Source organism: Cupriavidus sp. UGS-1, from assembly GCF_021213615.1.
In the GTDB taxonomy this organism is placed as follows: domain Bacteria; phylum Pseudomonadota; class Gammaproteobacteria; order Burkholderiales; family Burkholderiaceae; genus Cupriavidus.
The window spans coordinates 1-55886 of sequence record NZ_JAJQJF010000018.1; the positions used below are offsets into that span (position 1 = coordinate 1).

54 protein-coding genes (1 of these 54 running past the window's edge) are annotated in these 55886 nt (G+C 68.4%); 10 read left to right on the plus strand and 44 right to left on the minus strand.

The annotated features are described in order from the left end of the window. Positions 1-105 precede the first annotated feature (105 nt). The 3 genes from LRR16_RS19765 to tsaB are packed head-to-tail and all read right to left on the minus strand — an operon-like array spanning position 106 to position 2473. Positions 106-1119, minus strand: coding sequence for a uracil-DNA glycosylase family protein (locus LRR16_RS19765; protein ID WP_232206886.1), 1014 nt, complete (start codon positions 1117-1119; stop codon positions 106-108). Continuing rightward, positions 1116-1685 carry a ribosomal protein S18-alanine N-acetyltransferase gene (gene rimI, locus LRR16_RS19770; RefSeq protein ID WP_232206887.1) on the minus strand — a complete coding sequence of 190 codons (570 nt, stop codon included), beginning with the start codon at positions 1683-1685 and terminating at the stop codon, positions 1116-1118. Before rimI ends, LRR16_RS19765 begins: the two co-directional genes overlap by 4 nt. Continuing rightward, positions 1682-2473 carry a tRNA (adenosine(37)-N6)-threonylcarbamoyltransferase complex dimerization subunit type 1 TsaB gene (tsaB, locus tag LRR16_RS19775; protein WP_064577128.1) on the minus strand — a complete coding sequence of 264 codons (792 nt, stop codon included), beginning with the start codon at positions 2471-2473 and terminating at the stop codon, positions 1682-1684. Before tsaB ends, rimI begins: the two co-directional genes overlap by 4 nt. Positions 2474-2591: 118 nt before the next feature. Here tsaB and LRR16_RS19780 point away from each other — a divergent pair, with 118 nt between their 5' ends. Beyond that, positions 2592-2861, plus strand: a complete 270-nt coding sequence (locus LRR16_RS19780) for an acyl-CoA-binding protein (protein WP_232206888.1) — start codon at positions 2592-2594, stop codon at positions 2859-2861. A 115-nt stretch (positions 2862-2976) separates the two neighbouring features. On the opposite strand, the gene LRR16_RS19785 is transcribed toward LRR16_RS19780, so the two are convergent. From LRR16_RS19785 to LRR16_RS19800, 4 genes are all read right to left on the minus strand, one after another. Continuing rightward, positions 2977-4470, minus strand: a complete 1494-nt coding sequence (locus tag LRR16_RS19785) for a DHA2 family efflux MFS transporter permease subunit (RefSeq protein WP_370646859.1) — start codon at positions 4468-4470, stop codon at positions 2977-2979. Continuing rightward, on the minus strand, positions 4467-4937 hold the full coding sequence (locus tag LRR16_RS19790) for an SRPBCC family protein (RefSeq protein ID WP_006576552.1): 471 nt from the start codon (positions 4935-4937) through the stop codon (positions 4467-4469). The genes LRR16_RS19785 and LRR16_RS19790 overlap by 4 nt, the downstream gene beginning before the upstream one ends. 179 nt (positions 4938-5116) lie before the next feature. After that, positions 5117-6703 carry a malate synthase A gene (gene aceB / locus LRR16_RS19795; protein ID WP_064577130.1) on the minus strand — a complete coding sequence of 529 codons (1587 nt, stop codon included), beginning with the start codon at positions 6701-6703 and terminating at the stop codon, positions 5117-5119. Positions 6704-6749: 46 nt separating this feature from the next. After that, entirely contained in the window at positions 6750-7460 is a 711-nt protein-coding gene (locus tag LRR16_RS19800) for a haloacid dehalogenase type II (RefSeq protein WP_232206889.1), read from the minus strand. 249 nt (positions 7461-7709) lie between these two features. Here LRR16_RS19800 and LRR16_RS19805 point away from each other — a divergent pair, with 249 nt between their 5' ends. Together LRR16_RS19805 and LRR16_RS19810 are read left to right on the plus strand one after the other, a co-directional pair. Continuing rightward, entirely contained in the window at positions 7710-8660 is a 951-nt protein-coding gene (locus tag LRR16_RS19805; RefSeq protein ID WP_006576555.1) for a LysR family transcriptional regulator, read from the plus strand. Between the two features lie 143 nt (positions 8661-8803). After that, positions 8804-9238 (plus strand): universal stress protein, encoded by a 435-nt coding sequence (locus LRR16_RS19810; protein WP_006576556.1) that lies wholly within the window; start codon positions 8804-8806, stop codon positions 9236-9238. Positions 9239-9404: 166 nt separating this feature from the next. Here the strand turns inward: LRR16_RS19810 and aceA are convergent, their stop codons facing one another. The 22 genes from aceA to LRR16_RS19920 all read right to left on the minus strand — a co-directional run bounded on the left by aceA (position 9405) and on the right by LRR16_RS19920 (position 35954). Next, positions 9405-10697, minus strand: coding sequence for an isocitrate lyase (aceA, locus tag LRR16_RS19815; RefSeq protein ID WP_006576216.1), 1293 nt, complete (start codon positions 10695-10697; stop codon positions 9405-9407). A 347-nt stretch (positions 10698-11044) separates the two neighbouring features. Beyond that, positions 11045-11557, minus strand: a complete 513-nt coding sequence (gene rraA, locus LRR16_RS19820; protein WP_064577132.1) for a ribonuclease E activity regulator RraA — start codon at positions 11555-11557, stop codon at positions 11045-11047. Between the two features lie 149 nt (positions 11558-11706). Further along, positions 11707-12522, minus strand: a complete 816-nt coding sequence (locus tag LRR16_RS19825; protein ID WP_006576214.1) for a LytTR family DNA-binding domain-containing protein — start codon at positions 12520-12522, stop codon at positions 11707-11709. Positions 12523-12637: 115 nt separating this feature from the next. Then, positions 12638-13855, minus strand: a complete 1218-nt coding sequence (locus LRR16_RS19830) for a sensor histidine kinase (RefSeq protein WP_232206890.1) — start codon at positions 13853-13855, stop codon at positions 12638-12640. A gap of 520 nt (positions 13856-14375) precedes the next feature. Next, entirely contained in the window at positions 14376-15332 is a 957-nt protein-coding gene (locus LRR16_RS19835; protein ID WP_232206891.1) for a CysB family HTH-type transcriptional regulator, read from the minus strand. Then, positions 15329-16456, minus strand: coding sequence for a sulfate/molybdate ABC transporter ATP-binding protein (locus LRR16_RS19840; protein WP_232206892.1), 1128 nt, complete (start codon positions 16454-16456; stop codon positions 15329-15331). The genes LRR16_RS19835 and LRR16_RS19840 overlap by 4 nt, the downstream gene beginning before the upstream one ends. After that, positions 16453-17505 carry a sulfate ABC transporter permease subunit CysW gene (gene cysW / locus LRR16_RS19845; protein WP_232206893.1) on the minus strand — a complete coding sequence of 351 codons (1053 nt, stop codon included), beginning with the start codon at positions 17503-17505 and terminating at the stop codon, positions 16453-16455. The genes LRR16_RS19840 and cysW overlap by 4 nt, the downstream gene beginning before the upstream one ends. A 1-nt stretch (position 17506) precedes the next feature. Then, the gene (cysT, locus tag LRR16_RS19850) at positions 17507-18481 is read right to left on the minus strand and encodes a sulfate ABC transporter permease subunit CysT (RefSeq protein ID WP_232206894.1); all 975 of its coding nucleotides are present in this window, start codon (positions 18479-18481) and stop codon (positions 17507-17509) included. A 183-nt stretch (positions 18482-18664) separates the two neighbouring features. Continuing rightward, the gene (locus LRR16_RS19855; protein ID WP_232206895.1) at positions 18665-19333 is read right to left on the minus strand and encodes an alpha/beta hydrolase; all 669 of its coding nucleotides are present in this window, start codon (positions 19331-19333) and stop codon (positions 18665-18667) included. Next, positions 19330-20250, minus strand: coding sequence for an EAL domain-containing protein (locus tag LRR16_RS19860; RefSeq protein WP_232206930.1), 921 nt, complete (start codon positions 20248-20250; stop codon positions 19330-19332). The genes LRR16_RS19855 and LRR16_RS19860 overlap by 4 nt, the downstream gene beginning before the upstream one ends. A gap of 201 nt (positions 20251-20451) precedes the next feature. Next, a complete protein-coding gene (locus LRR16_RS19865; RefSeq protein WP_006578991.1) occupies positions 20452-21459 on the minus strand; it encodes a sulfate ABC transporter substrate-binding protein in 1008 nt (335 codons plus the stop codon). Between the two features lie 541 nt (positions 21460-22000). Further along, positions 22001-22357, minus strand: coding sequence for an addiction module antidote protein (locus LRR16_RS19870; RefSeq protein ID WP_232206896.1), 357 nt, complete (start codon positions 22355-22357; stop codon positions 22001-22003). A 104-nt stretch (positions 22358-22461) separates the two neighbouring features. Further along, positions 22462-25050: an ATP-dependent chaperone ClpB gene (gene clpB, locus LRR16_RS19875; RefSeq protein ID WP_232206897.1), complete on the minus strand. Its 2589-nt coding sequence runs from the start codon at positions 25048-25050 to the stop codon at positions 22462-22464. Between the two features lie 178 nt (positions 25051-25228). Beyond that, positions 25229-26209 carry a MaoC/PaaZ C-terminal domain-containing protein gene (locus LRR16_RS19880; protein WP_232206898.1) on the minus strand — a complete coding sequence of 327 codons (981 nt, stop codon included), beginning with the start codon at positions 26207-26209 and terminating at the stop codon, positions 25229-25231. 8 nt (positions 26210-26217) lie between these two features. After that, on the minus strand, positions 26218-28398 hold the full coding sequence (locus LRR16_RS19885) for a D-(-)-3-hydroxybutyrate oligomer hydrolase (protein ID WP_370646861.1): 2181 nt from the start codon (positions 28396-28398) through the stop codon (positions 26218-26220). Positions 28399-28439: 41 nt separating this feature from the next. Then, entirely contained in the window at positions 28440-29987 is a 1548-nt protein-coding gene (locus LRR16_RS19890; RefSeq protein ID WP_232206899.1) for a long-chain fatty acid--CoA ligase, read from the minus strand. A 49-nt stretch (positions 29988-30036) separates the two neighbouring features. After that, the gene (locus tag LRR16_RS19895) at positions 30037-31107 is read right to left on the minus strand and encodes a branched-chain amino acid ABC transporter permease (RefSeq protein ID WP_232206900.1); all 1071 of its coding nucleotides are present in this window, start codon (positions 31105-31107) and stop codon (positions 30037-30039) included. 46 nt (positions 31108-31153) lie between these two features. Then, complete coding sequence (locus LRR16_RS19900) at positions 31154-32224, minus strand: branched-chain amino acid ABC transporter permease (protein ID WP_370646862.1); 1071 nt, start codon at positions 32222-32224, stop codon at positions 31154-31156. Between the two features lie 103 nt (positions 32225-32327). Continuing rightward, positions 32328-33092 carry an ABC transporter ATP-binding protein gene (locus LRR16_RS19905; protein ID WP_064577139.1) on the minus strand — a complete coding sequence of 255 codons (765 nt, stop codon included), beginning with the start codon at positions 33090-33092 and terminating at the stop codon, positions 32328-32330. Continuing rightward, the gene (locus tag LRR16_RS19910; protein ID WP_064577154.1) at positions 33085-33846 is read right to left on the minus strand and encodes an ABC transporter ATP-binding protein; all 762 of its coding nucleotides are present in this window, start codon (positions 33844-33846) and stop codon (positions 33085-33087) included. Before LRR16_RS19910 ends, LRR16_RS19905 begins: the two co-directional genes overlap by 8 nt. Positions 33847-34070: 224 nt before the next feature. Continuing rightward, positions 34071-35270 (minus strand): substrate-binding domain-containing protein, encoded by a 1200-nt coding sequence (locus LRR16_RS19915; protein ID WP_232206901.1) that lies wholly within the window; start codon positions 35268-35270, stop codon positions 34071-34073. An 81-nt stretch (positions 35271-35351) separates the two neighbouring features. Next, positions 35352-35954 carry a TetR/AcrR family transcriptional regulator gene (locus LRR16_RS19920; protein ID WP_006577456.1) on the minus strand — a complete coding sequence of 201 codons (603 nt, stop codon included), beginning with the start codon at positions 35952-35954 and terminating at the stop codon, positions 35352-35354. A gap of 268 nt (positions 35955-36222) precedes the next feature. On the opposite strand from LRR16_RS19920, the gene LRR16_RS19925 reads away from it, so the two are divergent. Beyond that, positions 36223-37173, plus strand: coding sequence for an alpha/beta fold hydrolase (locus LRR16_RS19925; protein WP_232206902.1), 951 nt, complete (start codon positions 36223-36225; stop codon positions 37171-37173). An 80-nt stretch (positions 37174-37253) separates the two neighbouring features. Here the strand turns inward: LRR16_RS19925 and crcB are convergent, their stop codons facing one another. The 7 genes from crcB to LRR16_RS19960 all read right to left on the minus strand — a co-directional run bounded on the left by crcB (position 37254) and on the right by LRR16_RS19960 (position 44045). Then, positions 37254-37634, minus strand: coding sequence for a fluoride efflux transporter CrcB (gene crcB, locus LRR16_RS19930; protein WP_232206903.1), 381 nt, complete (start codon positions 37632-37634; stop codon positions 37254-37256). Continuing rightward, positions 37631-38143, minus strand: a complete 513-nt coding sequence (moaE, locus tag LRR16_RS19935) for a molybdopterin synthase catalytic subunit MoaE (RefSeq protein ID WP_064577157.1) — start codon at positions 38141-38143, stop codon at positions 37631-37633. The genes crcB and moaE overlap by 4 nt, the downstream gene beginning before the upstream one ends. Before the next feature lies 1 nt (position 38144). Next, complete coding sequence (gene moaD, locus LRR16_RS19940) at positions 38145-38402, minus strand: molybdopterin converting factor subunit 1 (RefSeq protein WP_006579784.1); 258 nt, start codon at positions 38400-38402, stop codon at positions 38145-38147. A gap of 43 nt (positions 38403-38445) precedes the next feature. Beyond that, entirely contained in the window at positions 38446-39711 is a 1266-nt protein-coding gene (gene glp / locus LRR16_RS19945) for a gephyrin-like molybdotransferase Glp (protein WP_043439259.1), read from the minus strand. 188 nt (positions 39712-39899) lie between these two features. Further along, positions 39900-41345 (minus strand): threonine synthase, encoded by a 1446-nt coding sequence (thrC, locus tag LRR16_RS19950; protein ID WP_232206904.1) that lies wholly within the window; start codon positions 41343-41345, stop codon positions 39900-39902. Between the two features lie 66 nt (positions 41346-41411). Beyond that, on the minus strand, positions 41412-42722 hold the full coding sequence (locus LRR16_RS19955; protein WP_023263971.1) for a homoserine dehydrogenase: 1311 nt from the start codon (positions 42720-42722) through the stop codon (positions 41412-41414). A 90-nt stretch (positions 42723-42812) separates the two neighbouring features. Further along, positions 42813-44045 (minus strand): pyridoxal phosphate-dependent aminotransferase, encoded by a 1233-nt coding sequence (locus LRR16_RS19960; protein WP_006577918.1) that lies wholly within the window; start codon positions 44043-44045, stop codon positions 42813-42815. A 364-nt stretch (positions 44046-44409) separates the two neighbouring features. Between LRR16_RS19960 and LRR16_RS19965 the strand changes: the two genes are divergently transcribed. The 5 genes from LRR16_RS19965 (at position 44410) to LRR16_RS19985 (ending at position 48762) form a co-directional block, all read left to right on the plus strand. Next, the gene (locus LRR16_RS19965) at positions 44410-44799 is read left to right on the plus strand and encodes an Mth938-like domain-containing protein (RefSeq protein ID WP_232206905.1); all 390 of its coding nucleotides are present in this window, start codon (positions 44410-44412) and stop codon (positions 44797-44799) included. 194 nt (positions 44800-44993) lie between these two features. Further along, entirely contained in the window at positions 44994-45455 is a 462-nt protein-coding gene (locus LRR16_RS19970) for a peroxiredoxin (protein WP_006577920.1), read from the plus strand. Between the two features lie 246 nt (positions 45456-45701). After that, complete coding sequence (locus LRR16_RS19975; protein ID WP_006577921.1) at positions 45702-47405, plus strand: PhoH family protein; 1704 nt, start codon at positions 45702-45704, stop codon at positions 47403-47405. A 17-nt stretch (positions 47406-47422) separates the two neighbouring features. Further along, complete coding sequence (locus LRR16_RS19980) at positions 47423-47962, plus strand: hypothetical protein (RefSeq protein ID WP_370646863.1); 540 nt, start codon at positions 47423-47425, stop codon at positions 47960-47962. 65 nt (positions 47963-48027) lie between these two features. Next, positions 48028-48762 carry a C40 family peptidase gene (locus tag LRR16_RS19985; protein ID WP_232206906.1) on the plus strand — a complete coding sequence of 245 codons (735 nt, stop codon included), beginning with the start codon at positions 48028-48030 and terminating at the stop codon, positions 48760-48762. Positions 48763-48855: 93 nt separating this feature from the next. Here the strand turns inward: LRR16_RS19985 and LRR16_RS19990 are convergent, their stop codons facing one another. From LRR16_RS19990 to LRR16_RS20025, 8 genes are all read right to left on the minus strand, one after another. Further along, the gene (locus tag LRR16_RS19990; RefSeq protein WP_006575383.1) at positions 48856-49866 is read right to left on the minus strand and encodes an inorganic phosphate transporter; all 1011 of its coding nucleotides are present in this window, start codon (positions 49864-49866) and stop codon (positions 48856-48858) included. A 21-nt stretch (positions 49867-49887) separates the two neighbouring features. Beyond that, positions 49888-50514: a DUF47 domain-containing protein gene (locus LRR16_RS19995; RefSeq protein ID WP_006575384.1), complete on the minus strand. Its 627-nt coding sequence runs from the start codon at positions 50512-50514 to the stop codon at positions 49888-49890. Positions 50515-50707: 193 nt separating this feature from the next. After that, positions 50708-52099 (minus strand): replicative DNA helicase, encoded by a 1392-nt coding sequence (locus LRR16_RS20000; protein WP_006575385.1) that lies wholly within the window; start codon positions 52097-52099, stop codon positions 50708-50710. Positions 52100-52326: 227 nt separating this feature from the next. Then, on the minus strand, positions 52327-52779 hold the full coding sequence (rplI, locus tag LRR16_RS20005; RefSeq protein ID WP_006575386.1) for a 50S ribosomal protein L9: 453 nt from the start codon (positions 52777-52779) through the stop codon (positions 52327-52329). A gap of 27 nt (positions 52780-52806) precedes the next feature. Then, a complete protein-coding gene (rpsR, locus tag LRR16_RS20010) occupies positions 52807-53085 on the minus strand; it encodes a 30S ribosomal protein S18 (RefSeq protein ID WP_006575387.1) in 279 nt (92 codons plus the stop codon). 3 nt (positions 53086-53088) lie between these two features. Further along, positions 53089-53388, minus strand: a complete 300-nt coding sequence (gene priB / locus LRR16_RS20015) for a primosomal replication protein N (RefSeq protein WP_006575388.1) — start codon at positions 53386-53388, stop codon at positions 53089-53091. A 65-nt stretch (positions 53389-53453) separates the two neighbouring features. After that, complete coding sequence (gene rpsF, locus LRR16_RS20020; protein ID WP_006575389.1) at positions 53454-53828, minus strand: 30S ribosomal protein S6; 375 nt, start codon at positions 53826-53828, stop codon at positions 53454-53456. Between the two features lie 146 nt (positions 53829-53974). Continuing rightward, positions 53975-54970 carry an asparaginase gene (locus tag LRR16_RS20025; RefSeq protein WP_006575390.1) on the minus strand — a complete coding sequence of 332 codons (996 nt, stop codon included), beginning with the start codon at positions 54968-54970 and terminating at the stop codon, positions 53975-53977. A gap of 274 nt (positions 54971-55244) precedes the next feature. On the opposite strand from LRR16_RS20025, the gene lexA reads away from it, so the two are divergent. Further along, positions 55245-55886, plus strand: partial view of a transcriptional repressor LexA gene (lexA, locus tag LRR16_RS20030; protein ID WP_006575391.1) — the 5' portion only. The gene runs 15 nt beyond the window's last position; only the first 642 of its 657 coding nucleotides appear in the window; its start codon is at positions 55245-55247; the stop codon falls past the right edge of the window.

Genomic DNA, 55886 nt, shown 5'->3' on the forward strand with positions numbered 1-55886 from the left:
CTCAGCAGCGGCGGCGCCAGCGTGCACCAGGCCAGGTCGCGCACGCGCGCCGACGTGGCGGCGCGCCACAGCGGCTCGGCCGTGGTCGCGCCGGCGCCGGCCAGTTCAGTGACCGGCTCCCGCATCGCCGCCGCCGGCAGTGCCGGCCCGTTGTGACTCGACCCGATTGGGGTCGAGCAGCCCGGAGTCGAGCAGATCGGCCGGCGCCGCCGGATCGTTCTGCCGGTAGACATCGCGCGCCAGGCACAGGTCTTCCCAGGCGCGCGCCTTGTCGGGCAGCGTGCGCAGCAGGTAGGCCGGATGGTAGGTCACCACCACGGGGATGCCCTCGTAGCGGTGCACCGTGCCGCGCAGCTTGCTGATCGGCGTGGTGGTGCGCAGCAGCGTCTGCGCGGCAAAGCGGCCCAGCACGACGATCAGGCGCGGACGCACCAGCGCGATCTGCCGGCGCAGGAAAGGCTCGCATTGCTCGACCTCGGCCGGCTCGGGATTGCGGTTGCCCGGCGGCCGGCACTTCAGCACGTTGGCGATGAACACGTTGCGCCCGCGCGCCAGTTGCAGCGACGCCAGCATGTTGTCGAGCAGCTTGCCGGCCTGACCGACGAAGGGCTCGCCCTGCCGGTCCTCGTTCTCGCCCGGGGCCTCGCCGACCAGCATCCAGTCGGCCTCGCGATCGCCGACGCCGAACACCGTGCGGGTCCGCGTGCCGCACAGCTGGCAGGCGGTGCAGCCGGCCACGCGCGCTTCCAGCGCCTGCCAGTCGAGCGTGGCGAGGTCGTCCGCCGGCTGCGCGACCGATTCGCCGAGCGGCAGCCGCAAGCCGTCGTCGGCAACGATCGGAATGACCGGCTGGCGTGGCGTCGGCGCGGGGGCGGTCGTCGCGCGGGCAGCGTCGAGACGCGGCGCCTGATGGTCCGGCGCCTGATGGTCCGGCGCTGGATGGTCCGGCGCATGATGGTCCGGCGCTGGATGGCTCGGTCCTTCGAAGCCTGGCGCTTGCCGGTCCGGCAGCCCCGTTGCCGCCGCGGCCTCGGGCTCCGCCTGCACCGCCGCGGCATGGCGCGGCACCCATTCGGTGCCGATGCCGAGCGCCTCCAGGAATAACGCGCGCCGGTTCATGCCGATGCCTCCCGCGCGCCGTCCTGTGCGCCGTCCCGGGCCGTGTCCCACCGGCGCCGCAGCACCAAAGCGTCCTCGCGCCCGTCGGCGGCCGGGTAATAGCCCTTGCGCCGGCCGATCGTCTCGAAACCGGCGGCCTCGTACAGCGCCAGCGCGGCGGTATTCGACGGCCTGACTTCGAGCAGCACATTGGGCAGCCGATGCTGATGCGCGGTGGCCAGCGCCACGGCCAGCAGCAGCTTGCCGAGGCCTTGGCGATGGCGCGCCGGCTCGATCGTGATATTGAGCAGATGCATCTCGTCGACGACCGGCATCAGCACCGCGTAGCCGGCCAGCTGCCCGGCGGGGTCGCGCAGTGTCAGGCCGATATGGCCGGCCTTGACCGAGTTCTCGAAATTGCCGCGGGTCCACGGATGGCTGTAGGCGCGCTGCTCGATATCGACCACCGCGTCGAGGTCGCGCGCGCTCATGCGAGCCAGCGCCCAGCCGCTCGGCAGCGCCGGCATGGCGGGCACCGCGGGCCAGGCGGCGGCGCGGGGGCGGCTGTCGCCGAGCGCGGCGCTCATTGCCGTTCTCCGGCGGCGGCCAGCGACGCGCGGCCCGCCGCCGCGGCCTGGCGCTCGGCGACGGTCTGCGCCACCTTGTCGCGCAGATACAGCGGCGCGGCATCGGCCGCGGCCACGGTCTCGCCGCGCGCCAGCGCGCGCTGCGCCAGCGCCACGACGGCGGCCGCATGCGGCATCGCGCCGGGGATCATGCGCGCGGCCTGCGCGGCGGCGTGCAATCGTTCGCCATAGACCGTGGCGCCGTTGCCCGCCAGCCAGAACGTTGCGGCCGGCGCCTGCACCGCCTCGGGCGCGATCACGCGCATCGGACCGGCTTCCTGCCATTCGCCGCGGGCCGCGTCCCAGTCGAACAGCCCGGTGTAGACCTCGTCCATGCGCGCGTCGAGCGCGACCAGCACCGGCATGCCGGCAGGCAGCGCCACGGCCGCGGTGTCGCCCTCCAGCGCGGCCCCGGGGACTCCGCGCACGCGTTCGGCGCAGGCCATCAGCGTATTGATCGGAACGACCGGCAGATCGGCGCCGAAGGCCAAGCCTTGCGCGATGCCGCAGGCGGTGCGCAGGCCGGTGAACGAGCCCGGGCCGGCGCCGAAGGCGATCGCGGCGCAATCGGCCAGCCGGATGCCGGCCTCGGCCAGCAGTTCGCCCGCGGCGGGCAGGACCCGGCCCGACGAGCGCGGACCGGTCTGTTCGTGGCGGGCCAGGCAGCGCAGCCCATCGGACGGCGAGGCGTGGCCGAGCGCGACCGAACACCACTCGGTGGAGGTTTCAACGGCAAGAATCCATGACATGCCGCGATTGTATCCGCTGGCCGCCGAACCGAAGCCGCCCTCGGTTTTTTCCGGGCGGGTTTGGCGGCCTGCGGGGCTATCATCGCGGGTCCATCCCCCTCACCGTCCCGGAGTCCCCATGAGCGAGCTGCAACAGCGCTTCGAGCAAGCGCAGAACGACGTCAAGCAACTGTCCGAACGCCCCAGCAACATGACGCTGTTGCGGCTGTACGCGCTGTTCAAGCAAGGCAGCGAGGGCGATGTCCATGGCGACAAGCCGGGCATGACGGACTTCGTCGGCCGCTACAAGTTCGAGGCGTGGGAAACGCTGAAGGGCACCAGCCAGGAAGAGGCGATGCAGAAGTACATCGAGCTGGTCGAGGAGCTGAAGTCGGGCGCGGCGAGCTGAGCCTGACCGCGTAGCGCTCTCGCTGTCGTCCCCGCGCAGGCGGGGACCCAGCGGCTCCCCCGCGAGACGGCAAGACGCTGGCCCCCCGCTTTCGCGGGGGCGACAGCAAAAGGCACTACTGCCCCACCCGTTCCGGCTGCTGCCGCGGCCGGATCCGCCAGGCGGCCAGGATCGCGGTCGCGATCACCAGCCCCACCGCCAGGAAGGTCTCGTCGAACGCGCGGATGCGCGCCGCGGCATCGGCCCCGGCCTGATTGCCGGCCAGCAGCGCGCCGTGCGACTCGAGCCGCCATTGCAGGCCGACCCCGGCCAGGCTGACGCCGATGGCGCCACCCAGCTGCCGCACGAAGTTGATCACGCTCGAACCCTGCGCGATCAGCGAGAAATCGACGCCCCGCATCGCCCCCAGCGACAGCGACGGCAGGATGCAACCGAGGCCGATGCGGCCGAGCACCGCCAGCGCGATCAGCACCACGTAGGGCGTCGTCAGCGAGCCCAGCGCCATCAGCAGGAAGGACGCCGCCAGCAGCGCGAGCCCTACCGACACCTGGATATGCGGCGGCACGCGGCTGGTCAGGCGGCCCGCCAGCGCGATGGTCACGGCCAGCGCGATGCCGGCCGGCAGCAGCACGAAGCCCGCCTGCGACGGCGAGTACTGCAGCGCCATCTGCATGTAGACCGGTAGCAGATAGGTCGAGCCGAACAGCCCGGCGCCATAGATGAAGGCCACCACCGCGCCGGCCGAGAACTGCCGATAGCTGTACAGCCGCATGTTCATCAGCGGATCGGAAGCACGCAGCTGCCACAGCACGAACAGCACCAGCAGCAGCACGCCCAGGCCCGACAGCAGCAGGCCGGTAATGGTGTCCTCGCGCAGCTCGACCAGGCCGTTCAGCAGCATCACCGTGGCGACCCCCGCCAGCGCCAGCCCCTGCCAGTCGAGCGGCTTGCGCTCGCCCATCATCGCCGAATCGATCGCCATGAAGCGGCGCGCCATCAGCCCGGCGACGATCGTCAGCGGCACCACCACGAAGAAGATCGAGCGCCAGCCGAACGATTCGACCAGGAAGCCGCCCAGGCTCGGCCCCAGCGCCGGCGCCAGCACCACGCCGAAGCCGAACATGCCCATCGCCCTGCCCTGCTCGCGCTCCTCGAACACGCGCAGGATCAGGATATTGGGCAGCGGCTGCATGATGCCCGCGGCGATGCCTTCGGCCACGCGCATCGCGATCATCACGCCATAGCTGGGCGAGAAGCCGCCGACCATGCCGCCGACGCCGAGCAGCACCGCGGCGCCGAGAAAGGTACGGCGCAGCCCGTAGCGGTTCAGCAGCCAGGGGGTCAGCAGCATCGCCAGCGTCATCGCAATCATGAAGCTGGCCGCGACCCATTGCGCGCGTTCCTGCCCCAGCCCGAAATGCCGGCTCAGGTCCGGCACCGCGACATTGACGATGGTCGACGACACGATCGACGACATCGTGCCGATCATCAGCGTGACCAGCACCAGCCAGCGCAGCTTGTCGCCATAGCGCTCGCGCAGGTACGCGCGCGTCGGCGCGCGGCGCGCGCGATCGCCGCCGCCACGCGGCGGCAGGGAATCCTCGCTCACCCGAGCCTGCCGGTGCTGGCCAGTTCGCGGATTTTGCGGACCGTATCGAGATCGGCCTCGTGATAGGCCGACTTGACGATCTCGGCGTAACGGTCGTCGCCGCTGGCGTCGACCGCCGGCATCGTGGTCTCGTAGGTGAAGCGCAGCAGCAGCGCGCCCGGTCCGGGCGTCTCGATCGTCATCGTCAGCGTGCCGCCGGCGTGGTCGGCGGTGGCGGCGGTCTCGTAGCGGACCGAGCGGCGCGCCTCGAACACGACCCGGTCGCGCACCTCGGCCTTGCCGAAATGCAGCACGCGTTCGATCCAGTCGTCGCCGCGGCCGGTGATGTCGGCACGGTCCAGGCCCAGCACGAACAGCTCCGGCGACTGACCGCGCAGTACCAGCCCCTGCCAGACCTGGTCCGCCGTCAGCGGGTCCAGCGCCGGCATGTTGGGGTCATTGATCTCTACCAGATGCTCGAAGCGCAACTTGATTCTCCCTCTTGCTCAAGCCGCCATTATGAAGGCCTCGCGCCGGCGCCGCATTCCGCAAAGCAAAAAGCCCGCGGATGCGGGCTTGTGAGTCGGTTCGTCGTCCCCGCGCATGCGGGGACCCAGTGTCCTTATCAGTCGCTGGACCCCCGCTTTCGCGGGGGCGACGATCGGGCTCAGATCTCCTCGTACAGCGGCAGCGTCAGGAATTCGGCGAACGATTCCGACGTCGACATCTGTTCGAAGATCTCGGCGGCGCGGTCGTAAGTCTTCGTGTCGCCACCGACCACTTCCTTGACCTTGGCCAGCTCTTCCGGGATCAGCGCGCGCACCATCTCGGCGGTCACCTTGCGGCCGTCTTCCAGCACGCCCTTCGGCGAGCGGATCCACTGCCAGACCTGCGAGCGCGAGATCTCGGCGGTGGCGGCGTCTTCCATCAGGTTGTGGATCGGCACGCAGCCGTTGCCGGCCAGCCAGGCGCCCAGGTAATGGATGCCCACGTTGATGTTCATGCGCAGGCCGCCTTCGGTGATCGGCGTCTCCGGCTGGAAGTTCAGCAGGTCGGCGCCGGTCACGTTGACGTCCGGGCGCTGCTTCTCGAACTGGTTCGGCTTGTCGCCCAGCACCGCGACGAATTCCTTCATCGCCGGCTCGACCAGGCCCGGGTGGGCCACCCAGCCGCCGTCATAGCCGTCGGTCGCGTCGCGGCGCTTGTCGCCGATGATGCCCTGCATCGCGATCTCGTTCTTCTCCGGATCGTTCTTGATCGGGATCAGCGCGCTCATGCCGCCGATCGCGGGCGCGCCGCGCTTGTGGCAGGTCTTGAGCAGCAGCAGCGCGTAGGCGCGCATGAACGGCGCGGTCATCGTGACCTTGGCGCGGTCGGCCAGGCAGAAGTTCTTGTCGGTCTTGAACTTCTTGATGCACGAGAAGATGTAGTCCCAGCGGCCGGCGTTCAGGCCCGCGCTGTGCTCGCGCAGTTCGTACAGGATTTCTTCCATCTCGAAGGCGGCCAGGATCGTCTCGATCAGCACGGTCGCCTTGATGGTGCCCTGCGGCAGGCCGATCTCGTTCTGCGCCATCACGAAGATGTCGTTCCACAGGCGCGCTTCCAGATGGCTTTCCATCTTCGGCAGATAGAAGAACGGACCGGCGCCCCGCGCGATCTGCTCCTTGGCGTTATGGAACAGGAACAGCGCGAAGTCCCAGATGCCGCCCGACACGCGCTGGCCGTCGATGGTCACGTGCTTCTCGTCCAGATGCCAGCCGCGCGGACGCACCTGCAGCGTGGCGATCTTGTCGTTCAGCTTGTAGACCTTGCCCTTGGCCTCGAGCGTCAGCGTGCGGCGCACGGCGGCCTTCAGGTTCACCTGGCCCTGCAGCTGGTTGTGCCAGTTCGGCGTGTTCGAATCCTCGAAGTCGGTCATGTAGCTGTCCGCGCCCGAGTTGAACGCGTTGATGACCATCTTGGCTTCGACCGGGCCGGTGATTTCGACGCGGCGGCATTCCAGCGCCTTCGGAATCGGCGCGATCTTCCAGTCGCCTTCGCGGACGGACTTGGTCTCCGGCAGGAAGTCGGGGCGCTCGCCCGCGTCCAGCCGCTTGGCGCGTTCGACGCGCGCCGCCAGCAGCTGCTGGCGGCGCGGCTCGAAGGCGCGGTGCAGCTTGTCCACCAGGGCCAGCGCTTCCGGCGTGAGGATATCTTCGTAGGCCGGCAGGATTTCGCCGGTAATCTTCATGCCCGCAGGCAACGTGATGGCCATCAATGTTCTCCTGTGATCGATGGGGGTTGTGCCATGCCTGCCCTCGTCATCCATGCGCGACGGCAATGCCGCGTGCGCGCACGAAATCGAGCAGGTCGTTCATGTCGTGCCCGGTTCCGGTCGGCTCGGCGTCGAGCCGCTCCGCCGGGTGGCCGGCACGATTGATCCAGAACGTGGTGTAGCCGAACCAGGTCGCGCCGCACGCGTCCCAGCCGTTGGACGAGACGAACAGCATCTCGTGCGCCGGCACGCCGAAGGCCGCGGGACCGAGCGCGTAGGCGGCCGGTGCGGTCTTGTACTGGCGCACCGCGTCGACCGACAGCACATGGTCGAACAGGCCCTGCATGCCGGCGCTCTTGACCGAGATGTCGAGCATTTCCGGATTGCCGTTGGACAGGATGCCCAGCGGCAGGCCGGCCGCGCGCAGGCGGCGCAGCGCGCCGAGGTTTTCCGGAAAGGCCGACAGGCAGGCGTATTCCTTCAGCAACTGCGCCTCGGCCGCGGCATTGAGCCGCAGATCGAGCCGCTGCGCCGCATAGCGCAGCGCATCGACGGTGATCGCCCAGAACGGCTTGTACCAGGCACCGTCCGGCGCGGCCATCGTGCGGATCCGCGTGTAGTCGATCTGGCGGTCGCGCCACAGCAACGCCAGCGCCTCGCCCTTGCCGGGAAACAGCTGCTCCGCGCGCGCCGTGACGGAGTACACGTCGAACAGCGTGCCATAGGCATCGAAGACGACGGCGCGGATCGGGTTCATAGCAGCAAGGACCAGGGGTTGGCGGCCGCGGCGCGGGGCCGGCGTACCACGAATTCCGAGCATTGTAGGCAGGCGCTGCAGCGCGGCATAGCCGACCCGGGTCACTTGATCTTTTACTTTTGCACTACTAATCTTGGCGAACCGCTGGAAGATCCGAAACCAATATCGGCTCCGGCCCTCCCATTCGCTGGCCGGCACGTATCGCCAAGATCGCTTTGTGTCGCGCCGGCCGCAAAACGTCGGGGACACGTGGATCACTTCAAGCAACTCGCGACCTTCGTCTCGGTCGCCTCGCGCGGCAGCCTGTCGGCGGCCGCTACCGCCGAGGGCGTCGCGCCGGCCATCATCGGCCGCCGCATCGACGCGCTGGAGGAACGGCTGGGCGTCAAGCTGCTGGTGCGCACCACCCGCAAGATCACGCTGACCTTCGAGGGCTCCGCATTCCTGGAAGACTGCCAGCGCATCCTCAACGATCTGCAGAACGCCGAGGCCAGCGTCTCGGCGGGCGGCGTCAAGGCCAGCGGCCATCTGCGCGTGACGGCACCGGCCGGCTTCGGCCGCAAGCACGTCGCGCCGGTGGTGCCGCTGTTCATCGAATCGCATCCGGACGTGACCATCACGCTGGACCTGTCGGACCGCGTGGTCGACCTGGTCAACGAGGGCTTCGATTGCGCGATCCGCCTCGGCGATCTGCCCGATTCGAGCCTGGTGTCGATCCGGCTGGCGGAGAACCGCCGCGTGGTGGTGGCCGCGCCCTCGTATCTGGCGCGGCGCGGTACGCCGCAGCTGCCCGAAGAGCTCAGCGCGCACAACTGCCTGGCCTTCGGCGCCAGCGCAAACGTGCAGCGCGGCTGGGTGTTCCAGCAGGACGGGCGCCCGGTCACGGTCAAGGTCGGCGGCAATATGGAATGCACGGACGGCGCGGTGCTGCATGCCTGGTGCCTGCAGGGCCATGGGCTGGCGTGGCGCTCGTGGTGGGAGGTCGGCCACGAGATCGCGACCGGACGGCTGGTCACGGTGCTCGACGAATTCCAGGCCCCGCCAATCGGCATCCACGCGGTGTTTCCGCAGCGCAAGCATCTGCCGCTGCGGGTGCGGCTGTTTATCGATCATCTGAAGAACACCTACGGCAACCCGGCCTACTGGCGCCGCGGCGAGCAGGTGGTGCTGCCCGCGAGCGACGAACCGGTCGGTGCCTGAGCCGGCACGACGACCGGGCAAGGGTTCGCCCGCGATGCATTAGCCGCCACACTGGCTACAATGAAGTCAAGGCGGACCGACCTGGTTCGCCCGGTTCCGGTGCCCTCGGGCATGCCTTTGGACTCATCGCAAGGAGATCGGCCATGTTCAAGCACATCCTGCTCCCGACTGACGGTTCGGAGCTGTCCAAGAAAGCGATCGATGGCGGCATCGAGCTGGCCAAGGCCATCGGCGCCCGGGTCACTGCCTATGTCTGTCTCGAGGAATATCCGTACACGCCGTTCAGCGAAATCGTGGTCGAGGCCCCGCAGGCCTTCAAGGACCGCATCGAGGCGCAGGCGCGCATCTACCTGAAGGAGGTCGAGACCGCCGCCACCGCGGCCGGTGTGCCTTGCGACACCGATATGTCGACCTTCGCGGTGCCCTATCTGGGCATCATCGACGCGGCCGAACGGCATGGCTGCGACGTGATCTTCATGGCCTCGCACGGCCGCCGCGGCCTGTCCGGCCTGCTGCTCGGCAGCGAGACGCAGAAGGTGCTGACGCATACCGATATTCCGGTGATCGTCTACCGGTGAGGTAGCGCCCGCTGTATGTGTTCTCCCTCTCCCCCTCATGGGGGAGAGGGTTGGGGAGAGGGGGTGGTTGCAAACCACACAGGCATGCGCACCGCCGGCTGCCCTCTCCCCTAACCCCTCTCCCGCAAGCGGGAGAGGGGAATCAGCACGCGGGAGTCTTACGACCTCAAGCCACCTTCTTGTCGAAGAACTGCTCGTCCTCGGTCGAGCCCTTCAGCGCGGTGGTCGACGACTGGCCGCCTTCGATGGTCTGCGTGACCGCGTCGAAGTAGCCGGTGCCGACTTCGCGCTGGTGCTTGACCGCGGTGAAGCCCTTCTCGGCCGCCTTGAACTCCGCTTCCTGCAGCTCGACGAACGCGCTCATCTGGTTGCGCGCATAGCCGTAGGCCAGGTTGAACATCGAGTAGTTCAGCGAGTGGAAGCCGGCCAGCGTGATGAACTGGAACTTGTAGCCCATCGCGCCCAGCTCCTTCTGGAACTTGGCGATGGTGGCGTCGTCCAGGTTCTTCTTCCAGTTGAACGACGGCGAGCAGTTGTAGGCCAGCAGCTTGCCCGGGAACTTGGCGTGCACCGCCTCGGCGAACTTCTTGGCGAACTCCAGATCCGGCTTGCCGGTTTCGCACCAGACCAGGTCGGCCACTTCGGCATAGGCCAGCGCGCGCGCGATCGACTGCTCGATGCCGGGCCGGGTGCGGTAGAAGCCTTCGACGGTGCGCTCGCCGGTGCAGAACGGCTTGTCGCGATCGTCGATGTCCGAGGTCAGCAGATCGGCCGCTTCCGCATCGGTACGGGCGATCACCAGCGTGGGCACGCCCATCACGTCGGCGGCCAGGCGCGCCGCGGTCAGCTTGGCAACCGCCTCGCGGGTCGGCACCAGCACCTTGCCGCCCATGTGGCCGCACTTCTTGACCGAGGCCAGCTGGTCTTCGAAGTGCACGCCGGCGGCGCCCGCTTCGATCATCGCCTTCATCAGCTCGAACGCGTTCAGCACGCCGCCGAAGCCGGCCTCCGCGTCCGCCACGATCGGCGCGAAGAAATCGACATCACCCTTGCCCTCGCTCCACTGGATCTGGTCGGCGCGCTGGAAGGTGTTGTTGATGCGCTTGACCACCTGCGGCACCGAATTGGCCGGATACAGCGACTGGTCCGGATACATCTCGCCGGCCAGGTTGGCGTCGCCGGCGACCTGCCAGCCCGACAGATAGATCGCCTTCAGGCCGGCCTTGACCTGCTGCATCGCCTGGTTGCCGGTCAGCGCGCCCAGCGTGTTGACGAACGGCTCGGTATTGAGCAGGTGCCACAGCTTCTCGGCACCGCGGCGGGCCAGCGTGTGCTCGATCTGCACCGAGCCGCGCAGCCGCACCACGTCCTCGGCCGTGAAGTTGCGGCGGATACCCTTCCAGCGCGGGTTGGTTTCCCAGTCTTGCTTGAGCTTTTGTGCTTCGATTTCGCGGGACATGTCACTCTCCTGTTGATGGGGTTCGGCGAATCTTTGCGACGCGACCGGACGGGGAGCCGGTCTGCCGACCTGGGCGACGGATGCCGGTTTCAGCGTTCCGGCGGCGCCGCAAGTCATATGTCTTATATAAGAGTGTAGAGAAGCGTCCCGCGACGCAACAAGGCTCGATGCGGTCCTCACCGCAGATTTTTTCTCCTTATATTTCAGTAGGTTACCTAAAACATTTCACGATGCGGCACGTTCTTTCCCATCATGAGAAACGACCGTTGTGCCACGCACGCATGTATTTTTGCGGACCAAAACGTCTTTCCGCATCGTGAAATTGTGTGCAAGTGCTGTCGGCCGGTTCAGGCCGCCTTGCCCGCCTTGCCCAACTCCACGTCGGACACCAGCACACCGTCCTCGTCGACGTAGATCCAGTTGCCCGGGCGTACCACCGCCCCCGGCATCTGCAGCGCGACGTCGCGCTGGCCGCTGTTGCGCTTCTCGCTCTTGCGCGGATGCACACCGAGCGCGCGGATGCCGATCTCGCAATCGTTGAGCTCGACGGTGTCGCGTACATAGCCGTTCAGCACGATGCCGGCCCAGCCGTTCTTCTGGCCAAGCTGGCCCAGATTGCCGCCGACCAGCGCGCAGCGCGCGGAGCCGCCGGCGTCGACCACCAGCACCCTGCCCTGCCCCGGCGACTCGAGCGCCTCGCGCACCAGCGAGTTGTCCTCGAACACCTTCAGCGTCATGGCGGGACCGGCAAAGCGCGCGCGCCTGCCGAAGGCCTGCCAGCCCGGCGTCAGCACGCGCAGCGAGCCGTCGGCCAGGCGTGCCTCGTGATCGTCGCAAAGGTCGGTGGTGGCGAAATCCATGGCAATTCACTCCTCGATAGACAGGGGAAACGAAGGGGAAAAAGCGAAGGCGGGCGCGACGCCCGAATGCGCGCGTTGGTGCGGCGCAACCGGAGCATCATAGTGGAAAACCGCTTAGGGAAAAGGCGCAGGGCGCGCGGCCCGGCGCCTTACATCTGCTTGAACAGATAGGCGTACTGGCGCGCCACCGGCAGCGTCTCGGGACGGTTGCGCAGCTTCAGCGCGAGCCGCCCCAGCGACTGATTGACCGCGGCGGAGACGCAATCGATGTTGACCACCGTGCCGCGATGGATCTGCCAGAAGCGGTCCGGATCGAGCTGCTGGGTCAGCTCGCGCAGGCTGGTGCGGATCAGCGCCTCGCCGCTGTTCGATACCACGTTGACGTACTTGTCGGTGGCCTCGAGGTAGATCACCTCGTCGACCGGGATGATCCGCACTTCCTGGCCGACCAGCGCCTTGATGAAGCGCAGATAGGGACCGCCGGTGCGCGCGATGGTGTCGCGGTCCAGCGCCTCCAGCCGGTTCAGCAACTGCTCCAGCCGTTCGCCTTCGAGCGCGCCCGCCGAGGCGTTGCCGTCCATCGTCTGCGGCGGCATCGCCAGCCGCGTCTTCAGCCGGTTGACGGTCGCCTCCAGCCGCTCGCGCTGGATCGGCTTGAGCACGTAGTCGACCGCGGCGCTTTCGAAGGCTTCCAGCGCGAACTGGTCGTAGGCGGTGACGAAGACCACCAGCGGCGCGCCGGGCTTGCCCAGCAGGTCGCGCGCGACCTCCATGCCGGTGATGCCGGGCATCCGGATATCGAGAAAGGCGACGCGCGGCGCGTGCTGGCGCACCGCCTCGAGCGCCGATACCCCGTCATGCACCGTCGCGACGATCTGCGCCTCGGGCCACAGGCTGGACAGTTCGGCGTGCAGCACGCGGGCGAGCAGCGGTTCGTCGTCGGCAATCAGCAGGGTCGGCGTCATCGTGGCATCGGTGGCAGTCGATCGTGGATCATCGACGGTACGCGAAGGAAATCGGCGACCGTCAGCGCTAGCGGGTCGGGCGGCGGCAACACGGTCCGCAGCCCGCGAATTCGGTTCAGGATCGCGGGACGACCGAAGCGGCCGAGCCGGCCGGAATCGGCGGCACCGGTACCGCCGGCGCGGCACCGCCCTGCGCTGCCCCGCAACTGGTGGCAGGCGCGGGGACGCCCGGTGCACCCTGGGCGGCCGGCTTGCGCGTCACGGGCACGGTCAGCCGCACCACCACGCCGCTGGGCACGTTCTCCTCGATCTGCATCGTGGCCGCCGCGCCGAAGATGCGCGCCAGGCGTTCGCGCACATGGGTCAGTCCCAGGCCCGAGCCCTTGGCCGGGGCCTGCGCGAAGCCGACGCCGGTATCGGCGATCGACACCTGCACGGCATTTTCGCCCTGGGCGCGCGCCGACACGGTGATGCGCCCGCCCGCCATGCACGGTTCGATGCCGTGCGTGACGGCGTTCTCGACCAGCGGCTGGATCAGCATCGGCGGAATCTCGACCTCGGCCAGATCGTCCGGCAGATCGAACCGATAGGACAGCCGCTGGCCGAAGCGCAGCCCCTGGATATCGAGATAGCTGCGCAGCAGCGCAAACTCCTGCTGCAGCGTGCATTGCTCGGCGCGGGTATGGGCCAGCGAGCGCCGCAGGAAGCCGATCAGCCCCTGCAGCAGCTTGCGCGCGGCGCGCGGATCGGTGGCGATCAGGCCGTCCAGATGGGCCAGCGAGTTGAACAGGAAGTGCGGTTCGATCTGCGCCTGCAGCGCCATCAGCTGCGCGCGCACCAGCTGCTTCTCGGCCTCCTCGCGCTGCAGCGCGTCGAGCGCGGCCTGGCGCTGCAGGAAGGCCAGCCGTTCGCGCGACCAGTAGAAGTAGATCATGCTGGTGGCCGCCAGCATCCCGACCACCAGGCACATCCGCAGCATGTCGTTGGCCTCTTCCATCGACTTGGGCGGCAGGTCCATCACCATCCGCGTCGCCCAGCTGCCGAACAGCACGCCGAGCGGCACCGCCGCGATCGCCAGCAGGATGAAGGGCCAGCCGGCCGGGCGCTCGTTGCGCCAGATCACCACGCGCGGAATATCGATCAGCGCCCAGATCGACAGGCCGATCAGCTGGCTATAGACGAAGTTCTTCAGGAAGGTGCCGCCGGTCTGGAAGCCCCAGGTCAGGCTGACCGCGATCACGCCGTTCATCACGAGCACGAACACCAGGTCGCGCGCCAGCAGGGTCAGGCGGGAGGGAATGGCGTGGGTGAAACAGCGGTGCGTCGATCTCATGTCGCCTCCGTCCTTCCACCGCCACCTCGGCGACGCGGGTGTGGGGAGGGACTGTTGCCTCATTCTAGCCGCCGCCTGCCGACGTTCCATGCGGCAGTGCGGCCCCCACCGCGGCATTCGCCAACTGTCAGGCGGATCGCACGCGGCACGGGATGACCGGCGATGCGGTGCAGCATGGCGCGCGGCCGCTGCATCGGACCGCATCCCGTGTCCGTGCGCGTAATGTAACCCGGGTGGCGGCGCGAATGAAACCCGGATGCGACGAACGGGCGACCGGCGGCGCGAAGGGGCCGCTGCCGGGCTCGAACCGAACGCGGCGGGATCCATGTATGACCAGACGCAGCAGAGTGCAACCGCGGCGAACGCCCGGCGCAGAACCATGCCGGCATGCGGCAGCGCCGCGATGCCTGCGGCATGGCAGTCCCTGTGGGTGTTCTCCCCTCTCCCGCTGGCGGGAGAGGGGCCGCGGGAGAGGGCAGCCGCGCGTTGGAACCGCCCTGGCAACCGCGGCGGCGAACGCCTACGCGGCCTCGGCCGTCAGCGCCCCCAGGCTGCCGCCTTCGGCCAGCGCGTTGCTGACCGCCTGCTCCGACAGCTGCGGCGCGAACAGCTGGATGAAGGCATGCGCGTAACCGCGCAGATAGGCGCCGCGCCGCACCGCCACGCTGGTGGTGTTCGGCGCGAACAGATGGTCGGCCGAGATCCGCACCAGGCCGCTGTCCTTGCGCGCGTCGTAGGCCATCGACGCGATGATGCCGACGCCGAGGTCGAGCTCGGCATAGGTCTTGATCACGTCGGCGTCGAGCGCGGTCAGCACGATCTCCGGCTGCAGGCCGGCCTGCGCGAACGCGCTGTCGATCTTGCGCCGGCCGGTGAAGCCCGCGTCGTAGGTGATGATCGGAAAGCCGGCCAGATCCTCCAGCGTCGGCTCGGGCAGCCGCGTCAGCGGATGGTCCGGCGCCACCACCAGCACATGGCGCCAGGTATAGGCGTCGAACGCCGTCAGCGACGGTTCGCTGGCCAAGGCCTCGGTAGCGATGCCGATATCGGCCTGTCCCGACAGCAGCAGCTCGACGATGTGGTTCGGCGAGGCCTCCTGCAGCGCCAGCGTGACGTGCGGGTAGGCACGCCGGAATTCGGTGACGACCTTCGGCAGCGCATAGCGCGCCTGCGTATGTGTGGTGGCGACCGTCAGCCGGCCCGTATGGCGGCCGGCGAATTCGTCGCCGGCCTGGCGCAGGTTCTCCGCCTCGAGCAGCAGGCGCTCGACGATGCGGACGATCTCGCGGCCCGGCGCGGTCAGGCCGGTCAGCCGCTTGCCGTAGCGCTCGAAGATCTCGACGCCGAGCTCCTCCTCCAGCTCGCGGATCTGGCGCGACACGCCGGGCTGCGAGGTGTACAGCGCGTTGGCGACCTCGGTCAGATTGAACTGGCGGCGCACCGCCTCGCGGATCGATCGCAGTTGCTGGAAGTTCATCGGGACGCTCCTGCCTGCTCACCGGCGAACACGCGCATGCGCCGCGGCCGCGCCGCCAGCAGCTCGCCCTCGCGATAGCCGTCGCGCTGGAAGCGTTCGAGCGGCAGCACCACCTCGATCAGCTCGCGGTTGTCCTCGCGCTCGAGCTCCAGTTGCGCGACCGGCCCGAGCGCCAGCGCACGCCGCAGCGTCGCGACGATGCCCTCGGCACCGGGCGCATAGCGCTCGAGCTCGACGTCGTGCGGGCGGACGTAGCCGATGGCCTCGGCGCCTTCGGCCTGCCCGGCCTGTTCGATCGAGCCCGCGCCATCGTCGCCGACGCTGCCCGACAACGGCAGCAGCGCCGCCCCGGTACGCAGCGCCCCGCCCTCGGCGCCGCGCTCCAGCCGTCCGTGAATGCGATTGACATGGCCAAGGAAGCCGAACACGAACGGTGTGGCCGGATGCTCGTAGACCGCCTGCGGCGAGCCCACCTGTTCGACGCGGCCGCGCTGCATCAGCACCACGCGGTCGGCGACTTCCAGCGCCTCCTCCTGGTCGTGCGTGACGAAGACGCTGGTCACATGCAGCTCGTCGTGCAGGCGCCGCAGCCAGCGCCGCAGTTCCTTGCGGACCTTGGCATCGAGCGCGCCGAACGGCTCGTCCAGCAGCAGCACGCGCGGCTCGACCGCCAGCGCGCGGGCCAGCGCGATGCGCTGGCGCTGGCCGCCCGACAGCTGCGGCGGATAGCGATCGGCCAGCCAGTCCAGCTGCACCAGCTCCAGCAGCGCGCGCACCCGCTCGTGGATCTGCGCCTCGCCCGGCCGCTCGCCGCGCGGCTTGACGCGCAGGCCGAAGGCGACGTTCTCGAACACCGTCATATGGCGGAACAGCGCGTAGTGCTGGAACACGAAGCCGACCTGCCGCTGGCGCACCGGCTGCCCGGTCGCATCCTGGCCTCCCAGCAGCACCTGCCCGCGGTCGGCGCGCTCGAGCCCGGCGATCACGCGCAGCAGCGTGGTCTTGCCGCAGCCGGACGGCCCCAGCAGCGCGGTCAGTTCCCCTTCCGCGAAATCGAGCGTGACGTCGTCCAGCGCGACGAAATCGCCGAACTGTTTGTGCAGATGCCTTACCTGAATGCTCATGATGTCCATCCCAAGCTGTCTTGCGGGTCGGCCGCCGCGGCGGGGCCGCGCACCTTGGCGGGCTGCGCGGCGGACGCCGATTCGTCGGCGAACGCCACGGCCTTCGCCGGCACGGCGAGGGCCGACGCCGCCGGCAGCGTGGCCGGCGCGGCCGGCACGCCTTCCTCGTTCGCCTCGCCCGACTCGCGCCGCGTACGGAATTCGACCAGCGTCTTGATCGCCAGCGTCAGCAGCGCCAGCAGCGTCAGCAGCGAGGCCACCGCGAAGGCCGCGACGAAGTTGTATTCGTTGTAGAGAATCTCGACGTGCAGCGGCATCGTGTTGGTCAGCCCGCGGATATGGCCCGACACCACCGACACCGCGCCGAACTCGCCCATCGCCCGCGCATTGCACAGGATCACGCCATACAGCAGGCCCCAGCGGATATTGGGCAGCGTCACGCGCCAGAAGGTCTGCCAGCCCGACGCGCCGAGCACGATCGCCGCCTCTTCTTCCTCGGTGCCCTGCGCCTGCATCAGCGGAATCAGCTCGCGCGCGACAAAGGGAAACGTCACGAAGACGGTCGCCAGCACGATGCCCGGCACCGCGAACAGGATGCGGATATCGTGCTCGGCCAGCCACGGTCCGAACCAGCCCTGCGCGCCGAACAGCAGCACATAGATCAGGCCCGAGATCACCGGCGACACCGAGAACGGCAGGTCGATCAGCGTGGTCAGCAGGCTCTTGCCGGGGAATTCGAACTTGGCGATGGCCCAGGCCGCGGCAACACCGAATACCAGGTTCAGCGGCACGGCGATCGCCGCGACGGTCAGCGTCAGCCGGATCGCGGACAGCGCGTCCGGCTCGACCAGCGCGCTCCAGTAGGCGTTCAGGCCCTGGCGCAGCGCCTCGTAGAACACCGCGGCCAGCGGCACGAACAGGAACAGCGTCAGGAACAGCGCGGCGATCGCGACCAGCGTGCGGCGCACCCACGGCGCCTCGGCGGTGGCGTCATGCACCGGCGTCACCGGCAGCGCGCGTGCCGCGCCCAGCGGAAGAGAGCCGGCCATCTCAGAAATCTCCGGTCGCGGTCAGCGAACGCGATGCGCCCGCCGCATCGTCGTCGCGCCCCTGCGCCGGGGCCGGGCGGCCGCCGTTCTGGCGGCGCCGGGACCAGGCCTGCAAGCCGTTGATCAGCAGCAGCAACGCGAACGAGATCAGCAGCATCACCACCGCCACCGCGGTGGCGCCGGCATAGTCGTACTGCTCGAGCTTGGCGTAGATCATCAGCGGCGCGATCTCCGACACCATCGGCATGTTGCCGCTGATGAAGACGACGGAGCCGTACTCGCCGGTGGCGCGTGCGAAGGCCAGCGCAAACCCGGTCAGCAGCGCCGGCGCGATCGCGGGCAGGATCACGCGGCCAAAGGTCTGCCAGCGCGTCGCGCCCAGGCTCGCCGCGGCCTCTTCGAGCTCGCGCTCCAGTTCCTCGAGCACCGGCTGCACCGTGCGCACGACGAACGGCAGGCCGATGAAGGTCAGCGCGATCACCACGCCCAGCGGGGTGAACGCGACCTTGATGCCGAGCGGCTCGAGCCAGCGGCCGATCCAGCCGTTGCCGGCGAACAGCGCGGTCAGCGCGATGCCGGCCACCGCGGTGGGCAGCGCGAACGGCAGGTCGACCAGCGCATCGACCAGGCGCCGGCCGGGAAAGCGGTAGCGCACCAGCACCCAGGCCACCACCAGGCCGAACACGGTATTGACGATCGCTGCGATCAGCGAGGCGCCGAAGCTCAGCTTGTAGGCGGCCAGCACCCGCGGCGCGGTGACGATGGCCCAGAAGCTGTCCCAGCTCAGCGTGAACGCCTTCAGGAAGGCGGCCGCCAACGGGATCAGCACGATCAGCGTCAGGTACAGCAGCGTGAAGCCGAGCGACAGGCCGAAGCCCGGCAGCACCGTATGGCGGGCGCGCAGCGGTCCGGGCAGCCGCCGCGGAAAGGTCGGCGCCGCTGGCACGGTATCGGTCAATGGCAAGGTGGCAGGCATGGTGTCGGATGCGAAGGCCGGCGAACGCGACGTTGCGCACCACGTGGGGCGGGCGCTCGGCGTGCGATCGACGTGCAATGGGCGCCGCCGGCGCGCCTGTGCGCGCAACCGGCAGCGGACCAATAGATTGTGCAGAGCAGCGCTTATATCCAGAACGAATATTTACGCATGTCTTTAGTCGATTCAGATATATGGAACGGTGGGGATCACTTCGAGTGCGGCTTCCCATGCAGTGCAGTGCCTGTCATGCGAGGGGGCGGCACCGCGTGCGTCGATCCTCTGCAGCAGCGTGCGCAGCAATCCCAGCCCCTCCGGCCAACGGCCGAGGCCCGAATCCGCGTTGATGTGACCAAGGCTGCCCGCGTCGTGCAGCTCGCTGCCCCACAGCGTGCCCCAGGTGAAGGCGGTGCGCTGGGCCATCCACGGGTCGTTGCGGCTCGCCACGACCAGCGTCGGGAACGGCAGCCGGAACGTCGGCAGCAGCGGCGCGACGCCGAACTTGTCGGGGTCGGCCGGCGCGACCAGCAGGGCGCCGGCGATGCCGTCGGGGTCGTTCGCCGCCTGCCGCAGCGCCGCCAGGCAGCCGAAGCTGTGGGCGACCAGCACCGCGCCGCGCGGCGCGACCCGCCGCACCCGCGCGACCGCGTCGCCGACGCGCTCGGCCCACAGATGCAGGCTGGGGCGCGACCAGTCGCGCTGTTCGACCCGCTGCCAGTCGGGAAAGCGGCGTTCCCAGCGGCTCTGCCAATGCTCGGGACCGCTGCCGTGCAGCCCCGGTACGGTCAGGATGCCGAGCCCCGACGGGACCTCGAGCTCGATTTCGGCGGCATGGGACGGCAGACGCGACGTCATCTCGGTTCCTCCTGGTCGTCGTGGTGGGAATCGGGGCGCCGTGAGTCGGGGTGGCGCAAGTCCGGGTGGCGCAAATCGCGGCGGTGCGGGTCGGGACGCTGCGAGTCGGGACGGCACGACAGTGGCCCCGCGCGCCGCAGTTCGCCCGGGCCGAGCGTCGCGCCGGCATGGGCCCCCTGCCCCAGTTCGATGCCCGCCGCCTGCAGCCGCAGCGCGGTTTCGGCGCTGTCGAGCCGGCGGCCGATCAGCGTCACGCCGGCATCGGCGGCGCTGGCCCGCAGCCCCGCCAGCTGGCGGTCGGTCCACAGCCGGCCCATATCGAGCTTGAGCCAGTCCGGCCGCGCCTGCGCGATCAGCACGCCCGCCTCGGCCGGATCGGACGCCTGCAGGCTGACGGCAAAGCCGTTGCGCCGGTAGTTGCCGACCACTTGCAGCAGCAGCGGCAGATTGTCGTTGGCGCTGGCCGGCACCTGGATCATCAGCTGCGACTGCGGCAGGTCCAGCGCCTGCACCGCGCGCCGGAACGCGGCGCCATGGTCGTCGGCCACCGCCGCCAGCAGCCGGTTGTGCACGTTCAGCACCAGCCGGCCCGTGCCGCCCGCGGCCACGTAGTTGATCGCATGCAGCAGCCGCGACAGCCGGTCGAGCGCGACCAGCGAGGCGTCGTCGGCTGCCAGTGCGAACAGTTTCCACGCGGCCAGGCCGGGCTGCTCGCCTGCGTACGTCCGGATGGTGCCCTCATGGCCGATCACGCGGCGGTCGGCCAGCGCGATCAGCGGTGCGAACGCGCTGGTCAGCGAGCAATGGTGGAAGCGCCCCTGCACCTGGCCGCGGGCGTCGCGCCACAGCGAATAGCCGGGCTCGGGTCGCGCCGGCAGCGCCTGCAGATAGCGGGCCAGCGCGGCCGGAAGCGGCAGCGCGCCGGCCGATTCGAACCGCGCGGCGGCGCACCGGTCGAGATCCCGTTGGTCGCCCTCTTGTGCGAGTGGCCGTCCATCGGCGGGGGCGCGGCGGGCGATCGTGCCACGTTCGGTGCCACGTTCGGTGCCACGTTCGGTGCCACGGTCGGTGCCGCGTTCGGTGCCAGTTTGGGTCATCAACGCTCCGGTCCCCGCGGCTCAGCGGCGGCCAGGCTGGTAGACCTGGTCGAAGGTGCCGCCGTCGGCGAAGTGGGCCTGCTGCGCCTTCTGCCAGCCGCCGAACACCTCGTCGATCGTGAACAGCTTGACCTTCGGGAAGGCCGACGCGTATTTGGCGGCCACCTTCTCGGAGATCGGCCGGTAGTAGTTGCGCGCGGCGATCTCCTGGCCCTCGTCGGTATAGAGGAATTGCAGATAGGCCTCGGCGGCGCGGCGCGTGCCGCGCTTGTCGACCACCTTGTCGACCACCGCGACCGGCGGCTCGGCCAGGATCGACACCGACGGCGCGACGATGTCGAACTTGTCCGGACCCAGCTCCTTGATCGCCAGCAGCGCCTCGTTCTCCCAGGCGATCAGCACATCGCCGATGCCGCGCTCGACGAAGGTCGTGGTCGCGCCCCGGGCGCCGGAGTCCAGCACCGGCACGTTCTTCAGCAGCTGCGCGACGAAATCGCGTGCCTTGGCTTCGTTGCCGCCCGGCTGGCGCAGCGCATAGCCCCAGGCCGCCAGATAGTTCCAGCGGGCGCCGCCGGAGGTCTTCGGATTGGGCGTGATCACCTGCACGCCCGGCTTGACCAGGTCGCTCCAGTCGCGGATGGCCTTCGGATTGCCCTTGCGCACCAGGAACACGATGGTCGAGGTATAGGGCGAGGCGTTGTGCGGCAGCCGCTTCTGCCAGTCCGGCTTGATCAGGCCCTTCTGCGCGACCGCATCGACGTCGTAGCCGAGCGCCAGCGTCACCACGTCCGCCTCCAGCCCGTCGATCACCGAGCGTGCCTGCTTGCCCGAGCCGCCGTGCGACTGGCGGATCGTCACGTTGTCGCCCCCCCTGGCCTTCCAGGCCTTGGCAAAGGCGGCATTGACGTCGACATACAGCTCGCGCGTGGGGTCGTAGGATACGTTCAGCAGGGTCGTCTGGGCATGCGCGACACCGGCCACGCCGGCAAGGGACAACACTGCGGCCGCAATGGCCAACTGGCGAATCATCTTCAAGGGCTCCCGTCCGTCGGAAAAAATGAGGCTGGCATGCGCGGCGGCATCCGTGGGCCATCGCGACAGCATCGAGGCTACCGGCGGGCAAGGCGACAAGGAACGAATGGTTTCGCCGATCCAAGCACGTTTTTCGCATAAGGCCGCGGGGCGGCCGTGCCTCGGGCAACGACAGGGGCAATGGCGGGGCAATGGCGGCCGTGGCGGCGATGGGGCCGGGCCGAGCGCCCCAAAAGAAAAAACCCGCGGTACGGGAGCACCGCGGGTCAAGTTTCCAGCAAGGAAACGGGTAGACAGTCATGAAGTGCGCCCCCGCAGCTTCATGACTGGGTCGATGTTAGGGCCATGGAAAGGAGAGCGACTTGATGCAGGTCAAGAAACGCGCACCGATCGGCGTACTCCCTCTCCCCCTCAGGGGGAGAGGGTCGGGGAGAGGGAGGTGGGTTCAAACGGCGGCAACATGACGACCGCCGCTTGCCCTCTCCCCCGCCCCTCTCCCGCAAGCAGGAGAGGGGAACCCGAACCGGACCGTCAGGCTTCAGGAATGCAGGCGCTTGCCGACTTCACGGGACCATTGCGCGAGGGCGGCGGCTCCCGTCTTGCCATGAACAGTGGCCGGAATGGCATGCAGACGCAAGCCAAGCGCCGCGACAATCCTCAAGACAGTCGCAAAGTCAGCGGCCGACTTCGTATTCAGAACGTTGCCGAGCGCGTCGACGGACAGGCCGGCGCGTACTGCCACATCGTGAAGGCCCTTCGCACGAACGATGTCACCCAGCGCCGCGATCACCAGCTCGGAATCCTGCTCCTCGAGACAGGCCTCTAGATACAGCGCCATCTGGCGATCCGTCTTGAGGTGATCGGCAACGTCAAAGATTCGGGGTTTTGCGGTCATTTCCTACTCCAGTTGCAGGCGAGCAAGGCGCAACGAAAAACGCCGGGCCAAGGCCCGGCGTCTTCATGTGGCGGCATTCGCCGAAACGACTGTCGCCCTGCGGGTCAATGCACCACCCGCCCAAACGTGAACTCCCCATCCTGGTAGTCCACCGGCACGACGTCCTTGGCGGCGAACTTGCCCTCCAGGATCAGCCGCGCGACCGGGTTTTCGATCTGCTGCTGGATCGCGCGCTTCAGCGGGCGGGCGCCGAACACCGGATCGTAGCCCGCGCTGGCGATGCGCTCGAGCGCCGCGTCGCTGACCTCCAGCGCCATGTCCATGCGGGCAAGACGCGCCTGCAGCCGCTGCAGCTGGATCTTCGCGATCGACTCGATGTGCTTCTGGTCGAGCGCGTGGAACACCACCACTTCGTCGATGCGGTTCAGGAACTCGGGCCGGAACTGCGTCTTGACCTCCTGCCACACGGCGCCCTTGACGGCCTCGTGCGGTTCGCCGCTCATCTGCTGGATGATCTGCGAGCCCAGGTTCGAGGTCATCACGATCACCGTGTTCTTGAAGTCCACGGTGCGGCCCTGGCCATCGGTCAGCCGGCCATCGTCGAGCACCTGCAGCAGCACGTTGAACACGTCCGGGTGGGCCTTCTCCACTTCATCGAGCAGCACCACGCTGTACGGCTTGCGCCGTACCGCCTCGGTCAGGTAACCGCCCTCCTCGTAGCCGACATAGCCCGGCGGCGCGCCGATCAGCCGCGAGACGCTGTGCTTCTCCATGAATTCGCTCATGTCGATGCGGATCAGGTGCTCCTGCGAATCGAACAGGAACTCGGCCAGCGCCTTGCACAGCTCGGTCTTGCCGACGCCGGTCGGACCGAGGAACAGGAACGAGCCATACGGCTTGTTCTCGTCGGCCAGGCCCGCGCGCGAACGGCGGATCGCGTCGGACACCAGCCGCACGGCCTCGTCCTGGCCGACCACCCGCTTGTGCAGATAGTCCTCCATCGCGATCAGCTTCTCGCGCTCGCCCTGCATCATCTTGGCCACCGGAATGCCGGTTGCGCGGCTGACCACCTCGGCGATCTCCTCGGCGCCGACCTGCGTGCGCAGCAGCCGGTTCGGCTGCTTCTGCTCGCTGGCCTCGGCCGCGGTGGCGGCCTTGAGCTTGCCTTCGAGCTCCGGCAGCTTGCCGTACTGCAGCTCGGCGACCTTGTCGAGCTTGCCCTCGCGCTGCAGCCGCGCGATCTCGAGGCGGATCTTGTCGATCTCCTCCTTCAGCGCGGCGGCGCCCTGGGCCGCACCCTTCTCGGCCTTCCAGATCTCGTCGAGGTCGGCGTACTCCTTCTCGAGCCGTTCGATCTCCTGCTCGATCAGTTCGAGCCGCTTGCGCGAGGCCTCGTCGGTTTCCTTCTTGACCGCCTCGCGCTCGATCTTCAGCTGGATCGTGCGGCGCTCGAGCTTGTCCATCTCCTCCGGCTTGGAGTCGATTTCCATCTTGATGCGCGCGGCCGCCTCGTCGATCAGGTCGATCGCCTTGTCCGGCAGGAAACGGTCGGTGATATAGCGGTGCGACAGCTCGGCCGCGGCGACGATGGCCGGGTCGGTGATCTCGACACCGTGGTGCAGCTCGTACTTTTCCTGCAGGCCGCGCAGGATCGCGATGGTCGCCTCGACCGACGGCTCGTCGACCAGCACCTTCTGGAAGCGGCGCTCGAGCGCGGCATCCTTCTCGATGTACTTGCGGTACTCGTCCAGCGTGGTGGCGCCGATGCAGTGCAGCTCGCCGCGCGCCAGCGCGGGCTTGAGCATGTTGCCGGCGTCGATCGCGCCCTCGGCCTTGCCGGCGCCGACCATCGTGTGGATCTCGTCGATGAAGACGATGGTCTGGCCCTCGTCCTTGGCGATGTCCGACAGCACGGCCTTGAGCCGTTCCTCGAACTCGCCGCGATACTTGGCGCCGGCCAGCAGGCCCGCCATGTCGAGCACCAGCACGCGCTTGTTCTTCAGCGTTTCGGGGACTTCGCCGTTGACGATGCGCTGCGCCAGGCCCTCGACGATCGCGGTCTTGCCGACGCCCGGCTCGCCGATCAGCACCGGGTTGTTCTTGGTGCGGCGCTGCAGGATCTGGATCGCGCGGCGGATCTCGTCGTCGCGGCCGATCACCGGATCGAGCTTGCCCAGGCGGGCGCGCTCGGTCAGGTCGATCGTGTACTTCTTCAGCGCCTCGCGCTGGGCCTCGGCATCGGCGCTGTTGACCGACTCGCCGCCGCGTACCGCGTCGATCGCCGCCTCCAGCGACTTGCGGCTCATGCCATGCTCGCGCGCGATGCGGCCGGTCTCGCCCTTGTCGTCGGCGACCGCGAGCAGGAACAGCTCGCTGGCGACGAACTGGTCGCCGCGCTTGATCGCCTCCTTCTCGGTGGCGTTGAACAGCGCCGCCAGCTCGCGGCCGAGCTGGACCTCGCTGGTGCCCTGCACCTGCGGCAGCCGCTTGATGGCGGCGTCCAGCGCGCTGGCCAGGCCGTTGATGTTGACGCCGGCGCGCGACAGCAGCGCGCGCGCCGAGCCGTCGTTCTGCGCCAGCAGCGCGCGCAGCAGGTGCTGCGGTTCGATGTATTGGTTGTCGTTGCCGATCGCCAGCGTCTGGGCATCGGCCAGCGCTTCCTGGAATCGGGTAGTCAGTTTGTCAAGACGCATAGGGAAACCCTCACTGGGATACGTGTCCCGAGGCGGCCCCAGCGGCGCAGTCGTTGCGCACCGCGTCGTCGGCCGGCAGGACACCGGATGTCACTGCCGAAGATAGGGCTTTGCCGTGACATTTCAAGACGAAACGATGCGTATTTGATGTGGCGCAAGCAGCGCGCCATCGGACGGATCAGGAAGGAACCGCGGTCTGGCGGCCCTGCGCGAGGCCGCCGGCATCGCCGGCAAGCTTGCGCTCCAGGTTGCGGACCAGCACCAGCGCCTCGCCCTGCAGCACCAGCCGGCCATCCTCGCCCGCGATGTCGGTAGCCAGGTTGACCAGCTCCTTGTCGGCGCGCAGCCGCACGATCCTCACCGAGGCCCGCAGCGGCTCGCCCAGCCGGGCGGCCGCGCGCAGCCGCAGCGACTGCTTCATCCAGCCGGTGCCGCGCCCCGGCAGCCGCGTGCCGAGCAGGTCGGAGAACATGCCGGCCAGCAGCGGCAGCGGCACCACGGCGCCGTCGAAGCCGCGGCGCCTGGCCAGCGCCGCGTCGGCATACAGCGGATTGGCGTCCCCGCTCAGCGCCACGTACTCGTCGAGATCGGCCCGCTCGAAGGCGCGCACCGCGTCGGCCTGCTGCCCGGGCCTGAGCTGGTACAGCGCCGCATCGCCGGCGACCGCCGCGTCCGCGCCGCCTGCGCCGGACACGAGCGGCCCGGCCAGCGCGGCCGCATCGGGTTCGAGCAGCAGCTCGGCGTCGCCGCTTGCGGTGACCGGCGCCTGAGCGGGCGGCAGCGCCCGGCCGCCCCGCTGCACGCAACGGATCGCGGTGCGCAACGCGACGCGGCCCGCCGCCCCCTCCCCCGGCACCAACTCCGCCACCACGCCGTCGCCGACATAGGTCGGCTGCGGAAACATCAGCGTCTGCGCCAGCGGCAGCACCGGACCGGCCCTCCCTCTCTGCATCTGCGCGCACAGCAGCGAGAACAGCAGCATGCCGTGCGCGACGGTGGCACCGAAATGGGTGCCGCGCGCGAACGCCGGATCGCAGTGGATCGGATTGTCGTCGCGCGACAGCCGCGCGAAGCGATCGAAGTCCTGCTGCGTCAGCACGCGCGGCGCGGACGGTACGGCGGGCCCGGAAGGCTGGGAAGGCTGGGAAGGCTGCGGCATGGCCATCGTCACTGCGGGACCTCGACGATGCCGCCGGTGACTTCGATGCGGTCGCCGGCGGCGGGGTTGGCGGCAAAGCCGGGAACGTTGGACGGCTGGATCGCCGGCGCCGGCGAGTTCGGCGTACCACCGCGCGGCACCGTGCGCACCACCTGCGACGGCGGCAGCGGCGTGCCGTTGCGCAGATGGTCGTACATCGCGTCGAGCGCGCGGTTCAGGTACAGATGCAGCGGCACGTAGCGGTTGCCATAACCGGGCACCAGCGCATTGAACGCGTCGAAGTGCTGGGCGTTGGTCACCTCGACATACGACAGCCGGCTCGCCGCGCCCTCGCGCTGCCGGTTCAGCCCCAGGTACGGGCGCGAGGTGTGGTTGACCGGCAGCAGCGCATCGTCGCGCCCGTGCACGATCAGCGCCGGCTTGCCGCGCAGATTGCCGTTGCGCAGCGTCAGCCGCTGGCCGACCTGCAGCGCGAGGGCCTGCGGCGAAATGCCGGTCACCAGATCGCGCAGGCAGCGCGCGCCCGCGGTGTTGGCGTCGTCGACCGGCGAGCCCGGCGAGCGCGACAGCAGATCCCGGCGCGGTCCGCGCGGATCCAGGTCGTTGATCAGTTGCACGCCCGACGACGGCGGCACGCCGTTGCCGGTCGCGAACATGTTGGCCATCTGCGCCTGCGTCACCGGCGCCGGTTCGAACGCCGCGTTGATGCCGCTGAAGCTGTAGCCGCACAGCCGGTCCGTCACGCTGGCGCGCGACAGCGCATTGGCATAGGTCACCGCCACCGCGCTGGCGACTTCGAAGAAGCCCAGCGAGGCGTGCAGCACCGCGGACTCCGGCTCCCAGCCGTAGTCGCGCAGCGCCTGCTGGGCGCTGGCGGCCTGCTCGGCCAGCGTCGCGCCCTTGACGATGCCGGCGCTGGCCAGCGCGGCGCAGCGGTTGGCCGGAATGGTGCCCAGCGTCGCGTAGAAACCGACCGCGGGCGCCTGCGCGTTGGCCGGGTCCTGCGCCGCGCACAGCTGCAGCAGGTTGGCCATCGTCGTGTAGTCGTACAGCGTGCGGCCATTGACGGCCACCGGCGTGCCGCCGCGCCGCACGGTGATGCCGGCATCCTGCGGCATGTTCAGGTTCGGCTCGCTGACCGCGACGCCGTCGATCAGGCCCTGCACGTCGGCCTCCGCCGCGGCGACCGCGGCGCCGCCGCCATTGGACAGGCTCGAGGCGATCACCAGCAGCTTGTCCTTGTCGATGGTGCGGCGGCGCTGGCCGTCACGCATCTCGCCATGCCGGTCGTTGATCGCCCAGAGGCCGAATTCGATCGCCTGCAGCGTGAACAGGCCCCAGTCCTTCTCGGGATTGCGCTGCGAATGCGCGTGCTTGAAGGCGAGCCGATGCGGCGCCGCGGCGATGAAGGCGGCGCGCGCGTTGTCGTCGATCGGCGCGGCGAAATGCGCCTCGCGGCCGGCGGCGGCGCGGCTGGTGCGGGTGCCGTCGATCAGCGCGACGGTGTCGTTGGCGAGATCGTGCGGCGCGGCGCCGGTACCCTTGTCGGTATAGGCCACCGCGCAGCCGCGCTTCAGGCCCCATTCGCCGGTCGAGATACCGCCGTAGACGCCGCGCGAGCCGGACGACGTGGCGGTGATCAGGCACGGCCGCGCGGGATCGAAGCTGGCCGGGATCTGCACCATCATCGTGACGTTCTGCCGGCCGCTGCCGTCGTCGGCATAGGCCAGATACTCGACGCCGGGGATCTTGCCCTGGCCGCCGGTGACGTTGCCCTGCGCGTCGACGTTGGGCCCGTACAGCGTGCCGTAGCCGCCCGCGGCGCTGACATCGACCAGCGCCTGGTAGTTGCTCCAGATCGCGTAGCGGCGCAGCTCGGTGCGGGTCGGCGCGTTGGGATCGGCCGGCAGCGGCGCGGTGCCGGCCAGTCCGTCCTTGCCGAGCCCGGCGGTCAGCAGATCGTCGGCGTTGCCGTCGTAGTCGTGCACCGTCAGCGAGCCGATATAGGCGGGGCGCTGGTTGACCGGCGCGCCATGGTCGTCGTCATCGTCGGAGCCGCAGCCAACGAGCGCCATGCAGGCCAGCGGAATCAGCAGCGGAACCAGCGGCGTCCGCCCTGCCGATCCTGCCCTTGCCGTGGCCCGGCCGCGCCGCTGCCCTGCCGCTTCGCTTCGGTGTGTCTGCTGCATCGTGGTCTCCTTGGATGGCAACGCCGCATGCGAGCGCCGCATCAATGCTGCCGGTATTGCATGCGCAGCTTGTGTTTTTCGATCTTTCCCGACGGCGTGCGCGGCAACGCGTCGACCACGCGCACGTGGCGCGGCACCTTGTAGCCGGCCAGAAGCTGCCGGCAATGCGCGATCACGTCCTGCGGATCGAGCGCGGCGCCGGGCCGAAGCACCAGCAGCGCCATGCCGACCTCACCCCAGCGCTCGTCGGGCACGCCGATCACCGCGGCCTCGGCGACCTGCGGCAACGCGAACAGCGCCTGCTCGACCTCGGCCGGATAGACGTTCTCGCCGCCGGAAATGAACATGTCCTTGGCGCGATCGACGATGTAGTAGTCGCCGTCGGCATCGACATAGGCGATGTCGCCCGAATGCAGCCAGCCGTCGCGCAGCGCGGCCGCGGTGGCCTCGGGCAGGTTCCAGTAGCCCGGCGTCACGCCCGGCCCCTTGATCAGCAGCTCGCCGCGCTCGCCGGGCGCGACATCGTTGCCGAGCGGGTCGACCACGCGCGTCAGCATCGAGCCGACCGGCTTGCCGATGGTGCCCGGCTTGCGGCGTGCGGTGTCCTCGTCGGCGACGAACACGGTCGGGCCCGTCTCGGTCATGCCGAAACCGAAGCAGATCGTCACGCCCTTGGCCTGGTACGCCTGCAGCAGCGGCAGCGGCACCGGCGAGCCGCCGGCCGCGCAGCTGCGCAGCCGCGACAGGTCGGCCCGTTCGAAGTCCGGATGCTGGGCGAGGAACTGGTAGATCGACGGCACCGCGAAGAACATCGTGATGCCCGCGCCCGAGCGCGCGTCGAGCCGCGCCAGCGTCGCGCCCGCATCGAACTGGCGCGCGACGTGCACGGTGCCGCCGGCATGCAGCACCGGATTCGCGTACAGGTTCAGGCCGCCGGTATGGAAGAACGGCAGCACCGCCAGCATCACGTCGTCGCGCGTGATGCGGTTGGCGATCGTCGCGTTGACGGCGTTGAAGAACACCATGCCGTAGGTCTGGATCACGCCCTTGGGCCGGCCGGTGGTGCCGGAGGTGTACAGCAGATGCCAGACCTCGTGTTCGTCGCGGCAAGGCATCTCGACGGTGCGCCCCGACGCGGCGGCCAGCACCGCCTCGTATTCGGTCCAGCCCGCCGGCACATCGGCCGCCTCGTCGTCGGCCAGATGCAGCACCGCGCGCAGCGCGCGCCCGCGTGCCAGTTCGGCGGCGACATGAAGAAAGCCGTCGCCGACCACCAGCACCTCGGGCATGCAGTCGTCGAGAATCGGCGCGAGCTCGGCCGGCGCCAGCCGCCAGTTCAGGCAGACCATCACCATGCCGGCCTTGGCGCAGCCGTACAGCATCTCGAGATAGTCGGCGCTGTTGTGCGCCAGCACGGCGACGCGGCTGCCGGGGACCAGCACGAGCGTCTGCGTCAGGTATTCGGCGAAGCGGCTGGCGCGCTCGTCGAACTGGCGGTAGCTGATCCGCCGGCCGCTGTCGACATCGACCAGCGCGATCTTGTCGGGGCGGTGCCGTGCGTGCTTGTGCAGCCAGTCGACTACGTACATGGGCGCCCCGCGTCGCGTTGAACTTCGATGATGAACGTCGTCATGGTCGTCATCGCGCCGCGCGCAGACGTCCCACGATGCCCTGCGGGAAATAATAGACGCTGAGCACGAACAGCAAACCCAGCCACAGCAGCCAGCGATCGGGATGCAGCAGCGACGACAGCAGCGGCAGCGCCGCGGTCGCCTCGCTGGCGAGCTGCATCACGTCCTGCAGATAGGTCTGCGCCAGCAAAAACAGCACGGTGCCGATCACGGCGCCATACATCGTGCCCATGCCGCCGATCACGACGATCAGCAGGATGTCGACCATGATCTCGAACGACAGCGAGGTATCCGGGCCGTTGTAGCGCAGCCAGATCGCCATCAGCACGCCGGCCAGCGTGGCGAAGGCCGCGGACAGCACCGTCGACACCGTGCGGTAGACCACGGTGCGATAGCCGATTGCCTCGGCGCGGAAGTCGTTCTCGCGGATGGCCTGCAGTACGCGCCCGAACGGCGAGTTGACCACGCGCAGCAGCATCAGGAACAGCACGGCGGCGCCGGCCAGCACCAGGTAATACGAAAACAGCTTGCCATTGAGCGGCACGCCCAGCCATTCGATCGCCTCGCCGTCGGCATCCTCGAGTGCGAAGCCCGGCGTCAGCAGCGCCGGCACCTTGAACGACAGCCCGTCCTCGCCGCCGGTCCAGGCCGACAGCTGCGACACCAGCGTGGCAAAGGCGGTCGCCACCGCCAGCGTGATCATCGCGAAGAAGATCGCGCGCACGCGCAGCGAGAACAGCCCGATCACCAGCGCGAGCAGCATCGACACCGCCAGCGCGCCGGCGATGCCCGCCAGCAGCGCGCCCCAGCCCGGCTCGAAGCGCGTCATCGCGATCGCCACGCCATAGCCGCCGATGCCGAAGAACATCGTGTGCGCGAACGAGACGATGCCGGTGTAGCCGAGCAGCAGGTCGTAGCTCGCCACCAGCACCACGAAGATGCAGATCTTGGCGGCCATGTTCAACGCGCGCGCGCCAGGGATCAGGAACGGCGTGCAGAGCAGCGCCAGCAGCAGCAAGAGCAGCAGCACCGTCAGCACGCGGCTGCGCGGGGTATCGCCGGAGAGCAGTCGGATCATGATGCGGTCGGTTCCTTTGCCATGCGATGTGACGCGGCGACAGGCCTCAGCGCCGCGCCACCGGATACAGTCCCTGCGGCCGCCACAGCAGGATCAGCACCATCAGCAGGATGTTGGAGAACAGCGCCACCTTGGGAAACAGGAAGCCGGTGTAGTTGGCCATCAGCCCGACCAGCAGCGCGCCGACGAAGCAGCCGGCGGTCGAGCCGAGCCCGCCGATGATGATCACGATGAAGATCAGCACATTGACCTGCGCGCCGATCGCCGCGGTGATGTTCTGCTGATAGAGCCCCCACAGCACGCCGCCCATGCCCGCCAGCCCCGCGCCGACCGCGAACACGCCGACGAACAGCCGGCGCACGCGATAGCCGAGCGCCTCGACCATCTCGCGGTTCTCGACGCCGGCGCGGATCAGCAGGCCGATGCGCGTGCGGTTCAGCACCAGCAGCATCGCGATGAAGACGGCCAGCCCCAGTACCACCGCAATCAGCCGGTATTTCTCGATTGCGGCATCGCCCAGCAGCATCGCGCCGCGAAAGCTCGCCGGCAGCGTCAGCGCGATGGTCTCGGGTCCCCAGATCGCCTTGATCAGCTGTTCGGCGACGATCATGCCGCCCATCGTGATCAGGATCTGCTTCAGATGCTGGCCATAGACGGGACGCACCACCACGCGCTCGAAGGCCAGGCCCAGCGCGCCGGCCACCGCCATCGCGGCGAAGATCGCCAGCGCGAACACCGCCAGGTTCAGCGCCAGGCTGTCGGCCTCGACCCAGGGCGCCAGCGGCAGCAGCACCGAGGCCGCGATATAGGCGCCCAGCGCGATGAAGGCGCCGTGGCCGAAGTTCAGCACGTCCATCAGGCCGAACACCAGCGTCAGGCCCGACGACACCACGAAGATGATCATGCCCATCGCCAGGCCGGCGATCGTCAGCGTCAGCCAGGTCGAGCCGCTGCCGATCAATGGATACGCCAGCAGCATCAGCAGCGGCGCGAGCGCCAGCGGCAGCCAGTCGAGCCGCGCGGCGGGCAGATCGGTGGTATTCGCCGCCGGCGTGGCATCGGCTGGGACGGAGGTCACCGGAGAAGGAGGTTCGGACGCGGTGCTGCCAGCGGTCATGGTCAGGTTTCCTCGGAAACGGCGGACATCAGGGCCGACGTCACGGCCGAAGTCGCGGCCGAAGTCGCGGCCGAAGTCACGGGCGACATCGTCAGGGCAGACATCATTGGTGCGCGGCCAGCGACAGCCCCAGCAGGCGCTGCTGCAGGCCCTCGTCGGCGGCGAGTTCGGCCATGGTGCCGGCGTGCACGACGCGGCCGTCGTCCATCACCGCCACCGTGTCGCCGACCGCCCGCGCCATCTGGAAGTTCTGCTCGACCAGCAGCATCGACACGTCGGTCTGCTTCAACTCGCGAAACACCGCGATCATGTTCTGGATGATGGCCGGGGCCAGCCCCTTGGTCGGTTCGTCGACGATCAGCAGCCGGCGCGGCTCGACGATGGCGCGCGCGACCGACAGCATCTGCTTCTGGCCGCCGGACAGCACGCCGGCGCGCTGATGCCAGAACACCTTCAGCGCCGGGAACATGCGCAGCACCCAGTCGAGCCGCTGTGGATCCGCCGGGCCTTGGCGCGCGGCGAGCCGCAGGTTCTCGGCCACCGTCAGGTCCGAGAACACGCCCATGTTCTCGGGCACGTAGCCGATGCCGGCCTGCGCGATCGCCGGCGTGTCCAGCGCGGTGATGTCCCTGCCGTCGAATTCGATCCGGCCGGCGCCAGCCCGCCACAGGCCCATCACCGTGCGCAGCGTGGTGGTCTTGCCCGCGCCGTTGCGCCCGAGCAGCATCGTGACGCCGCCGCGCGGCACCTCGAGCGTGACGCCGTGCAGGATGTGATACGGCCCGATATGCGTCTGCACGCCGGCGAGGCGCAGCAGCGGCTGCGCGGCGGCGTGCGGCGCGGATATCGAGGTGGCGTGCTCAGCCATCGGTACCCTCCCCCTCGGCCGGCAGGCCCAGATAGGCCTGCTGCACGATCGGCGAGGCGATCACCTCGGCCGGATCGCCATCGGCCATCAGGCTGCCGTTGTGCAGCACCACGATGCGATCGGCCAGCGAGCGCACCACGTCCATCTTGTGTTCGACCAGCAGCACGGTGTGCGCGCGGTCCTGCTTGATCTCGCGGATCAGGTCGAGGATCACCGGCACCTCGTCGACGCTCATGCCGGCGGTCGGCTCGTCGAACATGAAGACGCGCGGGCGCAGCGCCAGCAGGATCGCGACCTCGAGCTTGCGCTGGTCGCCGTGCGGCAGCGCGGCCACGGCCAGGTCGCGCTTGGCCGCCAGCGCGACCCGTTCCAGGCAGCGCTCGGCCTCGGCATTGACGCCGCGATGGCTGCTCCAGACCGTCAGCAGATCGAGGCCGATGCGGGCGCGCGCCTGCACGGCCAGCCGCACGTTCTCGAGCACCGACAGGTTCGGAAACAGGCTGGTCAGCTGGAAGGCCCGGCCGATGCCGCGGCGCGCCTTGGCCGATGCGCTCAGGCCGGTGATGTCGCGGCCATACAGCACGATACGGCCGCCGGTCGGCGCCAGCTGGCCCGAGATCAGGTTGAAGTAGGTGGTCTTGCCCGCGCCGTTCGGGCCGACGATGCAGGTCAGCTCGCCGGCGCGGAACGCGCACGACACCGCGTTGACGGCCACATGGCCGCCGAAGCGGATCGTCAGGTCGCGGGTTTCCAGCGCCGGCTGTCCGGCGGGCGCCGACGCGCCGGCGGGTCCGCGCTGCGCATCGCCGCCGGGCAGCGGCGCGGCGCCATCGGCGCTATCGGCGCTATCGGCGGCGGTACGCGCGGCCGCGCTCGCACCGCGCGCCGCGCCAAGGGTTGCAGCGTTGGCTTGCACCGGGCTCTCCACGGTTATTGCCGTCATTGGAGCTGTTGCCGTTTATCGGCGCTGATTCCTGCTCATTGCCGTTGATTGCGGATCGGCACCTGCATCTCCTCGGGCTTGATCTCGCGGACCAGCTCGGGGACGCCCCAGGCGAAGGCGGGGTCGACCTTGATCTTGAAGTGGTACATCGACTGCATCGCCTGATGGTCCTCCTTGCGGAACGTCATCCGTCCCTTCGGCGTATCGAACGACATGCCTTCCATCGCGGCGATCAGCTTCTCGGTGCCGGTGGCACCGCCGGTCTTCTTCAGCGCCTCGACCAGCGCGATGCCAGAGGCCATGCCGCCGGCGGTAAAGAAGTCGGGCGGGGTCTTGTACTTGTTGTAGTGGTTGGCGACCAGCCACTGGTTGGCCGGATTCTTCGGGATGCCGAAGTAGTAGTAGGTCGCCCCTTCCATGCCCGGGAAGTTCTTGTAGCTGGCCATCGCCGGCAGGATGTTGCCGCCGGTGGCGATCTCGATGCCGTAGCGCTTCGGATCGAGGTCGGCGATCTTGAACGGATTGCCGGCGCCGGCCCAGATGATGAAGATCACCTTGCGGCCGGGCTTGTCCTTCAGCGCATCGAACAGCCGCTGCGCGCCCGCGGTGAAGTCGGTGGTGTTGGTCGGCAGGTATTCCTCGTGCGCGACCCTGGCTTGCTTCAGCGCGTCCTTGAACGCCTTGACGCCGTCGCGGCCGAACGCGTAGTCCTGCGCCAGCGTGGCGATCTGCACGCCGGGCTTGTCGAGCGCGACCGCGTTGGCGATCGCGTCCTGCGAGGAATTGCGGCCGGTGCGGAAGATGTAGCGGTTCCACTTGTCGCCGGTGATCGAATCGGCCACCGCCGGCTCGACCAGCAGCACCTTGCGGTATTCCTCTGCGACCGGCAGCATCGCCAGCGCCGTGCCGGACGAGGTCGGCCCCACCGCAATGTCGGCGCGGTCGTCGCTGTAGGCGGCGGCCAGTTGCGCCTTGGCGACGTCGGGCTTGCCCTGCGTGTCCTTCTCGATCACCACCAGCTTGCGGCCGTTGACCGTCATGGTGCCGCCGGTCGCGTATTCGAGTCCCATCATCAGCCCGATCTGGGTCTGCTTGGCATAGGCCTCGAGCGCCCCGGTCTTGTCGTAGACGTGGGCGATGCGGATGTCCTTGGCGGCGGCGGCGCCGGTCAGCAGCGTGGCGGCGAGCGCGACGGCAAGCGCCGCGGTGCGGCGGGCAATGCGGTGGGGTTCCATCGTTTGTCTCCTCGGTCCTTTTTGTTTTGTCGTGGCCTGGCGTACCGCTGATGTCCTGCTTATGTACGGCTCATCGGATCTTCATCGCGGCGCCAGCCCGTGCGTGATCAGATCGAACGCGGTGTCGACGACCTTCTCCATCGACGCCGGCCGTTTCCAGCGCGCGTAGCGCATGCCGAGGAAATTGCTGATGCCGATCAGGCACCAGGCGCGCACCTCGGCGTCGCCCGGAACGATCTCGCCGAGCTCCTGCGCGCGCGTCAGCCGGCGGCTGTAGAGCTCCGCGAAGACCTGGAAGTACTGGCTGTAGATCGTCTCGTCGACCGAATACGAGTCGAGCACGATCCGGTACAGGTTCTTGTGGCGCGAGACGAAGGACAGGAAGGCCTTCAGGCCGAGGCGCTCGGCCTCGATCTGCGTGGTGGCCGGCGCGACGTGCTTGCGCAGGTGCGCGCGCACCAGCTCCAGCATGTGCTGGACCAGCGCGCGAAACACGTCCTCCTTGTCCTTGAAGTACAGGTAGAAGGTGCCCATCGCCACCTGCGCCTCCTGCGTGATCTCGGAGATCGACGCGGCGTAGTAGCCCTTCTCGCCGAATACCTTCTCGGCGGCCCGCAGCAGCGCCTCGCGGGTCTTCTGGCCGCGCGCGGTTTTCGGGATCACACAGGCTTCGGTCGGTGGCATCGGCGCCTTCGTTCGAGCGGGACTACGGTTGGCAAGCGTGGGGAGCGACGGAAAGCATGGTGCCGGGCAGCATCGGGGCCATGTTCCGGAATCGCGCATCGGATCACCGCATCAAGCGATGAAACCTGATAAGTGATTCATGTTTCATGGTATAAAGCAGCGAATCGGAATGTCAATAGATGGCTGTCCCAAGGCGCCCCGGCCGGCATGGCGGCGGCGCCCGGCTTCGCCGCTCCCGGGACGCGCCACGCCGCCACGGAGACACCGTTTGGACGCCGCCGATCGCACCGCACAGCCAGGTCCAGCCGCGCCGCCTTCGATCGCGCCAGGTTCGGCCGCATCGTCCTCCACCGCGCCGCCCTCCACTGCCCATCGCTTCACCGAACACCCTGCCGACCACGACCTGCCCGGCTGGCGCGAAGCCGGCACCGGCCGGCCCTTGCTGCTGCTGCACGGCTGGTCGGTGCCCGGCCAGGCCTTCGCGGGCCAGGCGGCACTGGCGCAACACGGATACCGCGTGATCGCGCCCGATCATGCGGGACACGGGCTGTCAGCGCGGTCCCGCCCCGCGGCGGGCGGCACCATCGCGGGGCTGGCCGACAGCGCGGCGCGGCTGATCGATGCGCTGGCATTGCGCGATGCCGTCGTGGTGGGCTGGTCGATGGGGGCGATGGTCGCCTGGGAACTGGCGCGCGCCCGCCCCTCTGCGTGGCTGGGACCGCGCATCGCGGCGGTCGGCGCCATCGACATGACGCCCCGGCTGCTGACCGGGCCAGACTGGCCGCATGGCCTGCACGGCGGCTACACCGCGACGCAGGCCGGCCAGATGGCGGCGCAGGTGCGGCGCCACTGGCACGGCATGGTGCCGCTGGTCGGCGCCGGGCTGTGGGCCGAAGGCGAAGAACCGTCACCGGGCCACGCGGCACGCGTGCGGGATTGGATGCTGGGCTGCGACGCCGGCGTGCTGGCCGAGCTGTGGCTCGACATGGCGCGGCAGGACTACCGGCCGATGCTGCGCGAGGCCACCGTGCCGCTGTTCTGCCTGTATGGGGAGCGAAGCCGGCTCTATCGGCCGCCGCTGGCGGCGGCCACGGCCGCGCTGCAGCCAGCGCTGCGGGTCGCGACGATCCCGGCCGCGGGCCACAGTCCGCATCTGGAGCAGCCGCGGGCCTTCAACACCGCGTTATTGCGGATGATCGCCGGGATGAATCGGGGATGAACGGGGGATGAATCGGGATGAATCGGGACGAATCGGGACGAATCGGGGACGAATCGGGGACGATTAGGCGATGATGCGCCTCAGGCCAGCGCCCGATAGCTCCACAGCCCGACCAGTGTCAGCAGCAGCGAGCCGCCGAGGTGCAGCAGCACGTGCAGCGCCGCGGCGCCGTAGTTGCCCGCCAGCAGGTTGGCGGTCAGCTCGCTGGAGAACGTCGAGAAGGTGGTCAGTCCGCCGAGAAAGCCGGTGATCACCAGCAGCCGCCAGGCCGGCGGCAGTGAGGCATGGGCGTCGAAGAAGCCGACCGCCACGCCGATCAGGAACCCGCCGAGCAGATTGGCCGCCAGCGTGCCGTACGGCAACGCCGGGTTGGCGGCATTCCACAGCAGCGAGAACAGCCAGCGCAGCCAGGCGCCGATCGCCGCGCCGACGCCGACCGCGACGAAGCCGAGCCCGCTCAAGCCGGCGCTCCGGACCGGCCTTCTCCCTCGTCGGCATCGCCACTGGCATTGAGCGAACGCACGCCCCAGCGCGCCAGCGCGGCCTCGTCGGTGACGCGGGCATCGACCCAGCGCGCGCCGTCGGGCGTCGATTCCTTCTTCCAGAACGGCGCCTCGGACTTCAGATAGTCCATGATGAATTCGCAGGCGGCGAAGGCATTGCCGCGATGGGCCGACGCCACGGCGACCAGCACGATCTGGTCCTGCGGTTGCAACGGGCCGACGCGGTGGATGATGGTCACGCCGTCGAGCGCCCAGCGCTCGCGCGCCACCGCCTCGATCCGCTCCAGCGCCTTCTCTGTCATGCCCGGATAGTGCTCGAGCTCCATCGCCTGCACCGGGCTGCCGTCGTTGACGTCCCGCACCGTGCCGATAAAGCTGGCGACCGCACCGACGCCCGGCCGTCCCGCGCGCAGCGCCGCCACCTCGGCGCCCAGGTCGAAATCCTCGCGCTGTACCCTGACGCTCATCTCAGCCTCCGGTCACCGGCGGGAAGAAGGCCACTTCGCTGCCGTCGGCCACCGCGGTATCGGCACGCGCAACGGCATGGTCGACCGCCATGCGCAACGCGCGGCCCTCGGCCAACGCCTCTTGCCAGACGCCGCCGCGATCGCGCAGCCACTGGCGCACCTGGCCCACGGTCGCGACCGTGTCCGGCAGCTCGACGCGCTCCTGGGCCACGCCCAGTTGCTCGCGTACGCTGGCGAAGAACCGCAATTCGATCTGCATCGCTACCCTCTTCTCTCTACGGCTTCGGCTGCCCTCGCCGGAGCTAGGCCACCAGGTTGGCAAACGGCAGGAACGACACCATGTCGCCGCGCCGGATCGGCTGGTTGGGCGGATTGTCGACCAGGCCGTCACCCCAGACCGTCGAGGTCAGCACGCCCGAACTCTGGTTGGGGAACAGGTCCAGCCCGCCGCCCTCGTTGATCTTCACCCGCAGGAATTCGTTGCGGCGATCGAACTTGGTCAGGTCGAAGTCGGCCCGCATCGGAATGCGCCGCGGCGCCACGTCGGTGACGCCCTGCATGCGCAGCAGGAACGGACGCACGAACAGCAGGAAGGTGACGAAGCTCGACACCGGGTTGCCCGGCAGGCCGAGGAAGGCCGCGCTGTCGGCGACGCTGGCTGCATCGCCTGTACCGGTCGTGCCGCCGGCACCGCCCCGAGACACATGGCCGAACGCCAGCGGCTTGCCCGGCTTGATCGCGATCTGCCACAGATCCAGCCGCCCTTCGGCCTGCACCGCCGGCTTGATATGGTCCTCCTCGCCGACCGACACGCCGCCCGAGGTCAGGATCAGGTCGTGGCCTTGCGCCGCGCGCCGCAGCGTGTCGCGCGTGGCGTCGAGCGTGTCGGGCACGATGCCGAAATCGGTGACTTCGCAGCCGAGGTTTTCCAGCAGGCCGCGCAGCGTGAAACGGTTGGAGTTGTAGATCGCGCCCGGCTTGAGCGGCTCGCCCGGCATCGCCAGTTCATCGCCGGTAAAGAACACCGCCACGCGCGGGCGCCGCACCACGTCGACCTGCGCCTGGCCGACCGAGGCGGCCAGCCCCAGCGCCTGCGGCGTCAGCCGTGAGCCGGTGGGCAGGATCACCGCGCCTGCCATGATGTCCTCGCCGGCGCGGCGGATCCACTCGCCAGGACCGGGCGCGTGATTGACCACGACGAAGTCGCCATCGGCCTGGCACTGCTCCTGCATCACCACCGCATCCGCGCCGGGCGGAATCAGTCCGCCGGTGAAGATGCGCGCCGCGGTGCCCGCTTCCAGCGGCACGCCGACATGGCCGGCCGGAATGCGCTGCGCGACGCGCAGGCGGGTGCCCGGCATCGGCACGTCGGCGCAGCGCAGCGCGTAGCCGTCCATCGACGTGTTGTCGGCGGGCGGGACGTCGAGCGTGCTGGCGACCGGCTGGGCCAGCACGCGGCCATTGGCCTGCAGCGTATCGACGCGTTCGCTTTCGGTGATCGGCTGCGCGCCGGCCAGCAGCGCGTCGAGCGCCTGCGCCAGCGTCAGCATCGGGGGACGATTTTCCATGCGAGGTGCGTTGTCGTCGCGGCCCGCGCAGGCGGGAACGCAATGTCCGGACAGGCCCCGCCTGCGCGAGGCGGCGCTGGCGGCCGCGGCGCGAGGCCGGCGGCGGCAAGCGGCTGATTCGATTGTATTGGGGCGATTGTAATGACTCGGCGGCCGCCGCGCAGCGCGCGCGGCGGGAGAACGCCGGATTACAGCCCGGTATGCCGGGCGATGTACGCCTTGACCTGCGCCGCGTCGGCCGGCATCACTTCGAAACGCTGCGGCAGCGCCTCGATGCCCTCGAAGGCGGCCGGACGCTCGGGCTCGCGGCCCAGCGCCTCGCGGATCGTGTCGGCGAACTTGGCCGGCAGCGCGGTTTCCAGCACCACCATCGGCGTGCCAGCCGACAGGTGCTCGCGCGCGACCTTGACGCCGTCGGCGGTGTGGGTATCGATGGTGACGCCATAGCGAGCCGACAGGTCGCGGATCGTCGCGACGCGGTCGTCATGCGTGCTGCGGCCCGAGACGAAACCGAACTGGCGGATGCGCTCGTAGTCCGTCGTGCCCGACAGGTCGAAGCCGCCCTTGGTATCGACATCGCGGAACAGCTGCGCCAGCTTGCCGGCATCCTGTCCGAGCAGATCGAAGATGAAGCGCTCGAAATTCGACGCCTTCGAGATGTCCATGCTCGGGCTCGACGTGTGGTACGTCTCGGCCGCCTTGCGCACGCGATAGATGCCGGTGCGGAAGAACTCGTCGAGCACGTCGTTCTCGTTGGTCGCGACCACCAGCTTGTCGATCGGCAAACCCATCATGCGCGCGATGTGGCCGGCGCAGACATTGCCGAAGTTGCCCGACGGCACGCAGAACGAGACCTTCTGGCCGGGACCATCGCTTGCCAGCAGCCAGCCCTTGAAGTAGTAGACCACCTGCGCGACCACGCGCGCCCAGTTGATCGAATTGACGGTGCCGATCTTCTGGCGCGACTTGAATTCGAGATCGTTGGACACCGCCTTGACGATGTCCTGGCAGTCGTCGAACACGCCCTGCACCGCCAGGTTGAAGATGTTCGGATCCTGCAGGCTGAACATCTGCGCGGTCTGGAACGCGCTCATCTTGTTGTGCGGGCTCAGCATGAACACACGGATGCCGCGCTTGCCGCGCATCGCGTATTCGGCCGCGCTGCCGGTATCGCCCGACGTCGCGCCCAGGATATTGAGCTCCTGTCCGGCGCGCGCCAGCGCGTACTCGAACAGGTTGCCCAGCAGCTGCATCGCCATGTCCTTGAACGCGAGCGTCGGTCCGTTGGACAGGCCGAGCAGGTACAGCGGTGCGCCAGCCTCGTCGCCGAGCTTGCGCAGCGGCGTGATGTCCGCGGTGTTGTCGCCGGCGCGCGCATTGCAGTAGACGTCGGCGGTATAGGTCTTGCGCGTCAGCGCGCGCAGGTCCTCGGCCGGAATGTCGTCGCAGAACCTGGCCAGGATCTCGTAGGCCAGGTCCGCGTACGACAGCTTGCGCCACGACTCGAGCTCGTCGGCGCTGACCTGCGGATATTGCTGCGGCAGATACAGGCCGCCGTCCGGCGCCAGGCCGCCCAGCAGGATCTCGGAGAAGGTTTGCGGCACGTCATGGCCGCGGGTCGACTTGTAGTTCATCGTGATGGTGGCCTGCCGGGCCGTGCCGTGCCCGGTGCGGGCGGCGGCGCGGCCATCGGCGCGGCTTCAGTTCAGTTCTTCCATGCGCAGGCGGGTGACGCCCGACAGCACCGTGGGCAGCGCCTCGATCTTGGCGATGGCCGCGTTGACCTGCTTCTCGCGCGCCAGGTGCGACAGCATGATGATATCGGTCTGCGGTTCGCCCTCGCGCGACTCCTTCTGCAGCATCGCATCGATCGAGATGCCGGAATCGGCCAGGATGCGGGTGATATCGGCCAGCACGCCGGTCTGGTCCGACACGCGCATGCGCAGATAGTAGCTGCTGGTGACTTCCTCGATCGGCAGCACCGGCACGCTGGACAGCTCGTCCGGCTGGAACGCCAGGTGCGGCACGCGATGCTCCGGATCGGCGGTATGCAGGCGGGTCACGTCGACCAGGTCGGCGATCACCGCCGACGCGGTCGGCTCGGCGCCGGCGCCCTTGCCGTAGTACAGCGTGGCGCCGACGGCGTCGCCCTGCACCAGCACCGCGTTCATCGCGCCCTCGACGTTGGCGATCAGCCGCGAGGCAGGCACCAGCGTCGGATGCACGCGCAGCTCGATGCCGTCCTCGCGGCGGCGCGTCAGGCCCAGCAGCTTGATGCGGTAGCCCAGTTCCTCGGCGTACTGGATGTCGATCGCGGACAGCCGCGTGATGCCCTCGACGTGGGTCTTGTCGAACTGCACCGGCATGCCGAAGGCGATCGCGCTCATCAGCGTGATCTTGTGCGCGGCGTCGACGCCCTCGATGTCGAAGGTCGGATCGGCCTCGGCATAGCCCAGCCGCTGGGCTTCCTTCAGCACGGTGTCGAAGTCCAGGCCCTTGTCACGCATCTCGGACAGGATGAAGTTGGTGGTGCCGTTGATGATGCCGGCGATCCACTGAATGCGGTTGGCGCTCAGGCCTTCGCGCAGCGCCTTGATGATCGGAATGCCGCCGGCCACCGCGGCCTCGAACGCGACCATCACGCCCTTGCTGCGCGCGGCCTCGAAGATCTCGTTGCCGTGCACGGCCAGCAGCGCCTTGTTGGCGGTCACCACATGCTTGCCGTTGGCGATCGCCTGCAGCACCAGCTCGCGCGCGATGCCATAGCCGCCGATCAGTTCGACCACGATGTCGATGTCGGGGTGGCTGACCACCTCGCGCGCATCGGCCACCACCTGGACCTGCCCACCGGTCAGCTCACGCGCGCGCTCGGTGTTCAGGTCGGCCACCATCGTAATCTCGATACCGCGGCCCGCGCGGCGGCGGATCTCCTCCTGGTTGCGCTTGAGCACGTCGAACGTGCCGCTACCGACGGTACCGATGCCGAGCAGGCCTACTTTGATGGGGTTCATGGTCAATCAGATTCCAGTTTGCAAATGGGGAAGCGCGACGGAGCGTGGGTTCGGAGCCGGCCGCAGCCGCAGCCGCAACCAGTGAGTCGGTCAGGCCGTCGCGCCGTGTCGTTTTCGATAGGACTCGAGGAAGCGGCCGACGCGGCCGATCGCTTCGCGCAGATCCTCTTCGTGCGGCAGGAAGACGATGCGGAAATGGTCCGGCCTGGCCCAGTTGAAGCCGGTGCCCTGCACCAGCAGCACCTTCGATTCCTGCAGCAGCTCGTAGATGAATTCCTGATCGTCCTGGATCGGATACATCGACAGGTCGAGCTTCGGAAACAGGTACAGCGCCGCCTTCGGCTTGACGCAGGTCACGCCGGGGATCTGCGTGATCAGCTCGTAGGCCAGGTCGCGCTGGCGGCGCAGGCGCCCGCCCTCGGCCACCAGGTCGTTGATGCTCTGGTAGCCGCCGAGCGCGGTCTGGATCGCCCACTGGCCCGGCACGTTGGCGCATAGCCGCATCGAGGACAGCATGTTCAGGCCCTCGATATAGTCGTGCGCGGGACGCTTGTCGCCCGACACCACCATCCAGCCGGCGCGGTAGCCGCAGGAGCGGTAGTTCTTCGACAGGCCGTTGAACGTCACGGTCAGCACATCGGTCGACAGCGCGGCGATCGACGTGTGCGTATGGCCGTCGTACAGCACCTTGTCGTAGATCTCGTCGGCGAAGATGATCAGCCCGTGTTGGCGCGCGATCGCGACGATCTCGCGCAGCAGCTCGTCCGAGTACAGCGCCCCGGTCGGGTTGTTCGGGTTGATCACGACGATGGCCTTGGTGTTCGGCGTGATCTTCGCGCGGATGTCGTCCAGGTCCGGCATCCAGTCGTTGGCCTCGTCGCACAGGTAGTGCACCGGGGTCCCGCCCGACAGGCTGACCGCCGCGGTCCACAGCGGGTAGTCCGGCGTGGGCACCAGCACCTCGTCGCCGTTGTTCAGCAGCGCGTTCATCGACATCACGATCAGCTCGGACGCGCCGTTGCCGACATAGATGTCGTCCAGGCCCACGCCATGGATGTTCTTCTGCTGGGTGTAGTGCATGATCGCCTTGCGCGCGGCGAAGATGCCCTTCGAATCCGAGTAGCCCGCCGAGTTCGGCAGGTTGCGCATCATGTCCTGCTGGATCTCCTCCGGCGCATCGAAGCCGAACACGGCCAGGTTGCCGATATTGAGCTTGATGATCTTGTGCCCTTCTTCCTCCATCTGCTTGGCCTTCTCCAGCACCGGGCCGCGGATGTCGTAGCAGACGTTGTTCAGCTTGTTGGATTTCTGGATCGGTTTCACGGCGTGGTCGGGCAGGAGTCTGGCGGAGACAAAGGGAGCGAGGGGCCGCCGGTTCGTGCGGCGGCGAACAGGGAATCTGCGTAAAACAGGGGATTGTCCGGAGCGCGCTTCGCTGCACTGCGGGGCGATGCGGAGGCAGCGCGGCCGGCAGGAAGGCAAAGGCTATAATTTAGCGGATTATGACAGACTTCGGGCAGGGATCTTGCGATGCAGCGTGGGCAAGCGCGACCGCCAGCGCCCCGCTCCGGCCTGCCGGCCGCCGCTGCGCCGACAAGGCTCCGGACACGCTGCTCACCCGCTCCCTATTCGATTCCCTTCCCGATTCGCTTCCCGATTCCCCTCCCGATCCCCGCAAGGTTCCCCCGTGAAACTCCATGCCGACCAGCCCAACGCCATGAACACCGTCACGGCGTATGGCCCGGGCTATATCGAGATCAACAAGGTGCGCTACACCACCTCCGTGCTGGTGATGCCCGAGGGCGAGGTACGGCCCTGGCCGGTCCAGCGCTTCGAGGACCTGGCCGCGGACCAGTTCGAGGGGCTGCTCGACCATGCCCCCGAGGTGGTGCTGCTCGGCACCGGCGACCGCCTGCGCTTTCCGCACCCGCGCCTGACCGCCGCGCTATCCCGCCGCCATATCGGCGTCGATGCGATGGACATGCCGGCGGCCTGCCGCACCTACAACATCCTGATGGCCGAAGGCCGCAAGGTGGCGGCGGTGCTGCTGCTCGAAGACACGCCCGCCGGAGGCTGAGGGCGCCGTCGCCACCGGTCCGCCGATGTCTGCCCGACGCCACGCTTGAACTATGCCGACGCGCCCTCATTTGCCGTGAGCATGGCCATGCCCGCCTTCCCCGCCCGCCTCGACCGGCCTTTGCCCGAGCCGGCGCGGAGCCAGTTCCCGGCAAGCCGATTTCCCCAGCGCCGCTTCCTCCAGGAGCCATAAGAATGACAGTGAGTCTCAACCAGGCCGTTCCCGATTTCAGCGCACCGGCCACCGGCGGCACCTTCCGCCTCGCCGACTACCGCGGCAAGACGGTGGTGCTGTACTTCTATCCGAAGGACAACACCCCCGGCTGCACCAACGAGGCGATGGACTTCCGCGATCAGCACGAGGCCTTCGAGGCCGCTGGCGCCGTGGTGTTCGGCATCTCGCGCGACAGCATGAAATCGCACGAGAACTTCAAGGCCAAGCTGGAGCTGCCGTTCGAACTGATCTCGGATGCCGACGAGGCGCTGTGCCAGCAGTTCGATGTCATCAAGATGAAAAAGCTCTATGGCAAGGAGGTGCGCGGCATCGAGCGCAGCACCTTCGTGATCGACGGCAAGGGCAAGCTGCGCCACGAACTGCGCGGCATCAAGGTACCCAGCCACGTCGACGAAGTGCTCGAACTGGTGCGCGCGATGTGACGTTCACCTGGGCAATTGCCAAACGGAAATCGTTCGGATACATTGCCCCGTAATGAGTTCAGATTCTGGTTGCCACGCTGCTTCTCCCCTCCGGCCCAGGCGCACGATGCCCAGGGCCGGTAGCGGAACTGCCGTGCCGTCCGCCCGCACAAGACAAGCCGCCTCGCCCGCTCAACGGGCCCGGCGGCTTTTTCGTCTGTGCGCGGCCCCGCCCCGTTTTCCCTCCCCCTGAAAGGAACGCCCAGCATGCCGCTGCCGACCATGCCCGCCAAGCCTGCACAACTGCTGGACCCGAGCGAGTTCGCTCCGGTTGCAAGGTTGACCAAGTCCGCGACGCAGGCAAAAAAGCCCGTTCCGGCCCTGGAACGCGTGGCCCTGCTTGAAAGCGGACCCAGCGAAGTCGCCGCGCCCGCGGTGCAGGCCCGTGCCGCCGGCACCCGAGCCCGCGCCAAGGACATGCCCGGCGCACCGGTGGCGACCACGCCGGCCCCGCCCGTATCGCTGGTCAAGACCAGCACCGGCACCACCGGCCGCCGCCAGCGCAAGGACACCGGTCCCGCCAAGCTGTTCGTGCTCGACACCAATGTGCTGATGCACGATCCGACCTCGCTGTTCCGCTTCGAAGAGCACGACATCTATCTGCCGATGATGACGCTCGAGGAGCTGGACAACCACAAGAAGGGGATGAGCGAAGTCGCCCGCAACGCGCGCGCGGTCAGCCGCACGCTCGACGCGCTGGTGGCCGGCACCGACGGCGTGCTCGACGAAGGCTTGCCGCTGGCCAAGCTGGGCAACCGCGACGCGCAGGGAACGCTGTTCTTCCAGACCCGCCTGAACGACACCAAGCTGCCGGAAGGCCTGCCCGAGGGCAAGGCCGACAACCAGATCCTGGCGGTGGTCAGCGCGCTGCGGCAGCAGCATCCCGAGCGCGACGTCGTGCTGGTGTCCAAGGACATCAACATGCGGATCAAGGCCCGGGCGCTGGGCCTGCCGGCCGAGGACTATTTCAACGACCAGGTCCTCGAGGACAAGGACCTGCTGTACTCGGGCGTGATGGTGCTGCCCAACGATTTCTGGACCAGGCACGGCAAGGGCGTCGAGAGCTGGCAGGACCCGAAGACCGGCGCGATGTTCTACCGGCTGACCGGCCCGCTGGTGCCCTCCTTCCTGGTCAACCAGTTCGTCTACCTCGAACCGATGGACGGCAGCCTGCCGCTGTATGCGCAGGTCAAGGAGATCAATGGCAAGACCGCGCTGCTGCAGACGCTGAAGGACTACACGCATCACAAGAACAACGTCTGGAGCGTGACCGCGCGCAACCGCGAGCAGAACTTCGCGCTGAACCTGCTGATGAATCCCGACATCGACTTCGTCACGCTGCTCGGCCAGGCCGGTACCGGCAAGACGCTGCTGGCGCTGGCCGCGGGGCTCGAGCAGGTGCTGGACCAGAAGCTGTACAACGAGATCATCGTGACGCGCGCCACCGTGCCGGTCGGCGAGGACATCGGCTTCCTGCCCGGCACCGAGGAAGAGAAGATGCAGCCGTGGATGGGCGCGTTCGACGACAACCTCGAGGTGCTGCAGAAGAGCGACGACAGCGCCGGCGAATGGGGGCGCGCCGCGACGCAGGAACTGATCCGCTCGCGCATCAAGGTCAAGAGCATGAACTTCATGCGCGGCCGCACCTTCGTCAACAAGTTCGTCATCATCGACGAGGCGCAGAACCTGACGCCCAAGCAGATGAAGACGCTGGTCACGCGCGCGGGCCCCGGCACCAAGATCGTCTGCCTCGGCAACATCGCGCAGATCGACACGCCGTACCTGACCGAGGGCTCGTCGGGCCTGACCTTCGTGGTCGACCGCTTCAAGGGCTGGAGCCACAGCGGCCATATCACGCTGGCCCGGGGCGAGCGTTCGCGCCTGGCCGACCACGCGGCGGACGTGCTGTGAGCGGACCGACGCAAGCGATGCGAGCCGATCGCTGGCGGCGCGGCTGCCGCGCGCTGATTCCCTATGTGGTGGCGACGGGCGCGGCCACCGCGCCCGGCCTGCTGCGCGCGCAGGCCATCTCCGAACCGGCCGCGGCGCCACCGCCCGCCGCCACCGCGCCGGCGCCCGGCGCTGTCCAGCCATCGATGCAGACGCCCACGCCTGCCCCTGCACCGGTGGCCGCTCCACCGGTCAACGAACCGGTGATCCGCACCGTCGGCGCGGTCAGCTATGTCTGCGGCGGCGTCGGCGAGGACGAGCAGCGCCGGCTCGCCGCACGCCAGAAGCAGTTCAACATGGGCGTGCTGTTTACGCAGGGCGCGACCGGCGAATACCTGGCCGACGTCGAGGTCCGACTGATGCGCGAAGGCCACGAAGTGGCGCGATTTCGTACCGAAGGGCCGCGCTGCCTGATCAAGGCGCCGGAGGGCCGCTACAATGTGCACGCCACTTACAACGGCCAGCCCAAGTCCATGACCGTCGGCACCGGCACCTACGACGCGCAGTTGCGCTGGTAGCCATCCGGGCATCGCGGACAGCGATGCCCCGGTCGATGGACCCGCACCGGCTGGCTCCCCAGTCCATGCGATCGACCAGCACCGGCCTTCTTTCTTCGCTTCTATCGATCCCATCGCTGCGGTCGCCGCGCTCGGCGGCAATCGGCACGCGCCCGCTGCTGCTGGGCGCCCTCGCCCTGCTGCTCGCGGCCTGCGCCAGCACGCCGCCGTCGCGCCATGGCGGCCATGCCCGCGGCACGCCGCGCGCGCCGATCGTCGAGCCGAGCGCCGGCCTCGAAGAGATCTCGATCCAGGCGATGTCGCTGGTCGGCACGCCCTACCGCTACGGCGGCAATACCCCCGATTCCGGCTTCGACTGCAGCGGCCTGGTCCGCTATGTCGTAGCGCGCGCGGCCAATGTCAACCTGCCGCGCACCACCGAGGCCATGGGCGGCCGCGGCACGCCGCTGGCGCGCGAACAGGTCGCCTCGGGGGATCTGGTGTTCTTCAACACCACGGGGCGCGCGAACTCGCATGTCGGCATCTACGTGGGCCAGAACCGCTTCGTTCATGCACCATCGACCGGCGGCACCGTGCGGCTCGAGGACATGACCAAGCCCTATTGGGCGTCGCGCTACAACGGCGCGCGGCGCGTCGCCACTGCCGCGGTACCGGCTGCGCCGAGCACGCCGGTTCCTCCGGCGGTGCCGGCGGCTCCGGCCGTGCCGGCTTCGCCGCCCCCGGTCCCCGCCGCGCCTGCGCCGCTGCCTGTGCCGGTACCGGACGACGACGACCCGATCGCCGCCTTCGCCAACCGCTGAGTCGGCGGCACTGGCCGCGCCACGGCGCGCCAAAGACAAAGGCCAGGCAAACGCCTGGCCTTTCCTTTCACTGGTTGCCCGTGCGGGCGGAGCTCACAGCAGATGCCGCCCGATCCACCAGGCGATCGCCGACATGAAGGCCGACGCCGGAATGGTCAGCACCCACGCCCAGACGATATTGCCCGCCACACCCCAGCGCACCGCCGAGGTCTTGCGCACCGAGCCGACGCCGACGATGGCGCCGGTGATGGTATGCGTGGTCGAGACCGGCACGCCCAGCGTCGAAGCGAGGAACAGCGAGATCGCGCCGCCCGTCTCCGCGCAGAAGCCGCCGACCGGCTTGAGCTTGGTGATCTTCTGGCCCATCGTCCGCACGATCCGCCAGCCGCCGAACAGCGTGCCCATGCCGATCGCGACATAGCAGCTGACGATGACCCAGGTCGGCGGCTCGCTGGCGCTCTGCATCACGTGGCCGCTGGCGATCAGCAGCATCCAGATGATGCCGATGGTCTTCTGCGCATCGTTGCCGCCGTGGCCCAGGCTGTAGAGCGAGGCCGAGACCAGCTGCAGGCGGCGGAACCAGCGGTCCACCCGCGACGGCGGCGTGCGGAAGAAGGTCCAGCCGACCACGAGCATCAGCAGCGAGCCGAGCAGCATGCCCATCAGCGGCGAGATCAGGATGAAGGCGACGGTCTTCAGCAGGCCGCTGGCGACCAGCGCACCGGTACCCGCCTTGGCCACCGCCGCGCCCACCAGGCCGCCGATCAGCGCGTGCGAGGACGACGACGGGATGCCGTAGTACCAGGTGATCAGGTTCCATGCGATGGCCCCGACCAGCGCGCCGAAGACCACATAGTGGTCGACGATATTGACGTCGATGGTGCCCGTGCCGACCGTGGCCGCCACCTTCAGATGGAAGACGAAGATCGCGACCACGTTGCAGACGGCGGCCAGCGCCACCGCGTGGTGGGGCTTGAGCACGCCGGTCGACACCACGGTCGCGATCGAGTTCGCGGCGTCGTGAAAGCCGTTCATGAAATCGAACAGCAAGGCGAGCGTCACCAGCAGGACGATCACCCACAAGCTCATTTGTACAGTCTGCATGCCGAGTTCCGGTTGGCGCGCTCAGGCGTTTTCCAGCACGATGCCTTCGATGATGTTGGCCACGTCCTCGCACTTGTCCGTGATCGTCTCGAGCTGCTCGAAGATGGCCTTCATCTTGATCAGCCGCTTGACGTCGGTCTCGTCGCGGAACAGCTTGGAAATCGCCCCGCGCATCAACCGGTCAGCCTCGGATTCGAGCTGGTCGATCTGCTGGGCCGTCTTCAGGATCGTGCTGGCGTTGCCCATGTCCTCGAGCAGGCCGACCGCGATCTTGACCAGTTCGCAGCACTGCACGCAGATCGAGGCGAGCTTGCGGGCCTCGTCGGTCAGGCTGGTCACGTCGTACAGCGTGATGGTCTCGGCCACGTCCTCCATCAGGTCGAGGATGTCGTCCATGGTCGTGATCAGCTTGTGGATCTCGTCCCGGTCGAGCGGCGTGATGAAGGTCTTGTGCAGCAGATCGATGGTGTCGTGCGTGATCCGGTCCGCCTTCTTCTCGGTGGCCTGCACGCGCCGCGCATGCGCTTCGGCGTTGCCGAGATCGTTGATCAGCGTTTCCAGTTCGCGCGATGCGGTGACCGCGCAATCGGCGTGCTGGTTGAAGTATTCGAAGAACTTGCCCTCGGTGGGCATGAATCGGCCGAACATGGCTGTTCCTTGTCGCGGCGCGCCAGCGCGCCGTCTCGTTGGGAAGTACTGGATTGCGGGAGAGATAGCGCAACAGCCGGCGTCGCCGCCGGCTGTCACGGAAAAGCAATATTCTACAGGGTAGTCGGCGCGTGACGTACGCTTTGTGTGCCGCAACACCACAGCGCGCTGCCGGCCGACGGGGCCGCCTCGGTCAGGTATCGTTGTCGAAGAACGCCGGGCCGCCGCTGAAGTTGTCGAACTTGGTGAACTGGCCCAGGAACGTCAGCCGCACGGTGCCGATCGGACCGTTACGCTGCTTGCCGATGATGATTTCGGCGGTGCCCTTGTCCTGCGAGTCGGGGTTGTAGACCTCGTCGCGATAGATGAACAGGATCACGTCGGCATCCTGTTCGATGGCGCCCGATTCGCGCAGGTCGGACATCACCGGGCGCTTGTTGGGACGCTGCTCCAGGCTTCGGTTCAGCTGCGACAGCGCGATCACCGGGCAGTTGAGCTCCTTGGCCAGGCCCTTGAGCGAACGCGAGATCTCGGAGATCTCGGTGGCGCGGTTCTCGCCGCCGCCCGAGCCCGACATCAGCTGCAGGTAGTCGATGATGATCAGGCCGAGCTGGCCGCATTGGCGCGCCAGCCGGCGCGAACGCGCGCGCAGTTCCATCGGGTTCAGCGCCGGCGTCTCGTCGATGAACAGCTGCGCGTCGTTCATCCGCTGGATCGCATGCGTCAGCCGCGGCCAGTCCTCGTCGAGCAGCCGCCCCGTACGCAAGCGATGCTGGTCGAGCCGGCCGACCGAGCCCAGCATCCGCATCGCCAGCTGCGTGCCGGCCATTTCCATCGAAAACACCGCCACCGGCAGGCCCTGCTCCACCGCCACGTGCTCGCCGATATTCAGCGAGAACGCGGTCTTGCCCATCGAAGGACGGCCGGCGACGATGATCAGGTCGCCCGGCTGCATGCCGCTGGTCATCCGGTCCAGATCGATAAAGCCGGTCGGCACGCCGGTGACATCGGTCGTGGTATCGCGGTGATAGAGCTCGTCGATCCGTTCGACCACCTGCGTCAGCAGCGGCTGGATCTCCTGGAAGCCCTTCTGCCCGCGCGAGCCTTCCTCGGCGATCGCGAACACCTTGGATTCGGCCTCGTCCAGCAGCTCGCGCACCTCGCGGCCCTTCGGCGCGAACGCCGAGGTCGCGATGTCGTCGGCCACCGTGACCAGCTTGCGCAGCACCGAACGTTCGCGCACGATCTCCGCGTAGCGGCGGATATTGGCCGCGCTCGGCGTGTTCTGCGCCAGCGAGTTCAGATACGCGAGACCGCCGACTTCCTCGGCCTTGCCGGCCACCTGCAGCATCTCGTAGACCGTGATCACGTCGGCCGGCTTGGTGTCCGAGATCAGCCGCGCGATGCTCTGGAAGATCATCCGGTGATCGAAGCGATAGAAGTCCGCCTCGGACAGGAAATCGGCGATGCGGTCCCAGGCCGCGTTATCCAGCAGCAGGCCACCCAGCACCGATTGCTCGGCCTCGATGGAATGCGGCGGGACTTTGAGATTGTCGAGTTGGGGATCGGCGACGGGCGCGTTCATGGGGGGCAATTATAGCGGCCTGCTCGCGCTGGGCCGAGCGATTCTCGGCGGGCGGAGCGAGCGGATGACGGTGGCACCGTGCGCGCCGCGCGCATGCGCGCCGGCGGCCAAAAGAAAAAGGCAGAAGCGGCTGTCAGCCTGCTTCTGCCTTCCTGCTGTCTTGTTACTGGCCTGGCCCCGGCGGCGCGAGCGGATGTCGCACAGCGCGCGGGTCACGGCCGGCAAGCTTAGACGTGCTCGCCCAGCACCGAGACGGTGATGTCGACCGCGACGTCCGTGTGCAGCGACACGCTGATCGGATAGTCGCCGACCATCTTCAGCGGACCGTTCGGCAGACGAATCTGCGACTTCTCGAGCTTGAAGCCCTGACCAGCCAGCGCTTCGGCGATGTCGGCGTTGGTCACCGAGCCGAACAGACGGCCGTCCACGCCCGACTTCTGCGTGATCTGGACGGTCAGGCCGCTCAGCTTCTCGCCTTCGGCTTGCGCAGCGGCCAGCTTCTCGGCGGCAGCCTTTTCCAGCTCGGCGCGCTTGGCCTCGAATTCTTCGATGGCGGTCTGCGTCGCGCGGCGGGCACGCTTGGACGGGATCAGGAAGTTACGGGCGTAACCATCCTTGACGCGAACGATGTCACCCAGGTTGCCCAGGTTGACGACTTTTTCCAGCAGAATGACTTGCATCGTGTTTTCTCCTTAGCGACCAGGCGATCAGTTCTTGTGCAGGTCGGTGTACGGCAGCAGCGCCAGGAAGCGGGCGCGCTTGATTGCCGTGTCGAGCTGACGCTGATAGTGCGCCTTGGTGCCGGTCAGACGAGCCGGCGTGATCTTGCCGTTGTCGCCGATGAAGTCCTTCAGCGTGTCCAGATCCTTGTAGTCGATCTGTTCGACGCCGGCCACGGTGAAGCGGCAGAAGCGCTTGCGCTTGAACAGCGGGTTCTGCTGCTGGAAGCGCTTCTTGTTCTTGTTGTCACGTTTGACGAATGCCATGGTTCAATCCTTTACGAATGCTTTACATCCAGTGATGTGAAAGACGAGAGCCTTGCTGTTGCGGTGCTTGCGGGCGAGAAAGCCTTCGCAGTCGAGCACCGTGCCGAGCGGCGTACGCTCGAGGTGCTGGCCGACCGGACCGACGCCCATCGCGGCGATCGCGAACTCGACCTGCCGCGGCGTCTGCGCTTCGACCACCTCGCCGCCGTATTGCAACAGGCAATTGACGACGGGGATACCGGCCGGCGTATAGCGCAACGCGTCGCGCTCGACGAGGGTGGCGTGCAGCCTCAGCTGGTTCATCGCGCCACCGCCCCTCGCATGCCGCCCCGGTCATGCCGGAGCGAACCGCACACAGCAGACCGCACTCAGGCGGCCTGGCCTTCGCTGGTTTGCTGCGAAGCCTTGCGGGCTTCTTCGCGCTGGACTTCCTTCATCATCGGCGACGGGGCCGTTTCGGCCTTCTTCGTCTGGACGATCAGGTGGCGCAGCACGGCGTCGTTGAACTTGAACGCGTGTTCGAGTTCAGCCAGCGTGTCCTTGCCGCACTCGATGTTCAGGCAAACGTAGTGAGCCTTGGCCAGCTTCTGGATCATGTAGGCCAGTTGACGACGGCCCCAGTCTTCCACGCGATGCACCTGGCCGTTCTGCGACGTGACCAGCGTCTTGTAACGCTCGATCATGGCCGGCACTTGCTCGCTCTGGTCCGGATGGACGATGAATACGATTTCGTAATGACGCATTGACGCTCCTTTTGGGATAAGCCGCCCGGGCGTCAAGTCCGGTGCAGCAAGGGTTAAATAGCCCGCGAGTATAGCCCGGAACGGCCACGACGGCAAGCCGGATGGATTCAGGGCTGGATTGGCGATTGTGCGGGCCAGACGCTCCTTCAGATCTGCGCGAAGAACTGTTGCAGCCGAACCGGATCGCCGCCCAGGACCGGCTCTGCGCCAAGCGCCAGCAGCAACGCCACCCGGGCCTTGTACGGATTCAGGTCGCCAGCGGACACGAAGGCCCCCGCGGCAGGATTAGGCTGAGCCGGCGCGATCACATTACCGGCGCCGGTGCGCGTGCTGCGCACCACCGCGACACCGGCCCGCGCCGCATCGGCGAGCGCGGCCACCAGCGTCTCGTGGATCGATCCATTGCCGGCGGCCGCGACTACCACGCCGCGCACGCCGCCGGCCACCAGCGCATCGACCACCACGCGACCCGGCTCCGCGTAGCTGGCGACGATTTCAACCGCCGGCCACTGCTGCGGCAGCGGCAAGGCCTGACGCGGCAGCCGCAGCGGCGCGCGCGTGAAGCGCACCAGCGCATCCTGCACCAGCCCGATCGGCCCGGCGCCCGGCGAAGCGAACGCATCGACGGCCGAGGTATGCGCCTTGACCGCGTCGCGCCCGGCGTGGATCTCCTGATTGACCACCACCAGCACGCCTTTGCCCGCCGCCTCCGGATGCGCCGCGACGCGGACGGCATCGAGCAGATTCAGCGGCCCATCGGCCGACAGCGAGGTCGCCGGCCGCATCGCGGCGGTCAGCACCACCGGCACGCTGGCCACGCCCGCCAGGTGCAGCAGCATCGCCGTCTCTTCCAGCGAATCGGTGCCGTGCGTGATGACAATGCCGGCCACGTCGTCCTGCGCGGACCAATGGTGGACCCGCGCCGCCAGCCGCGCCCACAGGCCGAACGACATGTCCTTGCTGTCGACCTGCGCGACCTGCTCGGCCTCGATCCGCGCGACATCCTTGAGCGCCGGCACCGCGTCGAGCAGCGCCGATACCGGCACTGTCGCCGCCTGATAGCGGGCGCTGCTGGCGGCGCTGGACGAGGAACCGGCGATGGTGCCGCCGGTGGCGAGAACGATTACGCGAGGCAGGGTCATGGGCACGAGATGTTCGTAAACAGGCGGCGATTGTACCCGCCGGGACAGGGCACTCCCCTACGGTCTTGCCCTGCCCCGCGGTCGGACCGTACGCAGCCGAAAGTGGACGACGATGCAAATTCCTCTTGCACTTCGACCGATACTGTATAAAATCACAGCACACTGTTCAAACGTACAGTGTTGCACATGGCGGTCCCCGATGCTCCCTCCCCGCGCGCCTCACGGCTTGCGGCGACGACCGGACCGCCACCGGATACAACAACACGGACAAGCCATGGCGACTCTGACACCCCGGCAGCAGCAGATCTTCGACCTGATCCGCAACACCATCCGGCAGACCGGCATTCCGCCGACCCGCGCCGAGATCGCTGCGGAATTCGGCTTCTCGTCGCCGAATTCGGCCGAAGAACATCTGCGCGCGCTGGCTCGCAAGGGCGTGATCGAGCTGACCCCCGGCGCTTCGCGCGGCATCCGGCTCAAGGTCAATCGCAGCGACTCCGAAATGCCGGACCAGTTCTCGCTGCCGATGGCCGGCGTGATGCAGCTGACGCTGCCGCTGGTCGGCCGCGTCGCCGCGGGTAGCCCGATCCTGGCAGCCGAGCACATCGACCGCCAATACCAGGTCGACGCCTCGGTCTTCGACGAACGCCCCGATTACCTGCTGCGCGTGCGCGGCATGAGCATGCGCGATGCCGGCATCTTCGATGGTGACCTGCTGGCGGTCAAACGCGCGCAGGACGCGGCCAACGGCAAGATCGTGGTGGCCCGTATCGGCGAGGACGTGACCGTCAAACGGCTCAAGCACCGCGGCGATGCGATCGAGCTGATCGCCGAGAACCCCGACTTCGCCAACATCATCGTGAAGCCCGGACGCGAGGAATTCTCGCTCGAGGGCATCGCGGTCGGACTGATCCGC

Bases quoted from the DNA above. Each gene is read 5' to 3' on its own strand.
- LRR16_RS19765 (WP_232206886.1), bottom strand. From the start codon at position 1,119: ATGAACCGGCGCGCGTTATTCCTGGAGGCGCTCGGCATCGGCACCGAA.
- rimI (WP_232206887.1), bottom strand. From the start codon at position 1,685: ATGAGCGCCGCGCTCGGCGACAGCCGCCCCCGCGCCGCCGCCTGGCCC.
- tsaB (WP_064577128.1), bottom strand. From the start codon at position 2,473: ATGTCATGGATTCTTGCCGTTGAAACCTCCACCGAGTGGTGTTCGGTC.
- LRR16_RS19780 (WP_232206888.1), top strand. From the start codon at position 2,592: ATGAGCGAGCTGCAACAGCGCTTCGAGCAAGCGCAGAACGACGTCAAG.
- aceB (WP_064577130.1), bottom strand. From the start codon at position 6,703: ATGGCCATCACGTTGCCTGCGGGCATGAAGATTACCGGCGAAATCCTG.
- LRR16_RS19800 (WP_232206889.1), bottom strand. From the start codon at position 7,460: ATGAACCCGATCCGCGCCGTCGTCTTCGATGCCTATGGCACGCTGTTC.
- LRR16_RS19810 (WP_006576556.1), top strand. From the start codon at position 8,804: ATGTTCAAGCACATCCTGCTCCCGACTGACGGTTCGGAGCTGTCCAAG.
- aceA (WP_006576216.1), bottom strand. From the start codon at position 10,697: ATGTCCCGCGAAATCGAAGCACAAAAGCTCAAGCAAGACTGGGAAACC.
- rraA (WP_064577132.1), bottom strand. From the start codon at position 11,557: ATGGATTTCGCCACCACCGACCTTTGCGACGATCACGAGGCACGCCTG.
- LRR16_RS19825 (WP_006576214.1), bottom strand. From the start codon at position 12,522: ATGACGCCGACCCTGCTGATTGCCGACGACGAACCGCTGCTCGCCCGC.
- LRR16_RS19830 (WP_232206890.1), bottom strand. From the start codon at position 13,855: ATGAGATCGACGCACCGCTGTTTCACCCACGCCATTCCCTCCCGCCTG.
- LRR16_RS19835 (WP_232206891.1), bottom strand. From the start codon at position 15,332: ATGAACTTCCAGCAACTGCGATCGATCCGCGAGGCGGTGCGCCGCCAG.
- LRR16_RS19840 (WP_232206892.1), bottom strand. From the start codon at position 16,456: ATGAGCATTCAGGTAAGGCATCTGCACAAACAGTTCGGCGATTTCGTC.
- cysW (WP_232206893.1), bottom strand. From the start codon at position 17,505: ATGGCCGGCTCTCTTCCGCTGGGCGCGGCACGCGCGCTGCCGGTGACG.
- cysT (WP_232206894.1), bottom strand. From the start codon at position 18,481: ATGCCTGCCACCTTGCCATTGACCGATACCGTGCCAGCGGCGCCGACC.
- LRR16_RS19855 (WP_232206895.1), bottom strand. From the start codon at position 19,333: ATGACGTCGCGTCTGCCGTCCCATGCCGCCGAAATCGAGCTCGAGGTC.
- LRR16_RS19865 (WP_006578991.1), bottom strand. From the start codon at position 21,459: ATGATTCGCCAGTTGGCCATTGCGGCCGCAGTGTTGTCCCTTGCCGGC.
- LRR16_RS19870 (WP_232206896.1), bottom strand. From the start codon at position 22,357: ATGACCGCAAAACCCCGAATCTTTGACGTTGCCGATCACCTCAAGACG.
- clpB (WP_232206897.1), bottom strand. From the start codon at position 25,050: ATGCGTCTTGACAAACTGACTACCCGATTCCAGGAAGCGCTGGCCGAT.
- LRR16_RS19880 (WP_232206898.1), bottom strand. From the start codon at position 26,209: ATGCCGCAGCCTTCCCAGCCTTCCCAGCCTTCCGGGCCCGCCGTACCG.
- LRR16_RS19885 (WP_370646861.1), bottom strand. From the start codon at position 28,398: ATGCAGCAGACACACCGAAGCGAAGCGGCAGGGCAGCGGCGCGGCCGG.
- LRR16_RS19890 (WP_232206899.1), bottom strand. From the start codon at position 29,987: ATGTACGTAGTCGACTGGCTGCACAAGCACGCACGGCACCGCCCCGAC.
- LRR16_RS19895 (WP_232206900.1), bottom strand. From the start codon at position 31,107: ATGATCCGACTGCTCTCCGGCGATACCCCGCGCAGCCGCGTGCTGACG.
- LRR16_RS19900 (WP_370646862.1), bottom strand. From the start codon at position 32,224: ATGACCGCTGGCAGCACCGCGTCCGAACCTCCTTCTCCGGTGACCTCC.
- LRR16_RS19905 (WP_064577139.1), bottom strand. From the start codon at position 33,092: ATGGCTGAGCACGCCACCTCGATATCCGCGCCGCACGCCGCCGCGCAG.
- LRR16_RS19915 (WP_232206901.1), bottom strand. From the start codon at position 35,270: ATGGAACCCCACCGCATTGCCCGCCGCACCGCGGCGCTTGCCGTCGCG.
- LRR16_RS19920 (WP_006577456.1), bottom strand. From the start codon at position 35,954: ATGCCACCGACCGAAGCCTGTGTGATCCCGAAAACCGCGCGCGGCCAG.
- moaE (WP_064577157.1), bottom strand. From the start codon at position 38,143: ATGAGCGTCAGGGTACAGCGCGAGGATTTCGACCTGGGCGCCGAGGTG.
- moaD (WP_006579784.1), bottom strand. From the start codon at position 38,402: ATGCAGATCGAATTGCGGTTCTTCGCCAGCGTACGCGAGCAACTGGGC.
- glp (WP_043439259.1), bottom strand. From the start codon at position 39,711: ATGGAAAATCGTCCCCCGATGCTGACGCTGGCGCAGGCGCTCGACGCG.
- thrC (WP_232206904.1), bottom strand. From the start codon at position 41,345: ATGAACTACAAGTCGACCCGCGGCCATGACGTGCCGCAAACCTTCTCC.
- LRR16_RS19955 (WP_023263971.1), bottom strand. From the start codon at position 42,722: ATGAACCCCATCAAAGTAGGCCTGCTCGGCATCGGTACCGTCGGTAGC.
- LRR16_RS19970 (WP_006577920.1), top strand. From the start codon at position 44,994: ATGACAGTGAGTCTCAACCAGGCCGTTCCCGATTTCAGCGCACCGGCC.
- LRR16_RS19975 (WP_006577921.1), top strand. From the start codon at position 45,702: ATGCCGCTGCCGACCATGCCCGCCAAGCCTGCACAACTGCTGGACCCG.
- LRR16_RS19980 (WP_370646863.1), top strand. From the start codon at position 47,423: ATGCGAGCCGATCGCTGGCGGCGCGGCTGCCGCGCGCTGATTCCCTAT.
- LRR16_RS19985 (WP_232206906.1), top strand. From the start codon at position 48,028: ATGCGATCGACCAGCACCGGCCTTCTTTCTTCGCTTCTATCGATCCCA.
- LRR16_RS19990 (WP_006575383.1), bottom strand. From the start codon at position 49,866: ATGCAGACTGTACAAATGAGCTTGTGGGTGATCGTCCTGCTGGTGACG.
- LRR16_RS19995 (WP_006575384.1), bottom strand. From the start codon at position 50,514: ATGTTCGGCCGATTCATGCCCACCGAGGGCAAGTTCTTCGAATACTTC.
- LRR16_RS20000 (WP_006575385.1), bottom strand. From the start codon at position 52,099: ATGAACGCGCCCGTCGCCGATCCCCAACTCGACAATCTCAAAGTCCCG.
- rplI (WP_006575386.1), bottom strand. From the start codon at position 52,779: ATGCAAGTCATTCTGCTGGAAAAAGTCGTCAACCTGGGCAACCTGGGT.
- rpsR (WP_006575387.1), bottom strand. From the start codon at position 53,085: ATGGCATTCGTCAAACGTGACAACAAGAACAAGAAGCGCTTCCAGCAG.
- priB (WP_006575388.1), bottom strand. From the start codon at position 53,388: ATGAACCAGCTGAGGCTGCACGCCACCCTCGTCGAGCGCGACGCGTTG.
- rpsF (WP_006575389.1), bottom strand. From the start codon at position 53,828: ATGCGTCATTACGAAATCGTATTCATCGTCCATCCGGACCAGAGCGAG.
- LRR16_RS20025 (WP_006575390.1), bottom strand. From the start codon at position 54,970: ATGACCCTGCCTCGCGTAATCGTTCTCGCCACCGGCGGCACCATCGCC.